Below are 52,507 nucleotides of genomic sequence, written 5' to 3' on the forward strand. Positions count from 1 at the left end.
GAATTCAGCGCTGCCGAAAATGCTGCGATGCAGGATGCCCTCGCCGCCGCCGCGAAGGGCCCTCGGGGCGCCAACCCGCTCGTAGGCGCCGTCCTTATGGGGCCCGACGGAACGCACCTCGCCACCGGCGACCACCGGGGAGCGGGGACCGCGCATGCCGCGGCTGATGCCATCACCGAATTCAGCGCTGCCGAAATTGCTGCGATGCAGGATGCCCTCGCCGCCGCCGCGAAGGGCCCTCGGGGCGCCAACCCGCTCGTAGGCGCCGTCCTTATGGGGCCCGACGGAACGCACCTCGCCACCGGCTACCACCGGGGAGCGGGGACCGCGCATGCCGAGGCTGATGCCATCACCCAGGCGACGGCGGCGGGCCAGGACCTGCGCGGCGCCGCGATGGTGGTGACGCTGGAACCCTGCAACCACTGCGGCCGGACCGGCCCCTGCGCCCAGGCCATCATCGACGCCGGCATCACCGACGTCATCTATGCCATYGAYGACCCCCACGATCCTGCCGCCGGCGGCGCCGTGACGCTCCGCGCCGCGGGCGTCCGGGTCCGCTCCGGGCTGGCCGCCGACGCCGCACTKGACCTGAACCGGCGCTGGTTCGACGCCGTCGACGCCAAACGGCCCTTCGTTACCCTGCACATCGCGCAGACCCTMGACAGCCGCATCGCCGCCAGCGACGGCACCAGCCAGTGGATCTCCAGCCCGGAGTCGCTCGCSGACAATCACGCMCTGCGGGGCAGGATTGACGCGATCCTGGTGGGCACCCAGACAGTCCTCGTCGACAACCCGCGGCTTACGGCCCGGAACGCCGACGGCGAGGCGGCCGGCAAACAGCCGCTGCGCGCCGTCATGGGGTACCGGGGGATTCCCGAGGACGCCGCCATCCACGGKGCAGACGGCAACGTCCTGCACCTTGCCACCCGCGACCCGCGCGAGGCCCTGGACCAGCTGTTCGACAGCGGGGTCAGGCACCTCATGGTGGAGGGCGGCTCCCGCGTGCTGAGCGCGTTCCTTGCGGCGGGCCTGGTCGACGAGCTCATCGTTTACCTGGCGCCGACGCTCCTTGGCTCGGGCACCGCGGCCCTGGAGGACCTTGGCATCGCCACCCTGGCCGACGCCCAACACTGGGAATGGGACCCGGCCTCCGGGGGTGCCGTCCAGKCCCTCGGCCGCGACCTCCGGCTGCATCTTCGCCCGGCCACGGCAGCCGCCCCGGCCACGCCAGCCACCGCGGCYGTCSCGGCCGCCACCCCTACTTCATCCGATACAACCCCGCACCGCACCGGCGCGGACACCGCCGCAGGAGGCAACTGATGTTTACCGGAATTATCGCCGAGCAGGGAAAGGTGCTCTCCGTTGAACGCAACGGGGACAGCGCCACCGTTCGGCTCCACGCGCCCGGCACCACGGACGGCCTCGCCCTGGGCGGTTCCATCGCGGTCAACGGTGTCTGCCTYACCGCCACGCAGATCGACGGCAGGGACTTCAGCGTCGACGTCATGGGCGAGACCCTTGACCGCAGCACCATCGGGGAACTCASCGCCGGCGATCCGGTCAACCTGGAACGCTGCGTGCCCGCCGGCGGGCGGCTGGACGGCCACGTGGTCCAGGGGCACGTCGACGGCGTCGGCCGGCTCCTGGAACGCGAGGGCCTCGGCAACTGGGACCGGCTCCGGTTTGGAGTGCCGGCCGGACTGGCCCGCTACATCGCCGAAAAGGGTTCCATCGCCGTGGACGGCGTCTCCCTCACCGTTACCACTGTGAGCCCGGCCAACGATCSGGCACCGTGGTTCGAAGTGGGGCTGATCCCCACMACCCTGGCCGAAACCGGGCTGGGCCAGAAGGCAGTCGGCGGCCACGTCAACCTCGAGGTCGACGTCCTGGCCAAGTACACCGAACGCCTCCTGTCCTTTGCCGGCGGAACCGGCCCCGCCGCGCACCGGGCGCCCGACGCTGCCGCAGMAGCAGCCGCSGTGCCCGCAGGCGAGGCAGCACYCTCGGAAGGGGCCACGAAATGAGCCGCGTCAAAGATCCCGCCCACGGCCTGGCAGAGGCGCTCGGCGCAGCCACCCCAGCTGCAGCCACCCCAGATGCCGGCCGGGTAGGCCTGGACCCGATCGAGGACGCCATCAGCGCCRTGGCMGCCGGACGGCCGGTCCTGGTGGTGGATAACGAGGACCGCGAGAACGAAGGCGACATCATCTTCGCCGCCGARCACGCGACCCCGGAGCTGATGGGCTGGACGGTCCGYTACAGCTCCGGTGTGATCTGCGTACCGCTSGACGCCGACCGCGCCGACGCCCTTGCGCTGCCGCCGATGGTGGCTGTCAATGAGGACGCSAAGGGCACCGCCTACACCGTKTCCTGCGACGCSGCGGTGGGTGTCAGCACCGGAATTTCCGCCACGGACCGCGCCCTGACGGCACGGATCCTGGCCGACCCGCAAAGCCAGCCGAAATCATTGACCCGTCCCGGGCATGTTTTCCCCCTCCGCGCCGTTAAGGGGGGAGTGCGGGAACGTCCCGGCCACACTGAGGCGGCMGTGGACCTGTGCCGGCTGGCGGGCCTGGAGCCCGTGGGAGTGATAGCAGAGCTGGTGTACGACAACGGAGAAATGATGCGGCTGGACGGATTGCGTGGCTTCGCCATCGAGCATGGCTGCCCCCTGATTTCGATTGCGGATCTGGTGGCCTACCTCGAGGCGGGGCAGCACGGCAGCCACGCAACGGACCCCGTCTGATGGAGGAGAAAAAGTGACGACTTCGAAGACCCGAGAAGAKATGCCCATGGCGCGCCAACCGCATCCGGTCAGCGCAGGACCCATCGTCCAGCTGCCCACCGCCTTCGGCAATTTCGTKGCGCAGGCCTGGACCGACCTGGCTACCGGCGCGGAACACCTGGCGGTCAGTTCGCCGATGCCCCCCACTGACGGCCAGGCCCCGYTGGTCCGCCTCCATTCCGAGTGCCTCACMGGCGACGTGTTCGGTTCCTACCGCTGCGACTGCGGCGAGCAGCTGGCCTATGCCCTCGAGCTRATCAACGAACTCGGCGGCACRCTGCTGTACCTSCGYGGCCAGGARGGYCGYGGGATCGGCCTGGCGAACAAGATGAAGGCCTACGCCCTGCAGGAAGCCGGGTTTGACACCGTGGAGGCCAACGARCAGCTYGGGCTGCCGGTCGACGCGCGCTGCTACAARGCCGCGGCCCAGATCCTYGCAGAGATGGGCCTCCATGAGATCCGGCTCCTGAGCAACAACCCGGACAAGCAGGACCGGCTCGCCCRGGCAGGGGTCAGGGTAGTGGAGATGGTCCCCACCGAGGTTCCCTCGCGCGAGCAGAACATCCGCTACCTGCAGACCAAGAAGGACCGGATGGACCACCGCCTGGTCCTGGACGGTGAACCCGCGCCGGCCGCCGGAATGGCCGGATTCGAGCCYGACCACGACTGACCGGGTGGCCCCTCGGGCCGTCCCACCCACCTAGACCCAACAGCAAGGATTAACCWATGAGCGGCCACGGCGCCCCCCAGATCGACCTCAGCACCTTCAAGCCCGAGGAAACCTCGCAGCTCAAACTGGCCATCGTGGCCGCRAGCTGGCACACCCAAATCATGGACGGACTGCTCGACGGCGCCCTGCGCGCCGCGAAGGACGCCGGCATCAGCGAACCGACCGTCCTGCGGGTCCCCGGCACCTTTGAACTCCCCGTCGCGGCGGCCCGCCTGGCACCGCACTTCGACGCCGTCGTGGCGCTCGGCGTCGTCATTCGCGGCGGCACGCCGCACTTCGAATACGTCTGCGAGGCAGCCACCCTGGGCCTGACCGAGGTCAGCGTCCGCACCGGTGTCCCCGTGGGCTTCGGCGTGCTGACCTGCGATACCGAGCAGCAGGGGATCGACCGGGCCGGCCTGCCGGGATCCACCGAGGACAAGGGCCACGAGGCGGTCACCGCTGCCCTGGCCACGGCAGTGACCCTCAAGCAGTTCGGCTGAGCACCCAGGCTCCAGCMAGWGCCGGCGCGGAGGCCACCCTGGCRTTCCGCGCCGGCTGTGTTTTGTGTAGTGCCTCACATCCCGTCCGTCATGCAACGGCCCGGCAGGYGTTCCCGCGCCGGGAGCAAGTAGGCTTGGGGGCGTGAAGAATTTCGAGTCGCTGTTCGCAGAACTGAGTGARAAGGCAGCCKYCCGCCCGGARGGCTCCCGCACCGTCGCCGAACTGGATTCCGGAGTCCACGGCATCGGCAAGAAGGTCGTGGAGGAAGCAGCCGAGGTCTGGATGGCTGCCGAGTATGAATCCGATGARGCYGCMGCYGAGGAAATTTCGCAGCTGCTSTAYCACCTGCAGGTTCTGATGCTCGCCAAAGGACTCACYCTGGAAGACGTCTACAAGCATCTGTAGCCGCGCCCGCACCGGAAWCCGCCATGACTTCCCTGGCGGATCCCGTGCACCGCGTGGCCGATGTGCCCCCACAGAGACTTCCACACCCAAGAGAGACTTTTCCCATGCTTAGAGTTGCCGTCCCRAACAAGGGATCCCTGTCCGAAGCTGCCGCGGCCATGCTGGCCGAGGCAGGCTACCGCCAGCGCCGCGACACCCGCGAGCTTGTCATGGTGGACCCGGACAACGACATTGAATTCTTCTTCCTGCGCCCGCGCGACATCGCCGTGTACGTGGGGCAGGGAACGCTCGACGTCGGCATCACCGGCCGCGACCTGCTCCTCGACGCAGAGGTCGAGGCGGAGGAAYTGCTGCCGCTGGGCTTCGCCGCGTCCACGTTCCGCTTCGCCGGCCCGGTAGGCGACTTCACCACCGTCGCCGAGCTCGAGGGCAAGCGCCTCGCCACGAGCTACGACGGACTGCTGCGCGGCTACCTGGCCGAGCGCGGCATCAACGCCAAGGTGGTCCGCCTCGACGGCGCCGTGGAATCCTCCGTGCGCCTCGGCGTCGCGGACGCSATTGCCGACGTCGTCGAGACCGGCACCACGCTCAAGGCTGCCGGCATGGAAATCTTCGGCGAGCCGATCCTGAATTCCGAGTCGGTGCTGATCGGCCGCAAGGGCGAGCAGAACCCGGCCACTGAGGTGCTGATCCGCCGGCTTCAGGGCGTCCTGGTGGCACGACAGTATGTGCTGATGGACTACGACATCCGCAAGGAACTTGTCGAACAGGCCGCCGGACTGACTCCGGGCCTGGAATCGCCCACCGTCTCGCCGCTGCGCGATTCGGACTGGGTGGCCGTCCGCTCCATGGTCCCCAAGCGGGAAACCAACCGGATCATGGATGAGCTCTACGACCTCGGCGCCCGCGCCATCCTGGTCAGCAGCATCCACGCCTGCCGCATCTGAGCATCCACCCGCCACCTCCCTCCAGCAAACACCAGGAGAAGTCATGACTGTTGCCGTGCGCGTCATCCCGTGCCTCGACGTCGATGCCGGCCGCGTGGTCAAGGGCATCAACTTTGAAGGCCTGCGCGACGCCGGGGACCCGGTGGAACTGGCTCACCGCTACGACAACAGCGGCGCCGACGAGCTGACCTTCCTGGACGTCACTGCCTCCTCCGGCAACCGGGAGACCACGTTCGACGTCGTCCGCCGCACCGCCGAGGAAGTCTTCATCCCGTTGACGGTCGGCGGCGGCGTCCGCGGCGTCGCGGAGGTGGACAAACTCCTGCGCTGCGGGGCGGACAAGGCTGCCATCAACACCGCGGCCGTGGCCCGGCCGGATGTGATCGACGAGATCACCCGGCACTTCGGTTCCCAGGTCCTGGTGCTTTCCCTCGACGCCMGGCGCACGCGCCCSGGCTCAGAGCCCACGCCGTCGGGCTTTGARGTGACCACRCACGGCGGACGGCAGGGGACCGGAATCGATGCCATCGCGTGGGCAAAGGAGGCGGCCGACCGCGGGGTGGGYGAAATCCTGCTCAACTCGATCGACGCCGACGGCACCAAGGACGGCTTTGACCTGGAACTGATCCGCCTGGCGAGGGCTGGGGTCAAGGTCCCGCTCATCGCCTCCGGCGGCGCCGGCAARCCCGAGCACTTCCCGCCGGCAGTGGCCGCAGGCGCCGACGCTGTCCTGGCGGCCTCGGTCTTCCACTTCGGGCCCCTCGACATGATCGCCCAGGTCAAGGCCGCRATCCGCGAGGCCGGCTTCGAGGTCCGCTRAGCCACYCGCTTAAAGCAACGCGGGGTCACTCAGCGCCCATCCCGGAGGGGATTACGGGCGCTGGGTGACCCCGCGTTGTTTGGTTTAGAGCCCGACGCGTTTAGAGCCCGACTTCGGCGGACTGCAGGAGCGCGACGGCGTCCGGCTGGCCTTCGAAGGTCACGAGCGCGTGGCGGGTGCGGCCGTGCGCGTGCATGAGGAGTTCGCCCGGCTCGCCGACGATGGCCACCGACACGGGGGCCCGTTTGGCCACGTGCCTGGGGCCGGACGGACTGACCAGCACRATGCCCAGATCCACGCCGCGGTACAGGATGGCTGCCCGCTTGACCAGCTCATCCCACAGGGCGTCCGAGTACTCCTGGTCGAGGGCGCGCGGGGCCCAGCGGTCCACGGCGCGGCGGACGTCCTCGGTGTGCACGAAATACTCGATCAGGTTGGAGCTCTCGTCCAGGGCCTTGATCCGCAGCGGCGACAACGCCGGGGGACCGGCRCGGAAGTCGTTGACCAGCTTGGCGTAGTCCTCGGGGGTCTTCAGCGTGCCCGCGAGTTGGGCCGTCGCCTGGTCMGAGGCCTTGGACAGGCGTTTGAACATGAGGCCCAGTCCGACGGCGATTTTTCGCTCGCGGAGGTACARGTGCGCGGCAAGATCGCGGGTGCGCCAACCYGCRCAGAGCGTGGCAGCATCGGGACCGGCCGCCAGCAGGGTTTCGGCCAGGACTTCTCGGGACGGTTCGACGAAATGCATCACTTGTGAAACTAGCACGAGACTGCCGTGCGTGGGCACAGGAATCGCCGCCATGACCGTGCCCGGCACCGTCATCGGGCGGGTGGAYRCGGCAAKCAGCCCCATTGGCGCGCCAGTGTTAAGCGGCGGGCGGACCCGCAGGCCGGCAGCCTGCCCGGAGGCACTAGACTTGATCTGATGTCTGAGCAGCCCGCCCCCGCCAACACGCCCGCCAACAGCGTTTCGACGCAGCCTGAGCCGGCAGCGTCGGCGAGCCCCCTTCCGGCCGGACTTGCCGACGCCCTCAAACGCGACAGCGCCGGCCTGGTGGCCGCGATCGTCCAGCAGTTCGACACCCATGAGGTGCTGATGCTGGGCTGGATGGATGACGAGGCACTGCACCGCACCATGACGACCGGACGCGTGACCTTCTACTCGCGCTCCCGCCAGGAGTACTGGCGCAAGGGCGACACCTCCGGGCACGTGCAGTGGGTCAAGTCGCTCGCCATGGACTGCGACGGCGACGCCCTGCTGGTCCGGGTTGACCAGGTGGGCGCGGCTTGCCACACCGGATCCCGGACCTGCTTCGACGGCCGCGAGCTCGACGCCGTCGTCGGTCACGCAGGCTAGGCGCCCCCGGCGCTTCCACAAGCTTCACGAACCGGACCCAGGCAGGATCCCATCACCGGATCCGGTGACAGGTCCCCCTAAAGAACAGGCGGAAAGCACAGCCATGCAGGACCTYGGAATCATCAGCCCCAGCCTSGARGAGTTCCGKGAACTCGCGGGCCACAGCCGCGTCATCCCCGTCCGGCTCAAGGTGCTGGCTGACGCCGAAACCCCGATCGGGCTCTACCGCAAGCTCGCCCAGGGCCAGCCCGGGACGTTCCTGATGGAGTCTGCGGCCGTCGGCGGATCCTGGTCSCGCTACTCCTTCATCGGGTCCCGCTCCCGTGCCACCCTGACCACCAAGGACGGCAACGCGCACTGGCTGGGCCAGCCCCCRGTCGGCGTGCCGCTGGACGGCAACCCGGTGGACGCCATCCGTGACACCGTCGCGGCCCTCCGCACCGARCGCTTCGACGGGCTCCCGCCGTTCACCTCCGGTCTGGTCGGCTTCCTGGGCTGGGAAACCGTCCGGCACTGGGAGAAACTGACCAGCCCGCCGGAGGATGACCTCAAACTCCCGGAGATGGCCCTCAACCTGGTCACGGACATGGCGGTCCACGACAACATGGACGGCACCGTCCTGCTGATCGCCAACGCCATCAACTTTGATAACAGCACCGAGCGCGTCGACGAGGCCTGGCATGACGCCGTYGCCCGCGTGAAAGCCCTGCTGGAGAAGATCAGCCGCCCCGTGGAGCAGCCGGTCTCCGTGCTSGARACSGCSGCMCTGGATTTCGCGTCGAGCGTGCAGGAACGCTGGGACGAATCCGAGTACCTSGCCGCCCTGGACCGCGGCAAGGAAGCGATCGTGGACGGCGAGGTCTTCCAGGTGGTCATTTCACGCCGCTTCGAAATGGAATGCGGCGCCGACCCCCTCGACGTCTACCGGGTCCTGCGGAACACCAATCCCAGCCCCTACATGTACCTCTTCAGCTTCGAGGACGCCGCGGGCCGCGAGTACACGATCGTCGGCTCCTCGCCGGAGGCGCTCGTGACCGTGACCGGGGACGAGGTCATCACCCACCCCATCGCCGGCTCACGGCCGCGGGGCAAGACGGTGGAGGCGGACAAGGCCCTGGCCGAGGAACTGCTGGCGGACCAGAAGGAACGCGCCGAGCACCTGATGCTGGTCGACCTGTCCCGCAACGACCTCTCCAAGGTCTGCGTCGCAGGTTCTGTCGACGTCACCCAGTTCATGGAGGTGGAACGCTTCAGCCACATCATGCACCTCGTCTCSACCGTGGTCGGCGAGCTGGCCCCGGCCGCCAAGGCCTACGACGTYCTCAAGGCAACCTTCCCGGCCGGCACCCTCTCCGGKGCCCCGAAGCCGCGGGCCCTGCGCCTCCTGGACGAGCTGGAACCGCACCGGCGCGGCATCTACGGCGGCGTGGTCGGGTACCTGGACTTCGCCGGGGACATGGACATGGCGATCGCGATCCGTTCGGCCCTGCTCCGGGAAGGGCGCGCCTACGTGCAGGCCGGCGGCGGGATCGTGGCCGATTCGGTCAACCCCACCGAGGCCCAGGAAACCGTCAACAAGGCCGCYGCCCCGCTCCGCGCCGTGCACACCGCCGGTTCGCTGCACAACATCACCGCTGACGCCGTCATCGACTCAGCGCCCGACGCCGGAGCGGAGGACTGATGGAGCAGCCGGAAGCCACYGCYAAAAACACCGTKAAGACCACCACRCGACCCGCAGTCCCAGGYTGGGCCCGCAAGTCCACCCTKGTCCTGGTGATCGCCGCCCTGGCGCTGGCCGTGTTCGGGACCACCACCCAGACCTGGCTTACGGTGCACCTGGACCCCACCCAGCTCGGCGCGGCCGTGGCCAGCCAGGACGGCCTGCAGGTCCAGGGCAGCAAGGCCGCGACCACCGTCACGGCCCTGGCCCTCGTTGCCCTSGCCGGCGGCCTCGCTGCCTCCATCGCCGGCCGGGTGTCCCGCTGGGTCATCACGGCGATCATCCTGCTCGCGGCCGTGGGCATCGTCGCCGCGGCAGCCGTCGTRCTGGCGGACCCGCTGTCCGCKGCGCAGGGATCGATCGCGGCCGCCACCGGGATCAGCGGCAGCAGCGTCCAGGTGGACGTGACGGTGTTCCCCGTGATCGCCGTCGTCGCCGGCGCACTGCTGGGGCTCAGCGCCCTGGCGATCGTGCCGGCCGGCCGCTACTGGAAGAGCCGCACCAAATATGACGCGGCCGCCGCCGGCGGAACCGCAGCTGGTGGCACAGCGCCGGCCGCCCCCGCGGACGAGATCGAGAGCTGGGACCGCCTGTCCCGCGGTGACGACCCCACCTAAGCCTATGCCGCGGCCAATAACGCCCGCCAAAAAATGGCAGAATGTAAGCAGTATTCATCCTGAGGAGATTTCAATGAGCAAAGCCACTGTTTCCGCATCCACGTCCGCTGCGCCGAAGGGCGTCTACGACGACGTCGATCACAGCGAAGCGCCGGGTCACGGCAACAGCCCGGCSGCSTGGACCTSCGTGATCGTGATGCTGRTMGGCGCCCTCATYGCRKCCATCGCSTTCGTSATCGCCAACACCCCGATCTTYGTSGCGGGCGCCGCCATCATGGTGATCGGCCTGCTYGCCGGCTGGGCCATGCGCAAGGCCGGCTACGGCGTCGGCGGCAGCAAGCTGAAGAACTCCGGCCACTGAGCGTGAGCGTTCTCGACGACATCAATGCCGGTGTCAGGGAGGATATGCAGGCGCGCCAGCGTCTGGTCACACTTGCGGAACTGAAGGAGCGCGCYGCCGCTGCGAAGCCGGCCCGTGACGCCTGGRCYGCCCTGGGCGGAACSTCMRGCACCCGGGACCAACTCAAGGTGATYGCCGAGGTCAARCGCCGCAGCCCGTCCAAGGGCCGCCTCGCGGACATCGCCGATCCCGCGTCCCTCGCCGCGCAGTACGCCGACGGCGGGGCCGCCGTGATCAGTGTCCTGACCGAGGAGCGCCGTTTCGGCGGCTCGCTGGCCGACCTCGACGCCGTCCGGGCMGCAGTGGATATCCCGCTGCTGCGCAAGGACTTCATGATTGACGAGTACCAGATCTGGGAGGCCCGSGCCCACGGTGCCGACCTGATCCTGCTGATCGTGGCMTCGCTCTCGGACGCCCAGCTGCGGGACTTCACGGCCCTCAGCCGCGAGCTCGGCATGAACGTGCTCGTGGAGACCCACACGGCCGAGGAGATCGAGCGCGCAGTCGCCGCGGAAGCCCGGATCATCGGCGTCAACGTGCGCAACCTCAAGACGCTCGACGTCGACCGTTCTGTTTTTGCGGAGCTGGCCGGCGGCATTCCCGCCGGCGCGCTCGTGGTTGCCGAGTCCGGTGTGCGCGACGTCGAGGACGTCAGGCACTAYGCGGCCCGCGGCGCCAACGCAGTCCTGGTCGGCGAGGCGCTGGTCAGCGACGCGACGCCCCGCGAGCGGATCGCAGAATTCATGGCTGCCGGCGCAACGGCAATCGCCGCCCGCGCCTGAGCCTGCCGGTCCGGGCGCCCGCGTCCGGACCGAAAGCGGTACCGGGCCCGCAACTGCCCGGACAATGAGCGGATCTCGTCTGCAGATCCCCAAAGCTAGCAGTGGAACAGGATGGTGAGACTGATGGTCGATGCGCCAGCAGCCGGCTCTGACGAAAGTGCCGTGGACGCGTTCCTGCAGGGCGGTCGCCCCCAGGAGCACCCCGCACAGGGTGAACAGTCCCTGCGGCACGCCCCGGGGCCCTACTTCGGGAACTATGGCGGCCGGTGGATGCCCGAGTCGCTCATCGCGGCACTGGACGAGCTCGAGGACACCTTCGAGAAGGCCAAGGCCGATCCCGAGTTCATCGCCCAGATCGCCGACCTGAACAAGAACTACTCCGGCCGGCCGTCGCTGCTGACCGAGGCCAAGCGCTTCGCCGAACACGCCGGCGGGGTGCGAATCTTCCTCAAGCGCGAAGACCTCAACCACACCGGCTCGCACAAGATCAACAACGTCCTGGGACAGGCGCTGCTCGCCAAGCGGATGGGCAAAACCCGCGTCATCGCCGAGACCGGTGCCGGTCAGCACGGTGTTGCCAGCGCCACCGCCGCTGCCCTCCTAGGCCTKGAGTGCGTGGTCTACATGGGCGCGGAGGACTGCCGCCGGCAGGCACTCAACGTGGCCCGGATGGARCTCCTCGGCGCCACGGTSATCCCCGTGACCAACGGATCCCAGACGCTCAAGGACGCCATCAACGAGGCCCTGCGCGACTGGGTCGCGAACGTGGGCAACACGCACTACCTGCTGGGCACCGCCGCCGGCGCGCACCCGTTCCCGGCATTGGTCCGCTACTTCCACGAAGTGATCGGCGAGGAGGCCCGGGCCCAGATCCTGGACCAGGCCGGCCGGCTTCCGGACGCCGTCTGTGCCTGCATTGGCGGCGGCTCCAACGCCATCGGCATCTTCCACGGCTTCCTCGATGACCCCTCGGTCAAGATCTACGGCTTCGARGCCGGCGGCGACGGCGTCGAAACCGGGCGCCACGCGGCCACCATCACCCTCGGCAAGCCCGGCGTGCTGCACGGCGCCCGCTCCTACCTCATGCAGGACGACGACGGCCAGACCATCGAGTCGCACTCGATCTCGGCCGGCCTGGACTACCCGGGCGTCGGCCCCGAGCACTCCTACCTCGCCGACATCGGCCGGGTCAGCTACGAGCCSATCACGGACAGCGAAGCCATGGAGGCCTTCCGCCTCCTGTGCCGCACCGAGGGCATCATCCCGGCCATCGAGTCTGCCCACGCCCTSGCCGGCGCCATCAAGGTGGGGCAGCGGCTCGCCGCAGAAGCCGCCGCAGGCAAAGCGTCAGACAAGATCGTGCTCGTGAACCTCTCCGGCCGCGGCGACAAGGACGTGGCCACGGCCGCCGAATGGTTCGACCTGCTGGCCGAGGATTCACCGGAAGCGGAAATCGCCAAAGAGGGGGAACAGCTGTGAGTACCGCAAACGATGCCAACCAGGCAGTCGACCAGTCCAGCAGCAAGTCGGCCGCGGCCATTGACCGYGCCCKCRCCCAGGGCCGGGCMGCCCTGATCGGCTACCTGCCGGCCGGCTACCCGAGCGTTGAAGCCACCATYGCCGCCGGCATCGCCCTTGCMGAGAACGGCGCCGACCTCATCGAGATCGGCATCCCCTACTCCGACCCCGTCATGGACGGCCAGGTCATCCAGGCGGCCACCACGGAGGCCCTCGCSAAGGGCTTCCACGTGCGGGAGGTCTTCGACGTCGTCCGCGGCATCACGAGCAAGACCGACGCCGCRGTGCTGGTCATGACGTACTGGAACCCGGTGATGCGGATGGGCGTGGACGAGTTCTCCCGCCGCCTGGCCGAGGCCGGAGGAGCGGGGCTGATTACGCCCGACCTCATCCCCGACGAGGCTGCCGAATGGTTCGCCGCCTCGGACAAGTACGGACTGGACCGGGTGTTCCTGGTGGCTCCCTCGTCCTCTCCGGAACGCATGAAGCGCACYGTCGACGCRAGCCGCGGCTTCGTGTACGCCGTCTCCATCATGGGCGTCACCGGCGCCCGTAGCTCGGTCAGTTCCGCCGCCAAGGATGTCGTMGCCGCCGCACACGCCGCGGGCGCCGAACGCGTCTGCGTGGGCCTCGGCGTCTCCAACGCCGGTCAGGTCCGCGAGATCGCCGAATATGCGGAAGGCGTGATTGTGGGCACCGCCCTCGTCGCGGCCATCCGGGACGGCGGCGTSGATGCTGTAGCCTCCTTGACGAAAGACCTCAGCACCGGCCTCACCAAGGAAGAAGCGTAAGCAATGCAGTCAGTCCTCCACGCGGCGGCGATGATTCCCGCGAGCATTCCGAGCCCCAGCTGGTCCGGATTCGACATCCCGCTGCCGTGGGGGGCCCTGCGCATCCACGCCTACGCCCTGTGCATCCTCGCCGGCATCATCGCCGGCCTGTGGCTGACCTCGGTCCGCTGGGCGCGCCGCGGYGCCCCTGAGGGCAGCGTCTGGGACATCGCCATCTGGGCCATCCCGTTCGGCATYATCGGYGGACGGCTCTACCACGTGTTCTCCTCGCCCGATGCCTACTTCGGCCCYGGCTTTGACGGCACGGGGGACCTGTCCCTGATTCCGCAGATCCAGCGCGGCGGCCTCGGCATCTGGGGCGCCGTCGTGCTGGGCGCCGTCGGTGCCTGGATCGGCTGCCGGCGTGCCGGGGTGAAGCTGAGCGCGTTCCTGGACGCCGCGGCCCCCGGGCTGCTGCTCGCCCAGGCGATCGGCCGGTGGGGCAACTACTTCAACCAGGAGCTCTTCGGCGGCCCCACCACGCTGCCGTGGGGGCTGCAGATCGATCCCAACAGCCCCAATTTCCCGGCCGGCATGCCCGCGGACACGCTCTTCCACCCGACGTTCCTCTACGAGTCGCTGTGGAACCTGGCCGGTGTCCTGATCCTGCTGGCCCTGGACCGGCGATTCAGCTTCCGCCGCGGCCGCCTGTTCTGCCTCTACGCCATGTACTACACGCTGGGCCGCGTCTGGATCGAGGCCATGCGGATCGACGACGCCGAGCAGATCAGCCTCTTCGGGATCACCACCAGGCTCAACGTCTGGACCAGCATCTTYGTCTTTGCCGGAGCCCTGATCGCCTTCATCATCCTGGGSCTGCGGAAGCSCTCGGAGCCGGACACCCCGTTCCTTCCSGGACGGGAACCGGCCGAAGAGAATGCTGTCGAAGAAAAGACGGCGGAAGCAGAGACTGCGGAAGCAGAGACAGCCGAAGCAAAGACTGCTGACGCAAAAACTGCTGACGCCAAGGCAGCGGAGGCCAAGGCTGCGGAGCCAGGGACYGCGGAGGAAAAGTCCGCGGARACCAAGGCCGCGAAGAAGCCTGCCGAGCCCAAAACGGCTACYGAAGCGGCTGRCGCCGCGGCGACTGACGTCGAAGAAACCGACGTCGAAGAAGGGRAGCGCGCCACCGTCCCCGCRGACGCGGCAWCCATCCACCATTCGGACGCTGCTGTCTCAGATAGTGAATCCCGTGATAATCTCCGGAATAACCAAAGCGGGCCAGTCCCCGCATCCTCGGATGCGGTCARGGACTCCACCGGCGGCACCATGCCCGCCACCGGAGTTCCGGCAGCCGGAGTATCCGGCCGCCAGGSAACTGGAACCGCCCCGGAGGCTGAGGGCACCAAGTAGCTCAGCGCCGGACATCGGGTTGCGGAGCCACCGCTCGCAGGGCCCGACTCCACAGCGTCGTGGCAAGAGGGATTGCAGTGGGCAGCAGATAGGCGCTGTCCACGCAAGCCCGGGTCAGCACCTGCGTAACTGTTAGTACAGGAGGCCGGGCTGGCCTACAATTCCAGTTAGAAAAACACTCTGTAGCGCCCGTCACACCGGCGTGCTGAGTGGGGCCAATGTTGTCCCTCCCATACGCACGATCAGGAGGAAGGACGTCTCCAATGACCCAAACTCGTCACAGCCCCAGCTGGTCCGTTCCGGACCAGCCCACGGCCGCCACGTCACCCTTCAGCAGGTTCGCCGCGATTCCGGCCGCTGCCGGACTTTACAACCCGGAGAATGAGAAGGACGCCTGCGGCCTGGCCATCATCGCCACGCTCCGCGGCGAGCCTGGCTATGACATCGTCGACGCCGCCCTGACCGCCCTGCGCAACCTCGAGCACCGCGGTGCCGTSGGAGCYGATGAAGGTACCGGCGACGGCGCCGGCCTCCTCATGCAGGTCCCGGACGAATTCTTCCGCGCAGTCACCGACTTCGAACTTCCGGCCCCCGGCCAGTACGTSGTGGGAACCGCGTTCCTGCCCGCCGAGCAGCGCGAATCCGACGCCGCCCGCGCCGGCATCGAAGGCCTCGCCGCGGACGAGGGCCTGACCGTTCTCGGCTGGCGCGAAGTCCCGATCGTCGCTGACCTCGTCGGCGCCATGGCCCGGGCCTGYATGCCGCAYTTCTCGCAGCCCTTCTTCGCCTCCAGCACCGGCGAAACCCTCGAGCGCAACGAGCTCGATTCCCGCGCCTGGCGGATCCGCAAGCGCGCCCAGAACAAGTTCGGCGTGTACTTCCCGTCGCTGTCYTCCCGGACCATCGTCTACAAGGGCATGCTCACCACCGCCCAGCTGGAGCCGTTCTACCCGGACCTCTCGGACAAGCGCTTCAAGACCAAGCTCGCGATCGTCCACTCGCGCTTCTCCACCAACACCTTCCCGTCCTGGCCCCTGGCGCAGCCCTTCCGCACCATCGCGCATAACGGCGAGATCAACACCGTCAAGGGCAACCGCAACTGGATGCGGGCACGGCAGTCGCAGCTCTCCAGCCCGCTGCTGGGGGACTCTCCGGAAGAGCTGTTCCCCATCTGCACCCCGGGCGCCTCCGACTCGGCGTCCTTCGATGAGGTGGCGGAGCTGCTCTGGCTCTCCGGCCGGCCCATCACGCACTCGATCATGATGATGATCCCGGAGGCTTGGGAAAACCACGCCACCATGGATCCGGCACGCCGCGCCTTCTACGAATACCACTCCATGCTCATGGAGCCGTGGGACGGCCCCGCGGCCGTTTCCTTCACGGACGGCAACCTGGTCGGTGCCACCCTGGACCGCAACGGCCTGCGCCCGGGACGGTACTGGATCACCGAAGACGGGCTTGTCGTCTTCGCTTCCGAAGTCGGCGTGATCGACGTCGAACCTTCCAAGGTGGTCAAGAAGGGCCGCGTCTCCCCGGGCAAGATGTTCCTGGTGGACACCGGGTCCGGCCGGATCATTGACGACGCCGAGGTCAAGGCCGAGGTCGCCGCCGCGAACCCGTGGGCCGAATGGCTCAAGGACAACCTGATCGACCTCAAGGACCTCCCCGAGCGYGAGCACGTGGTCCACACCGCCGCCTCGGTCAACATCCGCCAGCGGACCTTCGGCTACACCACCGAGGAACTGAAGATCTTGCTCGGCCCCATGGCCCGCACCGGCGCCGAGCCGCTGGGCGCCATGGGCTCGGACACGCCCGTGGCCGTGCTGTCCAAGCGGCCCCGGCTGCTCTTCGACTACTTCGTGCAGTCCTTCGCCCAGGTCACSAACCCGCCGCTGGACGCCATCCGTGAAGAGCTCGTCACSTCCCTGATGTGCGCGATCGGCCCGAACGGGAACCTGCTKGACACCAAGCAGGTCCGCCAGCCGCAGGTCGCGCTGCCGTTCCCMGTGATCAACAACGACCAGCTCGCCAAGATCGCGAACATCGAGAGCGCCGACGGCGACAGGGTCGCCATGAAGGTCCGCGGACTRTACCGCCCCGAAGGCGGCGAGCACGCCCTCCGSGCCCGGCTSACCGARATCTGCGAGCAGGTCTCCGGCGCCATCAACCGCGGCGTCCAGTACGTCGTGCTCTCGGACCGCGACTCGAACGCCCAGTGGGCGCCGATCCCGTCCCTGYTGCTGGTCAGCGCCGTGCACCACCACCTGCTGCGCAGCGCCAACCGCACCAAGACCGCGCTCGTGGTSGAGGCCGGCGACGTCCGCGAGACGCAYCACGTCGCCGTSCTGATCGGCTACGGCGCCTCCGCCGTGAACCCGTACCTGGCCATGGAATCCGTGGAACAGCTCATCGCCACMGGCGACGTCGTGGGGGTCACCCCGCATGATGGCGTCTACAACCTGATCAAGGGCCTCGGCAAGGGCGTCCTGAAGATCATGTCCAARATGGGCATCTCCACCGTGGCCTCCTACACCGGTGCCCAGACCTTCGAAGCCCTCGGCCTCGGCCAGGAACTCGTGGACGAGTACTTCTCCGGCACGCACTCCCAGCTCGGCGGCGTCGGCCTCGATGTCATTGCCGCCGAGGTCCTGGCCCGGCACCGCATGGCSTACCCCGAGAACGGCATCGAACTGCCSCACCAGCCCCTGCTGGGCGGCGGCGAGTACCAGTGGCGCCGCGACGGMGAACCCCACCTGTTCAACCCCGAGACCGTCTTCCGGCTGCAGCACGCCACRCGTGAACGCCGCTAYGACATCTTCAAGGCCTACACCCGGGGCGTGGACGACCAGTCCGAGAACCTCATGACCCTGCGCGGGCTGCTGAAGTTCAAGGCCGGCCTGCGTCCCGCCGTGCCGCTGGAGGAAGTGGAGCCTGTCTCCAGCATCGTCAAGCGGTTCTCCACCGGCGCCATGAGCTACGGCTCCATCTCGCAGGAAGCCCACGAGACCCTCGCGATCGCCATGAACCGGCTGGGCGGCAAGTCCAACACCGGTGAAGGCGGCGAGGACGTGGACCGCCTGCTCGATCCCACCCGCCGGTCAGCGGTCAAGCAGATCGCCTCGGGCCGCTTCGGCGTCACGAGCCTGTACCTRTCCAACGCCGATGACATCCAGATCAAGATGGCGCAGGGTGCCAAGCCCGGCGAGGGCGGCCAGCTGATGGCGCAGAAGGTCTACCCCTGGGTGGCCCGCACGCGGCACTCCACACCCGGCGTCGGCCTCATCTCGCCGCCCCCGCACCACGACATCTACTCCATCGAGGACCTCGCGCAGCTGATCTAYGACGCCAAGCGCGCCAACCCCTCGGCCCGCGTGCACGTCAAGCTYGTCTCCGAGGTCGGAATCGGCACCGTGGCGGCCGGCGTGACCAAGGCGAAGGCCGACGTCGTCCTGGTTTCCGGGCACGACGGCGGTACCGGCGCCTCKCCGCTGAACTCGCTCAAGCACGCCGGTGTCCCCTGGGAGCTCGGCCTCGCCGAGACCCAGCAGACSCTCATGCTCAACGGCCTGCGCGACCGTGTRGTGGTACAGGTGGAYGGCCAGCTCAAAACCGGCCGCGACGTYGTGATCGCCGCRCTGCTTGGCGGCGAGGAGTTTGGTTTCGCCACCGCTCCGCTGGTGGTCTCCGGCTGCATCATGATGCGCGTCTGCCACCTGGACACCTGCCCGGTGGGCGTCGCGACCCAGAACCCCGAGCTGCGCTCCCGGTTCAACGGCAAGCCAGAATTCGTGGTCAACTTCTTCGAATTCCTCGCCGAGGAGGTCCGCGAAATCCTCGCGGAACTGGGTTTCCGCAGCATCGAGGAGGCGATCGGCCATGCCGAAATGCTCGACTCCCGTGAAGCGATCAGCCACTGGAAGGCCGAAGGGCTGGACCTGGATCCGATCCTGCACGGCCTTGAGTTCGACGACGACGCGCCGCTGCGCAACCTCACCGGCCAGAACCACGAGCTGGACAAGCACTTCGACCAGCGCCTGATCGCCATGGCAGCCGAAGCCCTCAGCGACCGCACCCCGGTGAAGATCTCGGTGAACGTCATCAACACGGACCGCTCCGTCGGCACCATGCTGGGCCACGTCGTCACCAAGACCTTCAGCACCGACGTGCTGGCCACGGACACCATTGACATCACGCTCACTGGCACCGCGGGCCAGTCCCTCGGCGCGTTCCTGCCCGCCGGTATCACGCTGCGCATGTTCGGCGACTCCAACGACTACGTCGGCAAGGGACTTTCCGGCGGCCGCATCATTGTCCGGCCGGACCGCACCAACGTTTTCCCGGCCGAGCGCAACGTCATTGCCGGCAACGTGATCGGCTACGGCGCCACGAGCGGCGAGATGTTCCTGCGCGGCCAGGTGGGCGAACGCTTCCTGGTCCGCAACTCCGGCGCCACCGCGGTGGCCGAGGGCATCGGGGACCACGGCTGCGAGTACATGACTGGCGGCCAGACGCTCATCATCGGCCGCACCGGCCGCAACTTCGGCGCCGGCATGTCCGGGGGCACAGCCTATGTGCTGGACCTCCAGACCGAACGCGTCAACAAGCAGGCCCTCGAGTCCGGCGAGCTGCAGCTGCGCGAGCTCGACGCCGAGGACCGCGACATCGTCCACGGGCTGCTCGTCAAGCACGTCGAGGAAACCGAGTCACTGCTCGGGGCACGGCTCCTCGAAAACTTCGATGACACCGCAGCCCGCATAACCAAGGTRCTGCCGCGCGACTACGCGGCCGTCCTGCAAACCCGTCTTGACGCCATCGAAGAGGGCCTGGACCCCGACGGCGAAGAAGTTTGGTCTCGAATCCTGGAGGTGACCGGTGGCTGATCCACGCGGATTTCTGAAAGTACGTCAGCGTGAAACCCAGCCGCGCCGTCCCGTTCCCGTCCGCATCATGGACTGGAAAGAGGTCTACGARGCCCAGGAGAAGGGTGTCCTGAAGAGCCAGGCCGGCCGCTGCATGGACTGCGGCGTGCCGTTCTGCCACCAGGGCTGCCCRCTGGGCAACCTCATCCCGGAATGGAACGACCTCATCTGGCGGGACAAGGGCGAGGAAGCGATGGAGCGGCTGCACGCCACCAACAACTTCCCCGAGTGGACCGGCCGGCTGTGCCCGGCCCCCTGCGAGGCCTCCTGCGTGCTGGGCATCAACCAGCCCGCAGTGACCATCAAGCAGGTCGAGGTCTCGATCGTGGACCAGGCCTTCGAGAACGGCTGGGTCAACCCGCTGCCCCCGGCGCGACTGACCGGCAAGACGGTCGCCGTCGTCGGCTCCGGCCCCGCCGGGCTCGCCGTCGCCCAGCAGCTGACCCGCGTGGGCCACACMGTGGCCGTCTACGAGCGCGACGACAAGATCGGCGGGCTCCTGCGCTACGGGATCCCCGACTTCAAGATGGAAAAAGAGCAGGTGGACCGCCGGCTGGAGCAGATGAAGGCCGAAGGCACCCGCTTCCGCACCGGCGTGGCMGTCGGCACCGACGTGACSTGGGAGCAGCTGCGCCGCCGGTACGACGCCGTCGTGATCGCCACCGGCGCCACCGTCCCGCGTGATCTGCCGATCCCGGGCCGCCAGCTCGAGGGCGTCCACTTCGCCATGGACTACCTCGTGCCGGYCAACCGCGTGGTGGCGGGGGAGACCGTGGCGAACCAGATCAACGCCGCGGGCAAGCACGTCGTCATCCTCGGCGGCGGSGAYACCGGCGCGGACTGCCTCGGCACCGCGCACCGGCACCAGGCCGCCTCCGTGACCACCCTGGCGATCGGCAAGCAGCCGCCGCTCGAACGTGCCGGGCACCAGCCRTGGCCGACGTTCCCCACYCTGTTCGAGGTCGCCAGCGCCCAYGAGGAAGGCGGCGAACGCACGTACCTCGCCTCCACCGTGGAGTTCGTCGGSGAAAACGGCAAGCTCACGGGCGTCAAGGTGGCCGAGACGGAATTCGTGGACGGCAAGCGCCTCCCGAAGGCCGGCACCGAGCGGATCATTCCGGCGGACCTCGTCTTCYTGTCCCTGGGCTTCACCGGCGCCGAGCCGGCCGGGATCACCGACCAGGTCCAGGCCGACTTCGACGGCCGCGGCAACGTGGCCCGYGACGGCTACTACATGACCAACACCGAGGGCATCTTCGTGGCCGGCGACGCCGGCCGCGGCCAGTCACTCATCGTCTGGGCCATCGCCGAAGGGCGCGCCTGCGCCGCGGCGGTGGACAAGTTCCTGATGGGCAGCACCATCCTGCCGGCACCCGTRGCGCCGACCGACCGGGCGATGGCTGTTTTGTAGTCCGGCAGGACACTGGTTCTGCAGGTCATCCGGGATTCATCCTCGCTTCAACTTCATCCATGCAACAGACCACTAGGGTAGGTATATGAGACGCGCTAAAATCGTGGCCACGTTCGGACCGGCAATCGCAAGCTTCGAGAACACGCTTGCCGTGCTGGAAGCCGGCGTCGACGTGGCACGCATGAACATGAGCCACGGCGATTACTCCGTGCACGACAACACCTACGAGAACGTCCGCAAGGCAGCGGCACAGCTCGGCAAGGCCGTGGCCATCATGGCYGACCTGCAGGGCCCCAAGATCCGCCTGGGCCGCTTCGTTGAYGGACCGCACCTGCTGGAGGTCGGTGACACGTTCACCATCACCACSGAGGACGTTCCCGGCACCAAGGACATCTGCTCCACGACGCTCAAGAGCCTCACCGAGGACGTCAACCCCGGTGACGCCCTGCTGATCGACGACGGCAAGGTCGCCCTSCGCGCGATCGACGTCGACGCCGTCAARGTKGTTGCCCAGGTRATTGTTGGCGGCTGGGTCTCCAACAACAAGGGCATCAACCTGCCCGGCGTYGCGGTCAACGTCCCGGCGCTGAGCGAAAAGGACGAGGACGATCTGCGCTGGGCCATGCGCCGCGGCGTGGACATGGTTGCCCTGTCCTTCGTCCGGGACGCYTCGGACATCACCCGCGTCCACGAGATCATGGACGAAGAAGGCCGCCGCGTGCCGGTGATYGCCAAGATCGARAAGCCGCAGGCCGTGGAGCAGCTCCCCGAGATCATCGACGCSTTCGACGCCATCATGGTGGCCCGCGGCGACCTCGGCGTGGAACTTCCCCTCGAGGAAGTGCCGATCGTGCAGAAGCGCGCCATCGAACTGGCACGCCGCTGGGCCAAGCCGGTCATCGTGGCCACCCAGGTCCTCGAGTCCATGATCGACAACCCGCGCCCGACGCGTGCCGAGGCTTCCGACTGCGCCAACGCGGTGCTCGACGGCGCCGACGCGGTCATGCTTTCGGGCGAGACCAGCGTGGGCAAGTACCCGATCGAGACCGTCAAGGTCATGGCCAGGATCATCGAGTCCACCGAGGTCCACGGCCTCGAGCGCGTCCCCCCGCTGGGCACCAAGCCCAAGACCCGTGGCGGCGCCATCACCCGTGCCGCCGTCGAGATCGCCGACCAGCTGGAAGCGAAGTACATCTGTACCTTCACCCAGTCCGGTGACTCGGCTCGCCGCCTCTCGCGCCTGCGCCCCATCAAGCCGGTCTTCGCCTTCACCCCGGTGGAGCACGTCTGGAACCAGCTCGCGCTCACGTGGGGCATCCAGCCGGTCCTGGTCCCGATGGTGGGCCACACCGACGAGATGACGGCCCAGGTTGACCGCAGCCTGCTCGAGCTGAACGTCGTCGAGGACGGTGACCTGGTGGTCATCGCCGCCGGTTCGCCTCCCGGAAAGGCCGGTTCCACGAACCTGCTGAAGGTCCACAAGGTGGGCGACCTCGCCGACATCGGCACGCAGGGCGAAGCAGCCGTGACCAAGGACAAGGTCGGCCCGTGGCCGGAAAAGAAGAAGAAGAACCGGGCCCAGGCCTAGTTCGGAACGCTTGAACGMAAAAGGGAGGATCCCCGCCGGTTGGCGGGGATCCTCCCTTTTTGCTTTGGTGCTTTTGTTGCTTTGCAGCTTGCGCSGTTTGGTGCCGGKTGGTGGCTAGTTGACCTGGTTGATGATGGTCTCGGCGACCTCGCGCATGCTCAGRCGGCGGTCCATCGAGGTCTTCTGGATCCAGCGGAAGGCTTCCGGCTCCGTSAGGCCCATYTTGGTGGTCAGGAGGCTCTTGGCGCGCTCCACGAGCTTGCGGGTGGCGAACTGCTCCTGCAGGTCGGTGACCTCGCTCTCGAGGGCCTTGATCTCCTCGTGGCGGGACAGCGCGATCTCCAGCGCCGGGATGAGGTCCGCCGGGGTGAAGGGCTTSACCACGTACGCCATGGCGCCGGCGTCGCGGGCCCGCTCCACCAGTTCCTTCTGGCTGAAGGCSGTSAGCAGGACCACGGGGGCGATCCGGGCCTTGACGATCTTTTCTGCGGCCGAGATGCCGTCCATGACGGGCATCTTGACGTCCATCAGGACCAGGTCGGGCTTGAGCTCCTCGGCAAGCTGCACGGCCTTCTCGCCGTTGTCCGCCTCGCCGACGACGTCGTAGCCTTCGCCGCGCAGGATCTCGATGATGTCCAGGCGGATGAGGGTCTCATCCTCGGCGACAACAACGCGGCGCGCCGGCTGGGAAKTGGGGGATGACTCCGTCTGTTCTGACACGGGAACTCCTTGGAAAGGTACGGCGGGAACTCCACCATCATAGGTTTTGTCCGCCAATGTACTTGGACCGGTTTGGTTCGATGCGGCGTCACTGGCGCGATTCTGGAATTCAGCCTATCTGCATGTAGAGTAATTTCGCGCACTGGAAGCGATCGCGTTGCTCACAGCACWGTGGTTGAGTGATTGTTACACCGGTGTACTCCGCGCCCGAGTGGCGGAATTGGCAGACGCGCCGCACTCAAAATGCGGTATCGAAAGGTGTGTGGGTTCGAGTCCCACCTCGGGCACAGTGTTTCCGCAGKTCAGAGGCCTGTTTCGTCTTTGGGTGTTGACAAAACCGCTCAAAGTGTTGACAGCGGCGTACCGTTTGTGGTGTGGCCAGCATTCGAAAGCGCACCAAAAAGGACGGCACTTCGTCCTACATGGTGTTGTGGCGGGACCCGAAGAGCCGCGAGCAGCAGGGTCTGACCGTCGCCACGCTCGTCGAAGCKGAGACCCTGAARAGGCTTCTGGACGCCAACGGACAATCCTTCGAGATYGCCCAGCACGCYATCCTCTCCAACGCCAAACGCACRCCSACCATCGCTGAAGTCATCCARGARCACATTGATCTSTTGRTTCGGCCATCGAGYGGAACCATCAAGACGTACCAAACCATGTTGGATCTCCAYGTCCGCRATGTCATCGGTMATGTTCCSGCGGACAAGCTCGACTATCGRCTGCTCGCGCAYTGGGTGAAATCGATGATGGCAAAGGGGCTYGCGCCGAAGACRGTYCATAACGTYCATGGCCTCATCTCCGCCGCMATGAACACCGCAGAGATGCTGGGCTACATTCCGCGGAACCCTTGCCGGGGCGTGCAGCTGCCGCCCATTGAGAAGGCTGAGGACGAGGCTATGTTCCTCACCCATGCTGAGTTCAGCCTCATCATGGAGGGGATGGGGGAGCGCTACAAGGCCTTCACGAATTTTCTGGTCATGACCGGCACTCGCTTTGGAGAGGCCACCGCGCTGACTGTGGCTGACGTGGATCTCCTGTCCAAGCCTCCGACAGCGCGGATCAACAAGGCTTGGAAACGGGACGGCCAGTCGAAGTTTTACGTTGGTGCAACGAAGACCGGTGCCGGCAAGCGGACCATCGGACTGAACCCGGCACTCGTGGAGCTGCTCATCCCGCTGGTAGCGAGCCGGCCGGGGAAAGAACTTGTGTTCACTACTCCCAAGGGCGGGCGAATCATTCACAAGCTCTACTGGCACCACTACTGGGTTCCTGCCGTTCACAGGGCGCAGACTATCGGTCTAACCAAAAACCCGCGGATCCACGACCTCCGCCATACTCACGCATCCTGGCTGATCCAGGACGGCGTGCCCATGTTTACCATCTCGCGCCGGCTGGGGCACGCCTCTACACGGACTACCGAGCAGGTCTACGGGCATTTGATGCCCGAGGCGCTGCAAGCCGGTGCTGACGCTACCGAGCGCTCTGTGACAGCCTTTCTGCGGTGACGGTACGCTGCTCTGCGTGACAGCGTGCGGATATGTGCCTCGGGGAGCCTTTGACTGTCTCGCGCTCCCCGTCATGTCGGTTAGTCTCCACGAGGCCATGAAAGTGGAAAGCAACGCCTTCCCTTTTGGAGTTCCCGTGGAGATCGAATTTTTTGAACCCGCTGAAGCTGCCGCGCTGATGCGCTGCACAGAGTCATGGCTGCGCGACGGCGCGACCAGTGGCCGGTTCCCCCACGCATGCTGGGGCAAGGGCAAGATCATTTTCACTTCGGAGCACATCCTGGAGATCGCGAAGTTGAGTGAGATCCTTCCCGGCAGCAGTGGTTCTTCGCTCTCCGGCATTGGGCCCGTGAAGGAGGAAAGGCTCATCGGTACCCGCTCGAAAGTCAGACTGGCCGCCGCGAATTGAGCAAGGGTGGCGTTCTCGTCCGGCCCGCGGTTCGAAAAGTTGAGCAAGCGAGTGGCACCCGAGGCGGACTTCCCCAGAAGACCAAAGGCGAGGACGTGTGGCGGGCACCACGGACACGGTTACGCGTGGCAGGCAGTGGTCGAAGCTAGCGTGGAACAACCGCCAATAAATAAACGGACCATGAAGCCGTATGGCACCAGATTCGGGGTAGGGATTCGGTGCTGCCATCGTGTTGACCTGCAACGCCGGGACTGCTCCCGTAGCTCAATCGGATAGAGCGCTGGTTTCCTAAACCGAAGGTCGCAGGTTCTAGTCTGCCGGGGGCACCGAAAGCCACGCCGTCCGGTGCAAGCGTCCGTGCTGGGCGCTGGCTGAAAAGTTAGGATTCGACGCATGGAGCTCAAAAGCATTGAAGGCAGCGCGGCGCTGGCTGACGACACAGTCGTTTTGACCTTCGACAAGATGGTCGCCATGACCGAAAAGAAGGCGGTCAGCCCCCGCGACATTCCGTTGAAGCACGTGCGCGAGGTGGACTTCGTCGCCCCCACCATGTGGAAGCCCGGTTACCTTCGCATCATCATGCGCGCTGACCAGGAGCGCGTGAATCCGATGCTTGACACTTTCGCAGTCCAGCTAGGTGCGGGCCGTCGTCTGAAAGAGGCACAGGAATTCGCTGCCCAGCTTCAGGAGGCCGTCGATGCTGTGGAGTACGAAGCGCCGGAAGCGCCCGAGCCCTCGGGTGAGGTCGTCCAGGCTCCTCGGCCGATCTTCAAAGACCTGATGCGAAGTGCTCGGGAGGCCAGCGAAGCCTACGACGATTTCAAAAAGAGCAGCGGCACGTTCCGTGGCCTGATCCTCTCCGGGCGGACCCTCAGCAAGGGAAACAAGTCATGGTCGGCCAGCGAATGCGAGATCGTCATTGACACCGGTGCGAACGTCAGCGCCCGGGTAACGGGCACCCGCGTTGCAGCCGGGGCACTCCTCGCTGGAACGACCGGTGCCCTAATCGGGTCGATAGCCAAGAAGGACCGGAGCGCGGTGTACATGACGGTCACCACGCCGGACGACATGTTCCTTGAAAAGGTTTCCGGACTTGATGAGGTCAAAGCCCGCGAGTTCGCGACAAAGGTGAAGCGTGCCGGGATGCTCCAGATGAAGGAGAAGGCCGAGGTCGCCAGGGACGATGCGGCCCGAGCTGCGGCAGCCGTGCCGCCTCCGCCCCCGGCTGGCGTTCCGGCAGGCTGGTATCCGCGAGGCGACGTCCAGGAATATTGGGACGGCGCTGCCTGGACAGGGAACACCGCCCCGCTCGCACAGGGCTGACCCGGCAGATCCTCGCGACGAGAGGCCGGCGGCCGCGTCCGCACACATGCCGCAGGTGGCCTCATGAGCAAGCGAGCCTATTTGTTGGCATGAACCTCAAAATCGAAAGTGACGTGCGCAGGGACGAATGGAACTTCATTTACCTCGCGGTGCACTCCAGTAATGCGAAGGCTGCAGAGGATTCCGTGCTCATTCATGAGAACCACGGTCTGGCCCACCTTCGGCGTGACGTACCTGCCAGGTCGAAGAAAGGAGGGGAGGTCGTCCGGACTGACTGCACCTGCAGGCACAAGCCCAACAGCTTTCACTTTGTCCGCAAGGACGTAGACGCTGTTGTCGCTGTGTCCCGATACTTCCACGGCGAATGTGAGTTCGTCATGCCCCAGCGTGTAGGTTCCCTGCTCTTGGTTGCCATACTCGAAGTGCACCTCGCCGTTTAGGTGAGGTGTTGTCCAGTGCGCCGGATCTCGCAGGTTGGCGATGCGCTCGAGCCGTACTGCGCGATCCTTAATAACGCGAATGGGTGTTGCATTCGACTTATCGGCCGGCAAGCCCTCGATCCAACGCCACAAGTCGTCAATCTGCTCTGATCCAGGGAAGTTGTCCCACTCGGGGTCTGAGTGGAAATCGAAGCCCTTCGGTTGGCGGTCGGCGAGCCAGGCTGGGAGCTGAAAGCGTGGGTTGTTCACGAAGAGAACGGACAGCCAGTTGGCCGGCCTGTTGTCATAGGCACCTCGAAGCCATTCATTCTCAATGGCCACGCCTGAGCCCGGAACCCTTTCGGCCCTCTCAACGTAGGATTCGTCGGCAACGACCAGGACGTGTTTTGCGTCGATAGCGTTACGCATAAAGCCAGTTAGACCTGAGCCGTAGTCTAGCTTCGCGTCGATGGCCACATCGTAACCGAGCAGGTGCAGGTGGCTCGCCAGAAGCCTCACATACTCACGGTGGGCTTGAGAAGACCACGCGTAGGAGATGAATACATCAGCTGGCACTATTGACCTCGTTTTCGCCGTCGTTCATTGCCCAAGTGAACATCATGTCGATGCGGCGGGCGAATCGGGGGTGGTAGCGGTGCCGGCGTACAGACGGCGCAGCTCCTCGTACAGCGGCTCCTTCAGGGCGTAGCCGGAGCGGCCGAGCTTGCCCAGGACCGGGAATTCGGGCGAGCCGAGGGCCCTGGCGACCGCCGTGGCGTCGGAGATTTTCCGGCAGCCGGAGCGGAAGGAGACTTCGGCGTCGATCGCGGCGTCGTCCATGCGCAGGGCTTTCCCGAGGCGGTCGCGAAGATCTTTACCCGTCCCTTGAAGCTGTCGACCATGCTTGCCCAACGTCATGCATCCTCCTCTGGACATGTCCAGAGCTGAGGCGTTCAATTGAAGCTCGGCGCCGAACGCGCCGCGGTGGCTGSCKTCAGYGGCRGTCACGCTTGCTGTCAGCTGCAAGAGGGGGCGGTATGGACCAGCAAACATCGCAAGGATCGGRGCCAGAGCAGATTGCAGAGGAGGCGTTTCTGGCGCTACATCTACCGAGCCACCTGACGCTGGACGGGCTCACCGCAATCGTGGCCGCCCTACGTCGGCGTCGAATCGAGATCGAAGCTACGATGATCCTTAACGGCACGTCCGTCTGCGGACTGTGGCTGTCGACGGATACTCGGGAAATCATTCTGCACGCCGTTACAGATTCAGCGTTGCACAGGCAGCAGTTTGTCCTTCATGAGCTTGGACATATGATCCTGCGCCACGATGAGTTGGGCATTTTCTCGGAGTATGCCGACAGCCTCTTCCCAAATCTTGACGGCGAGATGGTGTCACGGGCTTTGGCACGAAGTAGCTTCGTTGACGACCTGGAGGCCGCAGCTGAAACTCTCGCCGATCTTCTTGCCGGCGCTATCCGCGACAGCACCATGGAGCCAAGATCATTTGAACAGGTTTTCGGGTGATCCAGACAGTCGCCGCCGCGGTCATCTGGGGCCTCGTTCTGTGCCTCCTGCCCGGCTCCCGCGTCAGAAAAGACCACAGCATTCTCGTTGCCGCCGTAGCGATCGCAACGGCGCTTTCCTTGAATATCGACGCGATATACATCGCGGGTGATAGAGCGCTCGGCGGCCGCAACCTCCTGGATCTGTGCGCGAACATCTTGATGGTCGTGGGAATTTACTTCCTTTCCCAGGCAATCCTCCGCGCTGCCGAGCTCAACGATGCACCTGTAGGCAGGGACCGTCGTGGCCTCCTGATTTTGGGTCTAGTCTCCGCGGGGCTGATCCTAACTTTCCTCCGCATCGAAGCACCCGTGTCCTCAACGAAATTCATGTTGGATTATGGGGACCAGCTTGCTGCCGCTCTCTACTCCGCCATCCAGTTTGTCTACATCGGGGTGGTTGTCGGCGTGACCGGATGCGTGTGCTTTAGATTCAGACGGCGGATGGCCAGGTCTTACTTTCGAGTCGCCTTCGCTCTCGTTGGCATTGGGTGCTCCCTGGCTCTCGTTGTCGTGCTTGCTGTCTTGGGAATGGACGTCGCCCATCTTCTGGGAGAGCAGTCAACGATGGAGCAGTTGGCCGCTGTTTACGACATGAGTTTTGTCGGGGCGATGGTGTTTCTGTGTGCTGGGCTGGCCCTGCCACCGGTCGCCCGTCGGATCGTTCGACGAGCACAACTGAGGACACAAGCTGGCTTACTGGCAAACCTCACGTCCACCTGGGAAAAAGCGACTGCGACCCGCAAGGATGGACGCCTGGCGGCGTCCGCAGCAGCCATCGAACGGGGTCATGCTGAGACGCGAAGACTTCATCGGATGCTTGTCGAAATTGAAGATGCACTCCTGATGGATCCGGACGCTGCTAAGTTGCTGGATGAAGCTGATTTTCAAACATTGACTCGCGCAGAGGATTACCTCGCATCCAATCAAGGCGTGCAGGATGGCCGAGTCGGCGTGGCAGGATGGGGGAGGAGGAATGATGCCTAGTGGCAGATGACGCCGTGGAACCCGCGGAATCGCCGCAGGCGAGGCTCGCCCGCAAGTTGAATCTGTTGCTGGATCTGTATGAGATCCGAGGGGCAGGGCCCTTGCCTTACAGGGAAATCAGTCGAGACATGGCTGACCGTGGCACCCCGTTGTCACGGTCAAGATGGGCCTACATGCGAAGCGGTGATAGCTCCCTGGCTATGGATAAGGAGCTGCTCCARAAYCTCGCGAYATTCTTYGGCGTGGATCGCCGGTACCTGCTYGATGRYTCAACAGAKGTACCCGAGCTGGTGGAAGCACAGCTCAAACTTTTGAAATCGATGCGCGAGGCTCGGGTTAGGAATTTTGCGGCCAGGCAATTACAGGATTTATCACCTGAAACGCTCTCCCGACTTCGGGATGTCATCGACGAGCACGTCAGGAGCAACGATGAAGAGGCGTAGGGTGCTGGGCTCTCTAGCCTTTGGAGCCGTAAGTGCGGCTGCAATAACGTTCCTGGGTGCTGCCTACTTTGCGCGCCGAGTTGTGGTGCCGACGACKACGCGCCGGGAGGATCTTYCCATAAGGCAAGTCTTCGTAGGAGWGGACGGWTYCCTGAGGATCGAACTGCCGRCKACGCCATTGACGAGAGCGCCMGGSCRATACAGCTTKTGGTTYGGCAATGGCARGGGCCATGCCTGTATCGGGGCYGTCGTAGACGAAGACACGAACGASGGAACAGTGACRCGGCTSGTSGAGCGMGTYGACTCCGRYGACCTACRCRCYGCTACMGCYGGCATCTGGAGCGGMTACGCCTTCTCYAAASCCGAGCAACTCGGCCTKCCTTTTGAGGAAGTGMAGATYMARGTCGATAACGGCATGGCACCYGCATGGAAATTCRWGCCCACGACGACYGGTCCKRCGGYTTCCACATGGGCTATCCACGCACACGGAATGGGTGGGAAACGCGCTGGTGCCCTTCGCGGCGTTCCTGTTGCCAACAGGCTCGGTCTGACATCGATGGTCGTATCATTCCGCAACGACGGCGAAGCGCCGCCGTCGAACGATTCCCGGTACTCTTTGGGCCAGAACGAGTGGTTGGATCTCGAAGCGGCCATCCAGTTCGCCGTGGACCACGGTGCTAAAAGGCTCGTTTTGTTCGGATGGTCGCTTGGCGGTTCCATGGCTGTGCGTGCCGCGAATCTTTCTGCCCATTCAGATCGGATCATTGGCTTGGTGCTGGTGGCTCCCGTCCTGAATTGGGCTGAGACGTTGACGTTCAACGGGAGCGCCAGTGGGTTGCCGGAACCTATGGCCAGGGTTGGGCTGAAAATGTTGGGTGCGAAAACAGGACGCTGGGTTACCGGGCTCGAGCAACCTATTGATCTTTCCACACTGGATTGGGTAGCCCGCGCCGGTGACCTCAAGACGCCAACGCTCATTCTGCATGGGATCGAGGACAAATCGACACCGGTGGAAGTTTCGGCGCGTTTGGCAGAACTTCGACCCGACCTCGTTCAATTGGTTCGATTCGACGTTCCAGGTCATTCACTTGAGTGGAACGCCGATTCAGAGAGGTGGGAGTCCTCGGTTACGCGGTTCCTGGAGTCACTGCCCGCTGACTGAAACGTGGCCGCGAAGTCCGCAAGCTGTCTCTCGATCTGATCCGCCCGTGCCCTATACGTTCCCGATCTCAAAGTGAGTATTTCCGCTTCGCGCAGAAGAGTGAGGTGTTTGCGGACAGAGGAATCAGACAAGTTTAGGGCTGCAGCGACCTCAGTGCAGGTGGCCGGGCCATGGGTGATCAAATAGCGAATGAGGCGGCTTCGCGTCCGATTCATCAAGATGTTCGCCATGGAGACCACAATCAGGTGACGAGGAAATCTCTTTAACCCGCTGTAGACGGGTCTACAGCAAGACGATACGCTCATCTACATACCGATGGAAGTACGGAGCCCCACATATTGCGTGGCGAGTTGGCCAARGCAATACTGGGCAACATCGGYRGCTCRCTGGCGATAGTCAGCTCAGGTCTGGGAGRTGAAWCGTGTCCGGAGATGGAGARGGYCTCAAGGGCRCGGAAAGCYCGCCCCAGGCCGAACTTGCACGCCGYTTGAACCTGCTGCTCGACGTSGTCGTTGCCGAGCGAGGACAACCCGTCACGTTCCGCGAAGTCCAGGAAAAACTGGCGGAGAAGGGGATCAAGCTTTCCAGAGCCCGCTGGTTCTAYATGAAGGACGGCACGGGCAGGCTGGTGAGCGACCCGGCACTACTCGGCGCCTTGTGCGAAATCTTCAATGTGGATCCCGCTTATCTTGTGGGTAGCGAGGCCGCAGATCTGCCCCAACGCATTGATTCGCAGCTTGAGTTTGTGAAATCYCTCCGCGCTGCGAGGGTGAAGACKTTCGCGGCCCGCACCCTTGGTGAYGTGTCGCCGGAGACRCTTCGGGCGATCACGGAGTACCTGAACAAGGACATCAGCCGCCGGCCGGAAGGGGAGARGGCTGCGGCSAGTCCGCCGTCGGATGGGGATGAGACGCCGGAGCGSGCAGACTAAMCGTCTGGCACATCTTTCCAARACAMTGCGGCTACTGTTCCAGCAAGTACTTAAKGTGRGCGTCGAGCAGTTCCTTGATTCGGACAGGGTTCGCGGAATACCGSGGTGAGCGTCCGTGCCTACGTCCAGGCTCGACGTCGACGATCACCACTCCGGCCTCTTCGAGGGCSGCCAGGTGCTTGGCCACRCTGGGATCGCCCGCGCTGACAGCGGTGACGATATCCCCGCGCGTCGCAGGCCCACTAGAGGCTAGGAACCGAAGAATTTCGTTTCGCGCTCGGTTGCCGAAGGTTGCAACGGCAGCTTCGACGTCSGCCGACCAGGCGGCGTCGTGRGGCTGCGTAATTCTCGGCATAAGGTCATTCTTCCTGAAGGTAACGCAAAAAGTAAGAACAGCACTCTTGACGATACTTTAATTATCTTCGAMAATAATTCCTGTAGCTTCTTCTGATCGTTGTTTGGATCTCTGCATCCACTAACTGGGGTGGCCTTTTTGCGCGACTCTGCGAACTACTCGWTCTGAACAGTCAMAGCGGTGAAGCCATGGAAATCGAAGCCAASGCGTATCAATCTACTAAGGGCTCAGASACGGTCGYTGATGTCGATGTCTCATTGCGRAACGCACCTCCGCCKGAAGAACCCGYMATCCMGATCGACCGGATCATGGTCGCGGTTGATGGCGTGCACCGWTACGTTGTTTCCCGGCTTGCGMGAATCGGGCGRTCYTGCGATGTGGATGACGTCATGCAGGACATCMGGGTCGCCGTGTGGGACGGGGTTGCGCGGGGTCGCTACCGGGAGCTGCCGGGCATCCCCTTTGAAGCGTGGGTCCAGGGTGTTTGCAACAAAATCTGCGCGGCCCATATCCGGCGCGAGCTTAGYCAYCAAACGTTGCCSTTGCTYGTKGACTTCTCGACGACGGAAAGCTCACCCGAGCTYCTYRCTGTCATARGTGCTGGAGCGGCGGCWGACGGCGTTGAAAACTATGTTGATCAGGCCTGGGCGCAAGCCATGCTGGGCATGGTCCAACGCAGCGTCAGCGAGGAAACCTGGAAGCTTGCCGTTTCCAGTCTCACTGGGCCGAGGCATTACGGACCTCCGTCTCCCCAGGACCGGCGTCGATGGCACGCCGTAACTGTCGTTCGGCACACCGCCAAAACAATCAACATGGCCTTGGGCTGCCATCCGGAGCCCGGATTAAGCATCGATGATCTCTGCCGGTGCGCTGCGAACTGCCTTCCCACAAACGTTCTCCGTAGCGTCGCGCAGACGATAGTTCGTCCAGGACTACGAGGACTGGAGAGGTCCGTGCAGGTGGCAGCTCTGGCCAGTGAGCTCGGCGTCACCGAGAGGTACATCGCGGTAAATATCGGCTTTGCCCGGCAGTTGTACCGAGCGGCTTGGCGCGTGCTTCAGCACGAAGTGAACAGAGCGGCTCTGTAGGTCATGGGTGTCGGACATTGGGGTTGGGAGATGAGTTGGTTCCGTAGAGCTGGCCGTCGGCAGTGGTTCGCTGCGGGGCTGGTGGTCCTGCTCATGATTGGCGGAATCTTCCTACTTTGGCCCGCCGATCGACCCAGTGGGCAGGTCGCGCCAGTGACGTCCGTAGCCGCGCAGGCAACGGCGACGCGCTCAGGTACTTCCACGGCACCAGGTGATCCGCCCGCTGATGCGGAAGAGGCGCCCGCTAGAGCGGAGGCAACGCGTGATGGGTTGCCACGGACCCGCGATTACCGGGCGCTCGCTGTAGCCGCAGCCAAGGGAATCTACACCTGGGACAGCCGTTCTTCGCCGTACTCGGACGTATACGCCAAGGTGCGGTCTTGGTGGGAGTTGCTGCCGGATGGATCCAATCCTCTATCCGTGCTGGTTCGAGAGTTTGAGGGGACCGGCGTGACAGCAGGTACGTTCACAACCCTGGCAGGTCAGTCAGCTCACCGAAGCGGCACCGCTGAGTCCTCACGCTGTGATCTCGAGCTGGCCAAAGTCCAGGAGTATCCGGCCCCATGGGAAGGCCTTCACGTATGCACGGTGACGGTACACGTTGTGGATGAGTCAAGTAACGGCAAAAATGCCTATTCCGCGCCCGTCACGGTGATGGTCAACTGTCCGCCTGCCATCACCGCTCCAGCTGAGAGCTGCGCCATGGTCGCCTTCTACGCGACCGCAGCAAGAATCGTCTACTAGTGGCTGCTCTGGCAGCCGCAGGCCTGCTGCGGCGACGGGCATTGCTGAAGGTTGTGTCGGGGGCCGCTTCTCTCGCTCTGCTTATTGGCGCTTTGGGATTTGCAGGGGGCGTGGCTGCGATAACTGGTATGGGTCGCCAATCCGCAGTTGCTTGTACACCGGCGGGCACCGAGGTGACTACTGCGCCAAACGTGACAGGTGTTGGCTTGGAAGTACGGACCGCTGGGCTATTGCTCTACGAGCTGAGGCCTCGGCAGGAGAGCGTTGCGCAAACATACATCGCGGTCGGCAAGCAGCTTGGAATACCCCGCTCCGGGCAGATCATTGCCATCATGATGGCGCTGCAGGAGTCAAGCCTGCGCATGCTTGCGAACCCCAGCGTGCCGGCTTCCCTGGACTTCCCTAATGACGGCGTCGGGCGAGACCACGACTCGATCGGTTCAGCCCAACAGCGTCCGGCGGCCGGCTGGGGGACGGTTGAGCAGCTGATGGACGCCTCCTATAACGCGCGGGCCTTCTACGGCGGTCCGTACGGACCGAACCGCGGCAGTCCTCGAGGACTGCTGGACATCCCCGGATGGCAGGCTATGGACAAAGGCCTGGCCGCCCAAGCCGTTCAGGTGTCTGCCTTCCCTGAACTGTATGCGCGTTGGGAGCCGGCGGCCTCGGCAATCGTGGCTGCGCTTGAAGGTGGCACTGCTCCCGCCACGTGTGCAGATTCCTCGCCAGCGGGGCCGCGGCCTGGAGGAACTTCACGTAACTTGAGCCAGCAGCGGCAGGACATTCTGAGGTTCACGCAGGAAGGTTTGGGCGGAAGATACGTGTGGGGCGGAACCACCTTCAAAGCCTGGGACTGCTCCGGCTATGTGCAGTGGATCTACAGGCAGGCCGGAATCGAACTGCCGCGAGTAGAACAATGGCGCGTTGGTGTCCGAACAGAGGATCCCCAACCAGGAGACCTTGTGGTTCAAAATCCACAGGGACCCGACAACTGGGGCCACGTCGGCATCTACGCGGGCGACGGCATGATGTGGAGTGCCCTCAACCCTGCGGTGGGAACATTGCTGCATCCCGTGAGCTGGAATCCTGGTGCGGCCTACTTTGACCTGCTGGGGCCTTGAAGACAGATGCCGGTGTGCAGGCGCGGCCGCCATTGGCCGCTACACAAGTCGGACGGCTAAGACGAGGCGCACTCCCGGCGGCATTCATCCTGGTCATGGTTCTGTGGCAGCATCAACAGACGACCGCATGGGCGAAGCCCCAGCAGTAGCTGCAGAACTACGGCCACCCCCTCCCAGTAACCGTTTGATTGCCGAAGACGCCGCAGCACGCGGTCTGCAACGAGCCGCGCGCTGAGCAGCAGCCACAACTGAGGTAAGGATTCCCGCACCCGGCCGAGCAGCAGCCACAACTGAGGTAAGGATTCCCGCACCCGGCCGAGCGGTCGAGTGCGAGTGTATCTAGGACGCTTGCCGGATACCGGGACAAAAGAGGAGCGGAGGGCGGCGCCGTCTTCCACTGAAACGGCGGCGCTTCCTGTTACATTGGGGGCGCAGTATCTGGGGGCATCGTTCGTCGTGTCGTGCCCAATTTCGGCGTTACTCTTACGAATGGCTGGTGGTTTCGATGACGTTCCCGTCTGAGTTGGCATCAGTCCTCACTGGTGCCTCCATGTCGCAGCTCAGCCACTGGAGATCTGCACCTGCGCTCCTTGCCCCAGAGATAGCTTCGAAGCCCAGAGCCCTTTACTCTTTTCGAGACATCGTCGCCCTCCGGACCTTCGTTCGGCTGCGGCGAGAACTTCCACTACAGCGAATCCGGACGGCGCTAAGCACCCTCCAGGATTACGATCTAACCGATCACCCCTCCAGTTACCAGCTAGTAACTGACTCCAAGACAGTCTTCCTTGTGGACGATCAAGGAAGGGACATGGTTGACCTCGTAAAGAGACGGGGGCAGACAGTTCTGTTGTCCATGGCGGACGTTTTTGCCCCATTCACCAATCTTCAGGGTCAAGACGTCGTGGACTTCCGTCGTCCCCGGCAGAACATTGAAGTACGCGAAAAACGCATGGGCGGATGGCCTACTATCGCTGGCACTCGGCTGAGGTATGACACTATCGCTCTCCTTCTTGGTGACGGTTCCGTCGAACCCGAGGACGCGCACTACTACTATCCTGAGGTCTCAACGCAGGCGGCATTAGACGCCGCCGACTTTGATATATCCGTACGGCAACGACGGATGGCCCGTTGAAGATCTATATCGACGAGAATCTGCCGTACCGGACTCTGGTTGAGCCACTCACAAAGCTCTACCGGGTCCATGTCTTCCGGCACCCCGGTCAAGAATCTCTTGCAGGTGTGGAGGACGTGGAACTATTTGAGTGTCTCGCTGAGAGAGATTTCGATGCCATCATCACTCAGGATGCCAATCAGCTAAACAATCCTGATGAGAGAACTGGTCTAAGATCTGCCGGCCTGCACTGGATCGGTGTCCCGCAACTCAACGAACCAGGTTTGCATGGGTTGGGCGCTGTTGCCGGCATGGTAATTTCTGGGCTGCCGTACTTCTTCGAAAGCGATGCAGAGCTGCCCCATATTTACAGGCTCAAGCCAGCTGCACGGAAGGCCCTCCGTGGCCCTGACATTGAGCCCGTTTAGGAGAATCTAGACCAGACAAGTCATGTCGCTGCCCCTCCGTGGCTCCCATGAACACGTGAGCTCATCTGCTCACTCCATGGATCACAACGGACGGAGCACCCATGTTTTTCGCAGCGGTGGACCCGGGGATCATCCCGAACGCGAGCTTTCCCTTCCTGGAATCGCTCAAACAGATTGGCGGCGGCATCCTCGTCGGCGCCTTTATCATCATTGCCATCGTGGCCATCATCGGTGCCGCGATGCTGTTGGCCGGCAAGCTTAGCCAGTCGTCACGCCTTGCTTCTGGCGGGGGAGTGATCCTCCTATGGACCGGTCCGGTTGCTGCAATTCTCGGCGGCATCAACGGCTACATCCTCTGGTCGCAGACCGCCTTTCCTCTTGGGTTTTAGCTCATGCCCGTTGATTGCGACCTCAGTGGATGGTGGCCGCCCGGTTGTGGTCTGGTCTCACAAGCCAACGACAACGCCTTGGGCGCCGTCACGTCCCTCTTAGCAAACATCCTCCAGAATATGGCGTCGTGGCTTTGGGCCTTCATTACCGGCGCCTTCACCGTGTCGGACGTCGATGACTCGCAATGGCTCTCCATCCGAGGGCTCACGAGTTGGTGGGTCGTTGTCATGTTGACACCTCTCGTCGTCGTGATGATCCTTCAGGTACTGTCCGGCCTCGTAAGCCAGCAGCCGAGACGGATCGGACGGGCGATGCTCGGCGGAGCTGCTGCCATCCCGCTGGTTGGGGTGGCTGTGTATCTTGTCCGGCAGCTGACACGGGCCAGCGACTTAGCCTCGGCCGCGCTGCTCGAATCGATTGGCTCCGATCCCTACCTGGTGTTCATGAGACTCTTTGGCTTCGAGCGSGCACCRGAAGGAACAGGGCGAGAATGGAACCTAATCTCGCTGGCACCAGGGAACACCGGGGGCGCTCCTGGTGCMGTCGTCGTGACGGTGATGGCAGTCATTGTCGTCTGGWTCCTTGCATTCATCCTGATGTGCTCGATGATCTTCCGCTCCTTCGCGCTCGTCGTGTTGGCCGCCGTCGCCCCCGTTGCGCTCATGCTGCTTCCCTGGGACAAGACAAAATCCTGGGCGCGGCGATGGTGCGAGGTCGTCATTGCCTTGGTTCTRGCCAAACCTTTGGCCGGAACAGTCTTGGCAGTCGCGGTGAAGCTCTTTGCCGAGTCCAAGTCCTTCGCAGGATTGGCAGCCGGCACAGTCGGCATGGTCCTCGCCTGCGGCGCACCAATGATGGCCCTGCGGCTGGTGAGCTTCGCCGGCGGAGAACTCGCGGCCGCCGCCCAAACCGCAGGAGGCGGCCACATCCTGTCCAGGAGCAGCAATGTAGCGGCCCGCCAAATCAGCAGGCAGACAGGTGGGCGCCTTACGCTCTCGAGTCTGGTGAGTCGGTCCGCAATGACTCGGCCGATCAGCTCAAGCCGTAGCGCCTTCCCCACACAAGTGTTGGCATCCACMGTCCGCTCCGGAGCGTCTTCACCTGGCAGCGACGGGAGTCGACTGGCTCTGAGCAGCGGAACCTCCGTTGGCGCTCCGACCGCCCCGCACCCCTCGGAATCCCTGGGCTCAATGCGTGGTCATCCCCGTASACAAAACGGCAWCGYCTCAGARTCTGSGCGGCAGGCACCTCTGAAAGAGGCCGAACGGCGAGCGCAGCCKARCGTCAGCGCACCAGGCCCAGCAAGAGTCCGCCCCCCGAAGCCCCAGCCACCAAGAATCGACCCTCCGAAGGGAGGTACTCCTCATGTCTGAGGATTCGCGGGCCCTCGAGGCCGTCAAGTTCCCAAGATACGAGCGCCGGGGATTCTTCCTCGGGCTCAAGTGGTACCARTTGCTGATCATCGCAGGGGGAGCRTCAGTCGCCATCGTGGCATCCGCCAGTGCCGGGCCGGCAGGCYTATTCCTCTCCGGACCAATGTGGCTCGGGCTCATGCTGCTTGGACTCCTCCAGTACTCCCGCATCCCTTACCCCGTRTGGGCAAAACAGATTGTTTTGTTCTTTTACCGTGCGGCGACAGGCCAGACCCGTTTCCTCGCAAAGCCYGCAACGCCACAMCTKGCTGGGCGGCTYGCCCTSCCGGGCGGTCTAGGCAATCTGGAGATCCGAACAACGGCCGGCGGYGAWTGCTTTATCGTCGACCGCCACGGCAAGGAGGCGATCGCTCTGCTGCGATGCAGTACGCGATCGTTTGCGCTCCTSGACGCGGATGACAAGGCTTGGACCGTCCAGGCCTGGTCACGCGTCCAGGCMGGCATGGCCCAACGTCAGGGCGTGGCCCGGATCGCCATCCAGGATTACACCGTGCCCTACCCATCGTCGGCCCTCTGGGAWTACTACAGAGGCAACGCYRWGCAGGCCGRAGCTGGCGGCGGGAAGCTCACGTGGGGACAACGTGCGTACGAGGACCTGCTGGGTGCTGCCGGGTCAACCATGAGCCATGAGCTTCTCGTGGYGGTGGTTTTRGACACCGGCAAGGYKCGACGGCGGATCAAGGAGTCAGGCGGGGGACTSACRGGCCTCGAACGCGTGTTGCGGCTTGAAATCGAGGCCATACAAACGTCGCTGGGGACTCACAGCGTCAAGGTGGAGGAATGGGTCGGCGAAGCGGGATTGCTAGGCATCATTCGTGGTGCATTCGATCCTGCGGCSTTGCCSTCGGCGAAAGTGCCGGTGRCGACAGCCCCGCCGTCGGACGAGCCKKCRGGKMAGGSGACTGCTAACCTCGACCGGCATCGTCCRATGGCCGTGGAGGAACACTGGACGTACCTACGGACCGACACAGGGTTCCACCAGACTTTTTGGATCGCTGACTGGCCCCGGCAGAAGGTCTTCCCGGGTTTCCTGCACCCCCTGATTTATGTCGGCGAGTTCCGCCACACCTTCACGGAAGTCATTCGGGCAGTACCCATGGCTGAAGCCCTGCGTGACATCCGCTCCGCGCAGGAGGCACATGAAACCCGCCGCCGCATCACCGCCCGCTTCGACAGGCCACTCACCCGTGAGCAAAAAGCCGAGGAGGAAGAAGTGATCCAGAGGGAGGAAGAGATTGTCGCCGGCCATGGTGATGTGCGCCCGGCGGCCTACATGACCGTCACGGCGATCTCGCTCGAGGACTTGGCACATCACCGCCAGGAACTTGAATCAGCCGCTGCTGGCGCATTCGTCGAGCTGCGGCTCCTATACGGACAGCAGTGGGCTGCGTTTGTCGCCAGCGGGCTGCCGCTTGGGAGGGGATTGCGTTGAAGCAGGAAACGAAAAGCCTTGAGTATGTCCCATCGGGGAAGAACCGAAGCCAACGGAAGGCACGACGGCGGATCTCACCTCCCGGGGCAGCATGGGCGAGCGCAGCCGCAGAGGACAAGCAGCAGGATTTCCAGGCGATTCGCTTCACAGGTGACTGGGGGAGCAAAGAGCAAAACTCCCTGCGGGGTCCGCATCGGCTGCGTCCCGCGCCGCACCGAGCCTCGACGATGACATTTGCCGCCGCCTATCCGTTCCTTACGGAGTCTGGCCTGGGGCACGAGGGGACTTACATCGGCACAGATGTGTTCGGATCCGGGGCCTTCTCCTACGACCCGTGGATCCTTTACGACAAGGGGATCATCAGCGGTCCGTCCATTGTGGTGATTGGAACGGTGGGCACCGGCAAGTCCATGTGCGGCAAGTCGCTGGTAACGCGGTCAATCACCTTGGGGCGCAAGGCCGCTGTCGCGTCTGATCCCAAAGGTGAGTGGGTCACCGTCGCCAAAGCAGTTGGCGGCAAGGTGATCTCCGTTGGCCCCGGCCGCCCTGCAAGAGTAAATCCTCTCGACGCTGGGCCTCGCCCGAGCGCCCTCACCGAGGCCCAATGGCAGGCGGTGGTGAGGCAACGGCGTCGCTATCTGCTGGTGGCCTTGGTCTCCCTCATGCGGCAGGGCACACCGCTCCGCCCTGTAGAGCACACGGCCCTGGACATCGCCCTCATGGAAACCATGGCCGAGAACTCAAACCCCACMTTGCCCATGGTGCTGGACCAYTTGCTGAAACCCTCSAAGGAGATGACWGCCTTGGTYGGTGTCGAGGGAGGAACCGCAGTCAGCCACTCGTTGAGGCGCACGGTCTCCGGCGATCTCGAAGGYATGTTCGATGCGCCGTCCACKGTGGCCTTCGAYGCGGACGCCCCGATGATGGTGATGGACACCTCGGCYCTGATCGGGGCRTCGGAGCAGGCMCTTTCGCTRGCGGCGGCCTGCGGCGCCACGTGGTTGGAAGCKGCCRTCACAAATCCCGACGGMGGSAAGCGGCTSGTSGTGTAYGACGAGGGGTGGCGGATGCTCGCMGATCCGTACATGTTGGCGAAAATGAGCGAGCAGTGGCGGCTGGCCAGAACCTATGGCATCGCGAACCTGCTGATCATGCACAAGGTTGCCGACCTCAACGAGATCGGGGACAGTACCAGTGGACACCGGCAGAAAGCTTTGGGCCTGCTGACTGAGGCTGACACCAGGATCATTTACCGGCAGAAACATGACGCGATGCGCCTGACCAAGGAGGCGCTCGGCCTGACGGAAGCCGAATGCGAGCACGTCGAGAACCTTCCTAAGGGAGTCGGGCTCTGGAAGGTGGGGAACCGCTCCTTCATCGTTGCCAACCGGGTGACAACTGACGAACTGGCCGTTTTCTCAACTGACGACAGGATGCTGTGAGAGCCCGAGGCAGCTCCCGGGCTGCGAGCGACAATCCGCTGGTCACCGCTTGCCTTATTGCGGCGGCAACCTACGTGTGTATCTGTGCACTGGTTCAGGCGGCAGCGCACTTAGCCGGCACTCTGCGCTGCGGCAGTATGCCGCGGTCGCCCTTCAACCCAGCGGCCGCCGTCGGGCTTCTCACTAACAGGATGGAATGGATACTTGTCCGCCCTGCCGACTGTGAATTTGGCACAGATGGCGTCTGGTGGGTTCTGGCTCCTGCGCTGCTCGCGGTAGGCGCGCTCGCCGTCGGGGTACTGGTCGCCTGGCGGCGATGGAAGCAATCAGGCGGGTGGCTGCGCCAGGACATCCTCAACCGCGACGGCGTAGCCCGCCGCGCCGAGGTTCTTCACGATTTCGGGGCGAGGGCTGTGCGCAAGAGAGGGAAGTTCACACGCCCAGGAGTCGTGAGCCCCTCCGTACAGGACCTGTCGTGGACGCTGGGCCGCTCCCGCGGCGTTACGGTCCACGTCTCCACGGAGGAGTCATTGGTGATTCAAGGCGCACCGAGATCCGGCAAGGGTCTGTACGTTGTCATCAACGCCATACTTGATGCGCCCGGCGCCGTCGTGACGACTTCCACGCGCGCGGACAACCTGGTGGTGACGYTGAAGGCCCGGGCGTCCGGCGGACGACCCGTGACGGTCTTTGATCCGCARGGAATGTCCGGAATTCCATCGTCGCTTCGCTGGTCGCCCGTGCGYGGGTGCGAGGACCCCGACATGGCTACCCGTCGTGGGTTAGTTATCACGGCGGACACTGAGATGAAGGGCGAGAACGCCGCATGGCAGAAGCGCTCGCTGATAGTCCTTCAGTGCCTGCTCCATGCTGCCGCGCTGTGCGGCGAGGGAGTGACGGCATTTCGACGCTGGTCTTCCAGCCCKGTMCTCGCWAGGGAAGCWCTCGAGGTGCTGGGCCGGCCSGGGGCAGCGCTGGGATGGCARGCGGACTTGATGGGGATACTKGAAGACGACCCGCGGAACACGTCCAACTCRTGGATTGGGGTATCGGCGGCGGTGGCRCCACTGTCGTCACCGAAAGTSCTGGCWGCYCTGAAYCCMCAGGACGAGTCCGARGAATTCGATCCGAAGGCCTTCATACGGGACSGGGGMACTCTTTATCTCATMGGCACCCGAGCGGGGGCAGCTGCTGCCGGACCATACCTGTCTGCACTGATCGATGACATCGACAATGCAGCGAGGGAGATGGCGTTCGTATCACCGGGAGGCCGGTTGGAGCCGCCCCTTTCSTTGATCCTYGACGAGATCGCSAACYTGGCTCCRTGGCCCGGACTGCCGGTGGCACTCTCTGAYGGCGGCGGCATTGGCATCTCGACRCTCGTGGTKTTGCARTCCYTATCCCAGGCYMGKTCCGGCTGGTCCATYGATGAGGCGGCCACGATCTGGGACTCGGCCATCATCAAGGTGATCTTTGGRGGWGGATCCGACGARMGSGACCTCCGCTCGCTGGCCGGATTGCTGGGGGARCGGAGCCTYACGCTGACYACACGGTCATGGTCCTCGCAGGGCCGGCAGGACGGTGAGCARATMCGCGAGAGTCCGGTMATTGCYCTGGAYGAGATTCGACGCCTGCCTGTTGGRACRGCMCTYATGCTCGGCCGGCGMACCCGRCCYATYYTGTTGGACCTYCTTGAGTGGCACAAGCGSAAGGACGCRGGGGAGCTGCGCCGCCTGAAAGCCGAGATGGAGCGCGAATTGGCGGACGGGCACAGGCAACGCCAGGAGAAAAAAGAAGAGGCGCCGGATGCACAGCCATGACAACACGGACCAGTTTGATGTCCCGTCCTCGGCTTCCTTTGGGGACGACGAGCTCACCGCACAGTTGTTTAGGTCTGCGTTCCCCATCCCCACTGGCCCCAAGAACGTGACCCGACGCTGGAGGGAGATGACGCCAGAGCAGTCGCAGGACGTCTGGGCGTCCCTCTTCACATGGGTGACATGGCTTGTCGCCACCTATCAACTGACGACGTCGGTGGTTCCGGATTGCTGGTGGCGTCACTCCGAGATCGTGGCCGAGCTTTATGCCCTGCAGCGCGCGGAGCTTGCCTCCTATACAGAAGACGACCCGGGATTCGGTCCGCTCGCCTTCCACGAAAGGCTCCCGCACGCCGTCGAACGCCTGAGGATGCACACCAGGACCGCAGGATGCGTTGGCCTGCAGGTGCACAAGGAGCCCGCGCTTCGCGTCTTGGCTAACGACGACCCCGCTTTCACCGAGTGGCGCAATGCTGCTCATCAGGTGGTTTCTGAATTCTGAGTCATGTCGCTCATGTCAGTCACAGCCATGAACGGGTGTCTGCGCAGCAAATGCTGCGGCCCAAGAAGCATGAAGGGTGGCTGTCGTGGCCGCTACATCCGAAGTTCCGTCCACCATCCCGTCTGGCCAAAGTCCCGCACTGGCCGGACCGGGCGCTCGCCGTATGACTCCTGAGGAGCGCGTTGCCGCCCTCATGGATGGTTTGCACTCAATCCTGGAGAGCGCGGTTGAGTCACCCTCCCATTGGCAGGTCTTGCTCGATGCTTCCGCCAACTTGTGGCGCTACTCGGGCGGGAACGTTGCCTTGCTCATCATGCAGATGGCACAACGGGGAACGGACGAGCCGACGCTCGTCGCGGGGTACAAGGAATGGGAACGACACGGCCGAACTGTCCTTCGCGGTGAGCATGCCCTATGGGTCATTGCACCCAGGACCTCCCGTGTCCAACAGATGCTGTTGCCCGACGGTACCCGYCAGCGSATTCCCGTSGGCAGTAAGCTGCCYSGCGGTGCKGTCGAYGAGGGGAARAAGACGCTCATAACCGGTTGGCGKGGCCAGGCGGTCTTTGACGTTTCCCAGACTSAGGGMGCCCCGCTGCTGGTTCCTAGACCGACCAACTCATCGGTGGAGGCGCCTCAACTGTGGGGATCATTGGCTGGAGTTGCCCGCTCGCATGGTTTCTCAATTAACATCGCGGACGCCCAATACGGACTAACAAGCGGTTTCACGGACTTCGCTCAGCGCCAGGTGCAGGTGGGCGGGTGGTTGAACCCGGAGGAACGCATCGCCGTGCTGGCGCATGAGCTTGGACATGTCTTGCTCCACGGTCCGGACGACCATGTGGGCAAGCTCTATGGCAGCAGCGTGGACCACCGGGGACTGGCTGAAGTCGAGGCCGAGTCAGTTGCCTACACCGTGTTGAAGGCGCATGGGATTGATCGTGGCCCCCAGTCAGCAAGCTACTTGTCCGGGTGGGCTGACGCAGTGATTGAGGCGGAGCAATCAGACGTGGGGAACGACTCCCTCCGGCGACAGCCCGCYTCTCGCGTGGACATAGCGAAGTCCGTCYTSGGCCGCGTCACCKSRGCCGCCAAGCAAATCCTTGAAGTGTCTGATCCTCCGGGACYCGGTGGGAAGGTCCCTGCKGCTGAGGTCTCTCCGCGGGCCCACAGCCAGGAAACCTACGTGGGCTTGAAGCAGCCAGGCGGCCCATCGCATGGCTTAGAGATCTCGGGCCCGTAGGACAACTCACTCAGTGTCGGACGGGACCGCCCCGTCTGCGAAGGAAAGGACAGTAGATATGAGCACCAAGATTCCGGTCAACATCGTCGGCAATCTCGTCGCGGACCCCGAGCTCACCTATGGTGAGTCCGGTGTCGCACACGCCAAACTGCGGGTGGCTGTGAACCAGCGGATCCAAGGAACAGACGGAAGCTGGCAGGACGGAGAGCCTGTCTTCCACAACGTCTCGGCATTCCGGGCGCTCGCTGAAAATGCTTCAAACTCCTTGAGGAGGGGCGACCCGGTGACGGTGTCGGGTGAACTCGAGTTCCGTGCCTTCGAAAAGGACGGGGAGAAGCGGGAAGCGCGCCGGATTGTGGCTGAAACCATCGGTCCTGACCTCCGCTTTGGCACAGCTGCGTACCATCGTTCTCCACGAGCGGCGGCTGGTCCCGAAGCGGAAGTCGGCGCTGGTTTGCAGGCGGCTCCTGAAGCGGCCCTACCCGCATACAGCATCGCTACAAAGGGCCCGGTTGCAGTGCCCCCTTTAGGCGGGCCGGCGCGGAATGAGATTAGCCTCTGACCCGGGGCTTCCAAGCGGCGAATTCTGAACTAATGCTTGTCTGAATCCCGCGCCTGAACCTGAACGACGCGCCATGGCCTGGTCCTCACGGGGACCAGGTCATTACGTCGTCGCGCTCTGGGGGCCGTGCGTCTGGTCGCGGTGTCAGTGCACTCGCTTTCGCTGACGTATATTGCCGCCGCCTCTTTTCTCCCTCGACCACATGCGTTTGGCTACAGCCTGCTACTGCCCTTCCAGTCATCTGGCTGCACACGTTTGATGCTCGAGGAGTGCGCCCACCCCATGTGGTACTTCCCGGAAGARTCCAGCCACTCWATGAGCCCATACTTGCGCGTCCACCCAACAGCTTTGCCGTAGATACCGCCGACATACACTAGCGGCCGGCCAAACTTCGGGAAGTCTCGGAGAGGTGCAGGGTCATCTATCGGTCGGCTCGCCTCAGCATCCATGCGAGCCATCATGCGCTCAACATCTTCTGGGGAGCCAGACTTGATCACGAGGACAAGTATAGAACATATGTTCGAATGCGCTGGGGATGCTTCGGAACTGCAACCGTGCTTGCCACCCGGTGCCACCCGAGGCTCAAGGGCGTCCCCGTCCTCCTAGTGCCAGCGGTTTATGTCATCGTCGTCTTTGACACCGGAACCGCCGTCCTACTCTTAGACACCGCAACGTAGTGGCCGAGCGGTGCTGAGCAGAATCCAATAAATCGCCTGGTCTGCCTGATTGGCTACATTGTGGAGGTCGAAGCCGATACCGGGCAGCCGATGTCGAGTGGATGACGCATGAGACAGTTCAAACGGCTGATTCCGAACTCTCGGCCCCGTAGTTGGAGTTCGCCGCAGCATTACGGGCAGCAATTTCGTCCAAAAGATTCGCGGTGGCAAGACAAGTCCAAAAGATCCAGTCGAGGAACTCCTCACCGAACTCTGACTTCTGGGCCTTGTCGCGGTGGCGGATGGTGAATTGGTTGGCGATCCTAAAAAGGTCACTCTCGTCGGCGGAAGAAACCTTTTTCTTCATTGAGGCTCGTTTTGGTTCCAGTTCGCCATAGAGCAGTGCTATCGCGGCACGCTTGTCTACGATCGTGGCGTTTCTGGCGCGGTACATTCGAACGGCATGGGCCACTTCATCCTCGGGGTCGTCCGCCCGTTGGGCGATTTGTTGCGTCGCCAAGTCATTGAGGGGTGAGTCGAATACGCGAACCAGCCGCCCTTGTTCTTCGCCGGACGTGCCTAGGCGGAGCGGCACGCGGTGAGTCTCCAGTAACGTGTTCACACGCCAGCGGTAGACGCTCTGTCCTGATTGGCTGTTCCAACTTTGATAGTGCAGACCACAGTCTCCGAAGCTGTGGATCGTGGCAGTCCGGGGTCTCTGGGCTTGGTCGTGAAAATACTCGACCAGGGAGTAGACCGCCCCATCCGGAAGGGCGAGTATATCGGCGCCCATCATGGGCCATGGAATGTCCAGCTTTGTGGCACGGCGGATAGACTTCCGAACCTCGTCCAAGTCCAAAGGGTCGTCGACACAGTCTTTTCCGAGGACTTTAGGGAAGTAACCCGCTTCCTGCAATTGATCTATTAGTTCGAAGAAGTCTTCGGCGAAGGTCTCGTATGGTTGATCTTCTGCTAAGGAATTGGCAGCTCCGTTCCGCTCAGCCCAGTAAACGGGCGCCTTGTATGGCCGTAGCCGCGACTCGTCGTTCAGCAATTCAGTGAGCCACATCCGACCCAGTGCGTCGCTCTGAGGCACCCCCGCCTGCCTCATGAATAGGCCATCCGTGGGTAGCGAAGCAAGAAACGCCGATGCAACTCCCTCGTTCTCATAGGCCTCAAGGAGCAGATGGCTGACCTTACTGATCCATTCGGTGTCCCCCGGGGGCAGTTCCAAAATGCGCCGGGCTTCCCACTCGAACAAAGAGCGAGGCCAAAGCAAGGCGTAAACGGGATCATCCATAAGTAAAACCATAGGGCTTTGCTGCGACGCTCTTGACCTTACGACCCGACAGTAAGAGGGCCGGGATGAGATGCGTGACCTGAGAGCTAAGTGGAAAGAAGCCCGGCGAGCATTCTCAAAATCTGCAAGCGGCGAGGCGCTCCGGCGGCCGGAGACACACTTAGGACCCGCCTATCGGGGTCCCTTGGCAAACCGATCTACACGTCGGCTGGCAGCAGACGCCTCAGCGGGCCGTCCAGCGCTCGGTGCCCAAGCCAGGCAATCCGCGGCGCGGATGAAGTACGTTTCCGGCCAAGGCGCGCCGGGCATCACCTGGGCCGGGTCGGGAGCTATGAGCAGGACGGCGCCGGGCCAGAGCGGCTCCGGCAGCGCCTCTATCCAGGCCGGCTGAACATGGTTGAAGCGGTTCCACAGGATGGTGACCCATGAACCGGTGGGCTGCACCGCGTCAACGCTGAGGAGCGTTATCTCGGTTGTGGTCCCGGTGGCCAGCTTGGCATTGTCCAAGGACCTCCATCTTTCCGTTGCGTCGGCCAGCCATGCACGGCGGTCGTTGACCCGTTTCCACCAAAGCCCACCTATCAGCAGCGCAGCTGCCAATAAGAGGCCGCCAACAATTACCTTGAATAAGGAAGGCAGTTCGGCCGGAAGGACAAACGCCAGAAAGAGAACGAGCGCTATCAGAACAACCGTGCTGGTCGATACCAGCCCAGCTGTCGCAACTTTGGGGTTCACCGTCGGGTTTTGAACCATAGTCTCGCCTCTCCATCAGCTTAGAGCTGCCAACCAGCACTCGTAAGGACGACCTGCTGGGAAAGGGGCAAATTCACTGAACTGGTCCCTGGCTGAGGTGACATTTGGCGACCGCGAACGCCATCCATGGATTCTTGGAGTCCTTCCCGTTGTCCCCGCTGTTCCCACTCGTAGTCGGCGGGAGTTGCTCCGAGTGGGAGTGGAGAGTCCGAGATTCCCCACCTGTCCCTGAAAAGAGCGACGGCACGAATCAGTTGGCCTGACGCGCCACTGCCGAGCGAGGCACCCAGGACGCGTTTCCACTCGAGGTCCTCTGTCAGGGCAGTCATGGCTACGGTGTCAGTCCTCCGCCGGATCCGTTGGCGGACCTGATCGACCATCTCCGCTAAGTCAGGACGAGGTGTAGCAAGCTCCTCGACCAATGGGTCGGCCGTCGCCGTCGGCATCCCTTTCAAGAAACGGCGCAAACGCATGCTGAGCAGAGCCGAGGGATCACGYGCACCTGTGGCGTTTYGRAGAGTTTCCTCCAACACTCGTTCAGCGCTTTGGCGGCTGAYGGCCGTSGCCTTCCGCCACGCCGCGACGGCCGCGCCCCACGAAGGTGACTTTTCGAGTTCGAGTGACGAGCCGCCGTCGTGCTTGCTCAAGCATTCCGTGAGAYTTTGRGCAGCYGCTATYTGCGCYAAGTAGTCATACTCCGCGTAGAGGCGTTCGAGGGTGTCTGACTTCTTGCGCTCCGCGTCGCGTACTTCATGGGCGGTCCGCTCAGCACCTTCCGYAGCGAGTACCTCGCCTAAGATGCTCCGCCACGACGGCTGCAGGGAGGGATCAATGGCGGGATGCTCAGAGTCATCACCTTCGCTGACGTAGGCAAAGTTGCCGGAGCGGCCTCGGGTCATGCTGACGTAGAGGAGCTCGCGGGTGAGGCGGCCCTGGGTAACCACAGTGTGACCGGTGTCGACGGTGACGCCCTGGGAACGGTGTGCGGTGGTTGCATAGCCCAGTTCAACGGACGACTCGAGATACGCCCGCGGGAGTATGACCCTTGCTCCTGTTTCCCGCCGTACCGCTAGAAGTGAGTCGTCCCGCCTACTGACACATTCGACGTCGAACAGTGTTCCATTCCGGACGAAGTCACCGTTGCTGTCGACGAGCCGGCGGTCGTTTCCGCGGGCGATGATGGTGTCGCCGGAACCGGCGCATAGGCCATCGTTGAGCAGAACGCTCAGTTCGGGATCCACCTCGCCATTGGCCACGAGGTCGGCTTGGGCGCGTTCGTTGAGCATGCCGACGGTGTCATTGTCCGCCGCGATAAGGATGGATGACTTGCCGGCCCGCATATCGGCCTGCCACGCCAGGTACGCCTGGTCGACCATGTCCAAGTAGGTGCCGTGACTTATCCGTCGATGCTTTTCATAGTCCAGGATCGCTGAGTAGTCTCCCCTCCGGAGCTTGAGGGATGATGCGCCCTCCCACTTTTCGTGGAATCTCCAGATGCTGCTGAGCCGGGTGGTCTTTTCTTGCCGGTCCAGCCAACCGAGGACGCCGCCGGCGTCGATCGCGTCCAGCTGGCCTGGGTCACCCACCAGGAGGATCTTCGCGTGGGCCTCGTGTGCCTGCTGGACGAGGGCGGCGAGCTGGAACGTGGAAACCATGGAAGCTTCGTCGATGATGACGAGCTGGTCCGGGTGGAAGCACCATCGCTGCTGAACGGCGGCGAGGCGGGCAGCTTCCTGCGCGAATGCGATGCTCCGGCGGTCGTCAGGGTGAGCTTTCGTCAGACGGGTCTGGAGGTCGAAGAAGCGCCCAGCCCGGGAACTTGCCCCACGGCCCACCGACTCGTAAAGCCATTTCGCGACATTCTCAGTAGCCATGGAGAGTCCACGGCCCAACACGTCCGCACTTGCCGCCGCCGGGGCAAGCCCGATGACGCTACCGGCACCGTGTTCCGCTTCCCATATCGCCTTGACCGCGCCCAGGGTGGTGGTCTTTCCCGTGCCTGCTGGGCCGACGATCGCGTCAAGGCGGTTGCCGCTGAGGAGGACGCTGGCCATGGCGGCGCGCTGATCGGAGTGCAGTTCGGCCTTCTCGAGTTGTCCGATACTGTCGAGCGAATCCATGATGGCGTTCGCCCGCACGGCCGGGCTGCCGTCGTCGTTCCGTGCCGCCATGATGGCGTCCTCGCACGCGAGCGTTGAGGTGTCGGTATAGAGGCGCGATCCTTGGAAGTCGAAGACGCTGCTATGCCCGTTGCGGAGGTCCGGCGCAGCATCTGGTGGGGCGGAGTAGCGGTACTCGTTGAGCGCTACGGATTGGTGTTCGGCAGCCGTGGCGACGGCATCCATTAGTGCATTCCGGTCGGATGCGGAGCGGCAACGGATCTGAGCGCAGACCCTTTCCGCTTCGGCGAGGAGGTTCCAGCGGTTCCAGGTTGAGCGTTTGCCGGCGACGCGTTCACGGGCAAGGGAGGCGACACTGTCGATCCAATCGGAGGTGAAGTCCGCAAAGGCGAAGGGGGAGTCCCAGGAGCGGTCGATGGTGGCGGCGAGGACGTCGGCTGCTTGGAAACCTCTGCCGGCCGCACGTTCGCGCCAATGGGCCGAGAGTTCATGCAAAGGTGTGGGTAGCTCTGGCTTTGGGATGCGGGTGGCCAACGTAGCCTGCTGGCGAAGCTTGATGATTGTTGCCGCGGTAGGAGGATGACCGTGTTCCGTGACCCATTCCGCCACGAGGCGGTCTGTTTCCATATTGATGAGACGTGACCGGTTCGAAAATTCGCGGATGAGTGCTTCGTCAATGCCGGTGAGCTGCTGGCTGGGATTCTGGGTGCTATTGGCAGGGGTGCGGATTTCCGTGTCGCTGCCGAACTGCCGGTGAAGGGCGTCAAACAGGAGCCCGTTGTAGTGTTCGCTGGCGGCGACGGCGGCCTTGTACAGGGTGCGGGAGTCGAGGGTGACCCAGGCTCCGTCGGTTATGCGCTGGATGCGGTTGGCGATAACGAGGTGCGTGTGGAGCTGTGGGTCGCCGGTCCGGGATTCCCAGTGGTCGAAGGCAGCGGCGATGGCACCCCTTGTGCCTAGGTGGGCTACGCCGTTCCGTCCGGCGCGAGTGTGGACGACGTAGTCTTCGAGCCACGCAAGGGTCTCTGCGACAGCGTCGTGGTGGGTTCTCAGGATCCGGTCCTGTGTGCTGCGGGGGCTGAGTGCCCACAGGACGGACACCGACTTCGGCACACTGAAGGTCAGGTCGAATCCGACGACGGCGTGCCTCACGGTGGGTGGGTCGGTCTTGTTGTCGACGGCGGTGGGTTGGCTGTGCGGGCGACCCAAGGGCGTTGCGTTGTCGGGGTGGATTGCTATGTCGAAGACTGCTTTTGCGTCCGTTTCGGAGACGGGCTCACCGGCGGTCCGGGTGATTCCGTTGAGTCCACCTCCAATCCATCGGCCTTCCGGGGTGCCGGCCTTCATGTAGTAGGTGGTGGCGTCCGGGGGAGAAGTGGATAGGTCGTCCATCATCGTCGTCTTGAAGAGGTAGCGCAGGCCTGCTTGGGCAGAAAGCCGGGCGATGGACATTGTCATAGCCGCGGGGCTCCAGCTTGGCGCTTCGATGGATGCCATCCACGGCGACGGAAAATTTCCAGTGTCGCTTGATCGAGCGCGATGCCCTTTGCCTGAGCGAGGGAGACTAACCAGGCAGAGATGTGTGCCAGGTCTTGGACATTGGTTCTTTGCGCGCGTTTGAGGCGGGCGACCTCTGWCTGGAGAAGGTTGTTGTTGACTCTTTGTTCTGAGTTCTCCGCTTCGAGCCGATCGATCTCGAAGGCTTGGGACCTGAGCTTGGACTGGAGTACTTCCCGGTGCCGCTGACATGATCTTGTTTTGGACTCTAGTTGTCGCTTGCTGGCTTCCAGCTGGGCCTTCAGGTCAGTGGACAGCGAGTCTGCTTTTCGTAGCTGAGCCGGGCGGTTACTAGACCGACGTCGACGGTCCCGCGGCCTGTTAGCAC

The 52,507-nt window shown here is 64.1% G+C and carries 46 protein-coding genes and 1 tRNA gene; 38 read left to right on the forward strand and 9 right to left on the reverse strand.

The genetic code is table 11. The features are described from left to right. Nucleotides 1-204: 204 nt before the first annotated feature. The 8 genes from ribD (at nucleotide 205) to hisF (ending at nucleotide 6,170) form a co-directional block, all read left to right on the forward strand. Entirely contained in the window at nucleotides 205-1,320 is a 1,116-nt protein-coding gene (gene ribD, locus AC1DEY_RS17565) for a bifunctional diaminohydroxyphosphoribosylaminopyrimidine deaminase/5-amino-6-(5-phosphoribosylamino)uracil reductase RibD (protein ID WP_476869116.1), read from the forward strand. Continuing rightward, nucleotides 1,320-2,024, forward strand: coding sequence for a riboflavin synthase (locus AC1DEY_RS17570; RefSeq protein WP_476869078.1), 705 nt, complete (start codon nucleotides 1,320-1,322; stop codon nucleotides 2,022-2,024). The genes ribD and AC1DEY_RS17570 overlap by 1 nt, the downstream gene beginning before the upstream one ends. Then, entirely contained in the window at nucleotides 2,021-2,746 is a 726-nt protein-coding gene (gene ribB / locus AC1DEY_RS17575; RefSeq protein WP_476869079.1) for a 3,4-dihydroxy-2-butanone-4-phosphate synthase, read from the forward strand. Before AC1DEY_RS17570 ends, ribB begins: the two co-directional genes overlap by 4 nt. A gap of 46 nt (nucleotides 2,747-2,792) precedes the next feature. Next, nucleotides 2,793-3,455 carry a GTP cyclohydrolase II gene (gene ribA / locus AC1DEY_RS17580; protein ID WP_476869080.1) on the forward strand — a complete coding sequence of 221 codons (663 nt, stop codon included), beginning with the start codon at nucleotides 2,793-2,795 and terminating at the stop codon, nucleotides 3,453-3,455. Between the two features lie 56 nt (nucleotides 3,456-3,511). Beyond that, the gene (gene ribH / locus AC1DEY_RS17585) at nucleotides 3,512-3,997 is read left to right on the forward strand and encodes a 6,7-dimethyl-8-ribityllumazine synthase (protein WP_223985920.1); all 486 of its coding nucleotides are present in this window, start codon (nucleotides 3,512-3,514) and stop codon (nucleotides 3,995-3,997) included. Between the two features lie 142 nt (nucleotides 3,998-4,139). Beyond that, on the forward strand, nucleotides 4,140-4,403 hold the full coding sequence (locus AC1DEY_RS17590) for a phosphoribosyl-ATP diphosphatase (RefSeq protein ID WP_476869081.1): 264 nt from the start codon (nucleotides 4,140-4,142) through the stop codon (nucleotides 4,401-4,403). A gap of 104 nt (nucleotides 4,404-4,507) precedes the next feature. Next, nucleotides 4,508-5,350, forward strand: a complete 843-nt coding sequence (gene hisG, locus AC1DEY_RS17595) for an ATP phosphoribosyltransferase (protein WP_476869082.1) — start codon at nucleotides 4,508-4,510, stop codon at nucleotides 5,348-5,350. Nucleotides 5,351-5,393: 43 nt separating this feature from the next. After that, a complete protein-coding gene (hisF, locus tag AC1DEY_RS17600; protein ID WP_390203010.1) occupies nucleotides 5,394-6,170 on the forward strand; it encodes an imidazole glycerol phosphate synthase subunit HisF in 777 nt (258 codons plus the stop codon). A 100-nt stretch (nucleotides 6,171-6,270) separates the two neighbouring features. Here the strand turns inward: hisF and AC1DEY_RS17605 are convergent, their stop codons facing one another. Then, on the reverse strand, nucleotides 6,271-6,915 hold the full coding sequence (locus AC1DEY_RS17605) for a TIGR03085 family metal-binding protein (RefSeq protein ID WP_476869117.1): 645 nt from the start codon (nucleotides 6,913-6,915) through the stop codon (nucleotides 6,271-6,273). A 177-nt stretch (nucleotides 6,916-7,092) separates the two neighbouring features. Between AC1DEY_RS17605 and hisI the strand changes: the two genes are divergently transcribed. The 11 genes from hisI to pyk all read left to right on the forward strand — a co-directional run bounded on the left by hisI (nucleotide 7,093) and on the right by pyk (nucleotide 22,662). Further along, nucleotides 7,093-7,524 (forward strand): phosphoribosyl-AMP cyclohydrolase, encoded by a 432-nt coding sequence (hisI, locus tag AC1DEY_RS17610; protein ID WP_441409819.1) that lies wholly within the window; start codon nucleotides 7,093-7,095, stop codon nucleotides 7,522-7,524. 103 nt (nucleotides 7,525-7,627) lie between these two features. Further along, entirely contained in the window at nucleotides 7,628-9,205 is a 1,578-nt protein-coding gene (locus AC1DEY_RS17615; protein WP_476869083.1) for an anthranilate synthase component I, read from the forward strand. Continuing rightward, nucleotides 9,205-9,861, forward strand: a complete 657-nt coding sequence (locus tag AC1DEY_RS17620) for a Trp biosynthesis-associated membrane protein (protein ID WP_441409817.1) — start codon at nucleotides 9,205-9,207, stop codon at nucleotides 9,859-9,861. The genes AC1DEY_RS17615 and AC1DEY_RS17620 overlap by 1 nt, the downstream gene beginning before the upstream one ends. A 73-nt stretch (nucleotides 9,862-9,934) precedes the next feature. Continuing rightward, nucleotides 9,935-10,222, forward strand: a complete 288-nt coding sequence (locus AC1DEY_RS17625) for an HGxxPAAW family protein (RefSeq protein WP_476869084.1) — start codon at nucleotides 9,935-9,937, stop codon at nucleotides 10,220-10,222. 2 nt (nucleotides 10,223-10,224) lie between these two features. Beyond that, the gene (gene trpC, locus AC1DEY_RS17630) at nucleotides 10,225-11,043 is read left to right on the forward strand and encodes an indole-3-glycerol phosphate synthase TrpC (protein WP_476869085.1); all 819 of its coding nucleotides are present in this window, start codon (nucleotides 10,225-10,227) and stop codon (nucleotides 11,041-11,043) included. 123 nt (nucleotides 11,044-11,166) lie between these two features. Beyond that, nucleotides 11,167-12,522 (forward strand): tryptophan synthase subunit beta, encoded by a 1,356-nt coding sequence (gene trpB, locus AC1DEY_RS17635; RefSeq protein ID WP_476869086.1) that lies wholly within the window; start codon nucleotides 11,167-11,169, stop codon nucleotides 12,520-12,522. Beyond that, nucleotides 12,519-13,352 (forward strand): tryptophan synthase subunit alpha, encoded by an 834-nt coding sequence (trpA, locus tag AC1DEY_RS17640; protein WP_476869087.1) that lies wholly within the window; start codon nucleotides 12,519-12,521, stop codon nucleotides 13,350-13,352. The genes trpB and trpA overlap by 4 nt, the downstream gene beginning before the upstream one ends. Nucleotides 13,353-13,355: 3 nt before the next feature. Further along, the gene (gene lgt / locus AC1DEY_RS17645) at nucleotides 13,356-14,744 is read left to right on the forward strand and encodes a prolipoprotein diacylglyceryl transferase (protein ID WP_476869088.1); all 1,389 of its coding nucleotides are present in this window, start codon (nucleotides 13,356-13,358) and stop codon (nucleotides 14,742-14,744) included. A 263-nt stretch (nucleotides 14,745-15,007) separates the two neighbouring features. Continuing rightward, entirely contained in the window at nucleotides 15,008-19,624 is a 4,617-nt protein-coding gene (gene gltB, locus AC1DEY_RS17650; protein ID WP_476869089.1) for a glutamate synthase large subunit, read from the forward strand. Then, nucleotides 19,617-21,074: a glutamate synthase subunit beta gene (locus tag AC1DEY_RS17655; protein WP_476869090.1), complete on the forward strand. Its 1,458-nt coding sequence runs from the start codon at nucleotides 19,617-19,619 to the stop codon at nucleotides 21,072-21,074. Before gltB ends, AC1DEY_RS17655 begins: the two co-directional genes overlap by 8 nt. Before the next feature lie 85 nt (nucleotides 21,075-21,159). Further along, entirely contained in the window at nucleotides 21,160-22,662 is a 1,503-nt protein-coding gene (gene pyk, locus AC1DEY_RS17660; protein WP_476869091.1) for a pyruvate kinase, read from the forward strand. A gap of 114 nt (nucleotides 22,663-22,776) precedes the next feature. Here the strand turns inward: pyk and AC1DEY_RS17665 are convergent, their stop codons facing one another. Beyond that, entirely contained in the window at nucleotides 22,777-23,382 is a 606-nt protein-coding gene (locus AC1DEY_RS17665; protein ID WP_476869092.1) for an ANTAR domain-containing response regulator, read from the reverse strand. Nucleotides 23,383-23,587: 205 nt separating this feature from the next. On the opposite strand from AC1DEY_RS17665, the gene AC1DEY_RS17670 reads away from it, so the two are divergent. The 4 genes from AC1DEY_RS17670 (at nucleotide 23,588) to AC1DEY_RS17685 (ending at nucleotide 26,619) form a co-directional block, all read left to right on the forward strand. Beyond that, nucleotides 23,588-23,669 (forward strand) — tRNA-Leu (locus tag AC1DEY_RS17670). A gap of 519 nt (nucleotides 23,670-24,188) precedes the next feature. Further along, a complete protein-coding gene (locus AC1DEY_RS17675; RefSeq protein WP_476869093.1) occupies nucleotides 24,189-24,887 on the forward strand; it encodes a site-specific integrase in 699 nt (232 codons plus the stop codon). Nucleotides 24,888-25,023: 136 nt separating this feature from the next. Next, a complete protein-coding gene (locus AC1DEY_RS17680) occupies nucleotides 25,024-25,296 on the forward strand; it encodes a hypothetical protein (RefSeq protein ID WP_476869094.1) in 273 nt (90 codons plus the stop codon). A gap of 393 nt (nucleotides 25,297-25,689) precedes the next feature. After that, the gene (locus AC1DEY_RS17685; protein ID WP_476869095.1) at nucleotides 25,690-26,619 is read left to right on the forward strand and encodes a DUF4429 domain-containing protein; all 930 of its coding nucleotides are present in this window, start codon (nucleotides 25,690-25,692) and stop codon (nucleotides 26,617-26,619) included. A gap of 77 nt (nucleotides 26,620-26,696) precedes the next feature. On the opposite strand, the gene AC1DEY_RS17690 is transcribed toward AC1DEY_RS17685, so the two are convergent. Both AC1DEY_RS17690 and AC1DEY_RS17695 read right to left on the reverse strand, forming a co-directional pair. Then, entirely contained in the window at nucleotides 26,697-27,614 is a 918-nt protein-coding gene (locus tag AC1DEY_RS17690) for a toll/interleukin-1 receptor domain-containing protein (RefSeq protein ID WP_476869096.1), read from the reverse strand. A gap of 42 nt (nucleotides 27,615-27,656) precedes the next feature. After that, the gene (locus AC1DEY_RS17695; RefSeq protein ID WP_476869097.1) at nucleotides 27,657-27,956 is read right to left on the reverse strand and encodes a hypothetical protein; all 300 of its coding nucleotides are present in this window, start codon (nucleotides 27,954-27,956) and stop codon (nucleotides 27,657-27,659) included. Nucleotides 27,957-28,075: 119 nt separating this feature from the next. Between AC1DEY_RS17695 and AC1DEY_RS17700 the strand changes: the two genes are divergently transcribed. From AC1DEY_RS17700 to AC1DEY_RS17710, 3 genes are all read left to right on the forward strand, one after another. Next, nucleotides 28,076-28,564, forward strand: a complete 489-nt coding sequence (locus AC1DEY_RS17700; RefSeq protein WP_476869098.1) for a hypothetical protein — start codon at nucleotides 28,076-28,078, stop codon at nucleotides 28,562-28,564. Further along, nucleotides 28,561-29,589 (forward strand): hypothetical protein, encoded by a 1,029-nt coding sequence (locus AC1DEY_RS17705; RefSeq protein WP_476869099.1) that lies wholly within the window; start codon nucleotides 28,561-28,563, stop codon nucleotides 29,587-29,589. Before AC1DEY_RS17700 ends, AC1DEY_RS17705 begins: the two co-directional genes overlap by 4 nt. Before the next feature lie 933 nt (nucleotides 29,590-30,522). Continuing rightward, nucleotides 30,523-31,194, forward strand: coding sequence for an alpha/beta hydrolase family protein (locus AC1DEY_RS17710; RefSeq protein WP_476869100.1), 672 nt, complete (start codon nucleotides 30,523-30,525; stop codon nucleotides 31,192-31,194). On the opposite strand, the gene AC1DEY_RS17715 is transcribed toward AC1DEY_RS17710, so the two are convergent. Further along, nucleotides 31,113-31,499, reverse strand: a complete 387-nt coding sequence (locus AC1DEY_RS17715; protein WP_476869101.1) for a winged helix-turn-helix domain-containing protein — start codon at nucleotides 31,497-31,499, stop codon at nucleotides 31,113-31,115. The two genes, AC1DEY_RS17710 and AC1DEY_RS17715, sit on opposite strands and share 82 nt — an antisense overlap. A gap of 182 nt (nucleotides 31,500-31,681) precedes the next feature. Here AC1DEY_RS17715 and AC1DEY_RS17720 point away from each other — a divergent pair, with 182 nt between their 5' ends. Then, entirely contained in the window at nucleotides 31,682-32,125 is a 444-nt protein-coding gene (locus tag AC1DEY_RS17720; protein WP_476869102.1) for a hypothetical protein, read from the forward strand. 31 nt (nucleotides 32,126-32,156) lie between these two features. Here the strand turns inward: AC1DEY_RS17720 and AC1DEY_RS17725 are convergent, their stop codons facing one another. After that, nucleotides 32,157-32,480 (reverse strand): ArsR/SmtB family transcription factor, encoded by a 324-nt coding sequence (locus AC1DEY_RS17725; RefSeq protein WP_476869103.1) that lies wholly within the window; start codon nucleotides 32,478-32,480, stop codon nucleotides 32,157-32,159. A gap of 2,062 nt (nucleotides 32,481-34,542) precedes the next feature. Between AC1DEY_RS17725 and AC1DEY_RS17730 the strand changes: the two genes are divergently transcribed. From AC1DEY_RS17730 to AC1DEY_RS17780, 11 genes are all read left to right on the forward strand, one after another. After that, complete coding sequence (locus tag AC1DEY_RS17730) at nucleotides 34,543-35,433, forward strand: C40 family peptidase (RefSeq protein WP_476869104.1); 891 nt, start codon at nucleotides 34,543-34,545, stop codon at nucleotides 35,431-35,433. A 550-nt stretch (nucleotides 35,434-35,983) separates the two neighbouring features. Next, complete coding sequence (locus AC1DEY_RS17735; protein ID WP_476869105.1) at nucleotides 35,984-36,565, forward strand: DUF433 domain-containing protein; 582 nt, start codon at nucleotides 35,984-35,986, stop codon at nucleotides 36,563-36,565. Beyond that, nucleotides 36,562-36,972 (forward strand): PIN-like domain-containing protein, encoded by a 411-nt coding sequence (locus AC1DEY_RS17740; RefSeq protein WP_476869106.1) that lies wholly within the window; start codon nucleotides 36,562-36,564, stop codon nucleotides 36,970-36,972. Before AC1DEY_RS17735 ends, AC1DEY_RS17740 begins: the two co-directional genes overlap by 4 nt. Nucleotides 36,973-37,073: 101 nt before the next feature. After that, the gene (locus AC1DEY_RS17745) at nucleotides 37,074-37,361 is read left to right on the forward strand and encodes a hypothetical protein (protein ID WP_476869107.1); all 288 of its coding nucleotides are present in this window, start codon (nucleotides 37,074-37,076) and stop codon (nucleotides 37,359-37,361) included. A gap of 444 nt (nucleotides 37,362-37,805) precedes the next feature. Then, nucleotides 37,806-38,735 carry a type IV secretion system protein gene (locus AC1DEY_RS17750; protein WP_476869118.1) on the forward strand — a complete coding sequence of 310 codons (930 nt, stop codon included), beginning with the start codon at nucleotides 37,806-37,808 and terminating at the stop codon, nucleotides 38,733-38,735. After that, nucleotides 38,728-40,227 (forward strand): SCO6880 family protein, encoded by a 1,500-nt coding sequence (locus AC1DEY_RS17755; RefSeq protein ID WP_476869108.1) that lies wholly within the window; start codon nucleotides 38,728-38,730, stop codon nucleotides 40,225-40,227. The genes AC1DEY_RS17750 and AC1DEY_RS17755 overlap by 8 nt, the downstream gene beginning before the upstream one ends. A gap of 1,097 nt (nucleotides 40,228-41,324) precedes the next feature. After that, complete coding sequence (locus AC1DEY_RS17760) at nucleotides 41,325-41,669, forward strand: hypothetical protein (protein WP_476869109.1); 345 nt, start codon at nucleotides 41,325-41,327, stop codon at nucleotides 41,667-41,669. Between the two features lie 191 nt (nucleotides 41,670-41,860). Then, a complete protein-coding gene (locus tag AC1DEY_RS17765) occupies nucleotides 41,861-43,489 on the forward strand; it encodes a type IV secretory system conjugative DNA transfer family protein (protein ID WP_476869110.1) in 1,629 nt (542 codons plus the stop codon). Further along, on the forward strand, nucleotides 43,476-43,988 hold the full coding sequence (locus tag AC1DEY_RS17770) for a hypothetical protein (protein ID WP_476869111.1): 513 nt from the start codon (nucleotides 43,476-43,478) through the stop codon (nucleotides 43,986-43,988). The genes AC1DEY_RS17765 and AC1DEY_RS17770 overlap by 14 nt, the downstream gene beginning before the upstream one ends. 193 nt (nucleotides 43,989-44,181) lie before the next feature. After that, complete coding sequence (locus AC1DEY_RS17775) at nucleotides 44,182-45,231, forward strand: ArdC-like ssDNA-binding domain-containing protein (protein ID WP_476869119.1); 1,050 nt, start codon at nucleotides 44,182-44,184, stop codon at nucleotides 45,229-45,231. 58 nt (nucleotides 45,232-45,289) lie between these two features. After that, on the forward strand, nucleotides 45,290-45,793 hold the full coding sequence (locus tag AC1DEY_RS17780) for a single-stranded DNA-binding protein (protein ID WP_476869112.1): 504 nt from the start codon (nucleotides 45,290-45,292) through the stop codon (nucleotides 45,791-45,793). A 795-nt stretch (nucleotides 45,794-46,588) separates the two neighbouring features. Here AC1DEY_RS17780 and AC1DEY_RS17785 read toward each other — a convergent pair. The 3 genes from AC1DEY_RS17785 to mobF form a co-directional block, all read right to left on the reverse strand. Continuing rightward, a complete protein-coding gene (locus AC1DEY_RS17785) occupies nucleotides 46,589-47,761 on the reverse strand; it encodes a hypothetical protein (protein ID WP_476869113.1) in 1,173 nt (390 codons plus the stop codon). Nucleotides 47,762-47,920: 159 nt separating this feature from the next. Beyond that, the gene (locus tag AC1DEY_RS17790) at nucleotides 47,921-48,502 is read right to left on the reverse strand and encodes a hypothetical protein (RefSeq protein WP_476869114.1); all 582 of its coding nucleotides are present in this window, start codon (nucleotides 48,500-48,502) and stop codon (nucleotides 47,921-47,923) included. A gap of 20 nt (nucleotides 48,503-48,522) precedes the next feature. Beyond that, entirely contained in the window at nucleotides 48,523-52,080 is a 3,558-nt protein-coding gene (gene mobF, locus AC1DEY_RS17795) for a MobF family relaxase (protein WP_476869115.1), read from the reverse strand. Nucleotides 52,081-52,507: the final 427 nt, after the last annotated feature.

The sequence above is a fragment of the Arthrobacter sp. 05T47 genome (genome assembly GCF_056395825.1).

Bases quoted from the DNA above. Each gene is read 5' to 3' on its own strand.
- hisI (WP_441409819.1), top strand. From the start codon at position 7,093: ATGTCTGAGCAGCCCGCCCCCGCCAACACGCCCGCCAACAGCGTTTCG.
- AC1DEY_RS17675 (WP_476869093.1), top strand. From the start codon at position 24,189: ATGAACACCGCAGAGATGCTGGGCTACATTCCGCGGAACCCTTGCCGG.
- AC1DEY_RS17685 (WP_476869095.1), top strand. From the start codon at position 25,690: ATGGAGCTCAAAAGCATTGAAGGCAGCGCGGCGCTGGCTGACGACACA.
- AC1DEY_RS17695 (WP_476869097.1), bottom strand. From the start codon at position 27,956: ATGACGTTGGGCAAGCATGGTCGACAGCTTCAAGGGACGGGTAAAGAT.
- AC1DEY_RS17710 (WP_476869100.1), top strand. From the start codon at position 30,523: ATGGGTGGGAAACGCGCTGGTGCCCTTCGCGGCGTTCCTGTTGCCAAC.
- AC1DEY_RS17715 (WP_476869101.1), bottom strand. From the start codon at position 31,499: ATGAGCGTATCGTCTTGCTGTAGACCCGTCTACAGCGGGTTAAAGAGA.
- AC1DEY_RS17735 (WP_476869105.1), top strand. From the start codon at position 35,984: ATGTCGCAGCTCAGCCACTGGAGATCTGCACCTGCGCTCCTTGCCCCA.
- AC1DEY_RS17745 (WP_476869107.1), top strand. From the start codon at position 37,074: ATGTTTTTCGCAGCGGTGGACCCGGGGATCATCCCGAACGCGAGCTTT.
- AC1DEY_RS17760 (WP_476869109.1), top strand. From the start codon at position 41,325: ATGAGCGAGCAGTGGCGGCTGGCCAGAACCTATGGCATCGCGAACCTG.
- AC1DEY_RS17770 (WP_476869111.1), top strand. From the start codon at position 43,476: ATGCACAGCCATGACAACACGGACCAGTTTGATGTCCCGTCCTCGGCT.
- AC1DEY_RS17780 (WP_476869112.1), top strand. From the start codon at position 45,290: ATGAGCACCAAGATTCCGGTCAACATCGTCGGCAATCTCGTCGCGGAC.
- AC1DEY_RS17785 (WP_476869113.1), bottom strand. From the start codon at position 47,761: ATGGTTTTACTTATGGATGATCCCGTTTACGCCTTGCTTTGGCCTCGC.
- AC1DEY_RS17790 (WP_476869114.1), bottom strand. From the start codon at position 48,502: ATGGTTCAAAACCCGACGGTGAACCCCAAAGTTGCGACAGCTGGGCTG.